The sequence below is a fragment of the Derxia lacustris genome (genome assembly GCF_002105195.1).
GTDB lineage: Bacteria > Pseudomonadota > Gammaproteobacteria > Burkholderiales > Burkholderiaceae_E > Derxia > Derxia lacustris.
Genome location: NZ_MUHU01000003.1, coordinates 1 through 56,932 on the forward strand (window position 1 = coordinate 1; position 56,932 = coordinate 56,932).

Annotated in this window: 48 protein-coding genes and 1 CRISPR repeat array (1 of these 49 cut by a window edge); of the genes, 19 read left to right on the top strand and 29 right to left on the bottom strand. The window is 68.0% G+C overall.

What is annotated here, in order from left to right; translation table 11 throughout:
• Window positions 1-165: 165 nt before the first annotated feature.
• The 10 genes from B9P64_RS04855 to mpl form a co-directional block, all read right to left on the bottom strand.
• Window positions 166-1,689 carry a SpoVR family protein gene (locus B9P64_RS04855; protein ID WP_085315104.1) on the bottom strand — a complete coding sequence of 508 codons (1,524 nt, stop codon included), beginning with the start codon at window positions 1,687-1,689 and terminating at the stop codon, window positions 166-168.
• 15 nt (window positions 1,690-1,704) lie between these two features.
• Window positions 1,705-2,973, bottom strand: coding sequence for a YeaH/YhbH family protein (locus B9P64_RS04860; RefSeq protein WP_085315105.1), 1,269 nt, complete (start codon window positions 2,971-2,973; stop codon window positions 1,705-1,707).
• 39 nt (window positions 2,974-3,012) lie between these two features.
• A complete protein-coding gene (locus B9P64_RS04865; protein ID WP_085315106.1) occupies window positions 3,013-4,938 on the bottom strand; it encodes a PrkA family serine protein kinase in 1,926 nt (641 codons plus the stop codon).
• Between the two features lie 539 nt (window positions 4,939-5,477).
• A complete protein-coding gene (gene mtgA, locus B9P64_RS04870) occupies window positions 5,478-6,266 on the bottom strand; it encodes a monofunctional biosynthetic peptidoglycan transglycosylase (protein WP_085315107.1) in 789 nt (262 codons plus the stop codon).
• A 4-nt stretch (window positions 6,267-6,270) separates the two neighbouring features.
• Window positions 6,271-7,161, bottom strand: a complete 891-nt coding sequence (aroE, locus tag B9P64_RS04875; RefSeq protein WP_085315108.1) for a shikimate dehydrogenase — start codon at window positions 7,159-7,161, stop codon at window positions 6,271-6,273.
• Window positions 7,162-7,198: 37 nt separating this feature from the next.
• Entirely contained in the window at window positions 7,199-8,095 is an 897-nt protein-coding gene (locus B9P64_RS04880) for an energy transducer TonB (protein WP_085315109.1), read from the bottom strand.
• 29 nt (window positions 8,096-8,124) lie between these two features.
• Window positions 8,125-10,266, bottom strand: a complete 2,142-nt coding sequence (locus B9P64_RS04885; RefSeq protein WP_085315110.1) for an RNB domain-containing ribonuclease — start codon at window positions 10,264-10,266, stop codon at window positions 8,125-8,127.
• Window positions 10,267-10,431: 165 nt separating this feature from the next.
• Window positions 10,432-11,172, bottom strand: a complete 741-nt coding sequence (gene fabG, locus B9P64_RS04890; RefSeq protein WP_085315111.1) for a 3-oxoacyl-ACP reductase FabG — start codon at window positions 11,170-11,172, stop codon at window positions 10,432-10,434.
• 30 nt (window positions 11,173-11,202) lie between these two features.
• Window positions 11,203-11,871: a YqiA/YcfP family alpha/beta fold hydrolase gene (locus B9P64_RS04895; RefSeq protein WP_235839893.1), complete on the bottom strand. Its 669-nt coding sequence runs from the start codon at window positions 11,869-11,871 to the stop codon at window positions 11,203-11,205.
• Window positions 11,868-13,310, bottom strand: coding sequence for a UDP-N-acetylmuramate:L-alanyl-gamma-D-glutamyl-meso-diaminopimelate ligase (gene mpl / locus B9P64_RS04900; RefSeq protein ID WP_085315112.1), 1,443 nt, complete (start codon window positions 13,308-13,310; stop codon window positions 11,868-11,870). Before mpl ends, B9P64_RS04895 begins: the two co-directional genes overlap by 4 nt.
• A 143-nt stretch (window positions 13,311-13,453) precedes the next feature.
• Here mpl and B9P64_RS04905 point away from each other — a divergent pair, with 143 nt between their 5' ends.
• From B9P64_RS04905 to B9P64_RS04940, 8 genes are all read left to right on the top strand, one after another.
• A complete protein-coding gene (locus B9P64_RS04905) occupies window positions 13,454-14,026 on the top strand; it encodes a hypothetical protein (RefSeq protein WP_085315113.1) in 573 nt (190 codons plus the stop codon).
• Between the two features lie 27 nt (window positions 14,027-14,053).
• Window positions 14,054-14,629, top strand: coding sequence for a TlpA family protein disulfide reductase (locus tag B9P64_RS04910; protein WP_085315114.1), 576 nt, complete (start codon window positions 14,054-14,056; stop codon window positions 14,627-14,629).
• Window positions 14,630-14,940: 311 nt separating this feature from the next.
• Window positions 14,941-15,396 (top strand): acetyl-CoA carboxylase biotin carboxyl carrier protein, encoded by a 456-nt coding sequence (accB, locus tag B9P64_RS04915; protein WP_085315115.1) that lies wholly within the window; start codon window positions 14,941-14,943, stop codon window positions 15,394-15,396.
• 94 nt (window positions 15,397-15,490) lie between these two features.
• Complete coding sequence (gene accC / locus B9P64_RS27210) at window positions 15,491-16,855, top strand: acetyl-CoA carboxylase biotin carboxylase subunit (RefSeq protein ID WP_235839894.1); 1,365 nt, start codon at window positions 15,491-15,493, stop codon at window positions 16,853-16,855.
• 29 nt (window positions 16,856-16,884) lie between these two features.
• Window positions 16,885-17,793, top strand: a complete 909-nt coding sequence (gene prmA / locus B9P64_RS04925) for a 50S ribosomal protein L11 methyltransferase (protein WP_235839895.1) — start codon at window positions 16,885-16,887, stop codon at window positions 17,791-17,793.
• A 55-nt stretch (window positions 17,794-17,848) separates the two neighbouring features.
• A complete protein-coding gene (locus B9P64_RS25995) occupies window positions 17,849-19,222 on the top strand; it encodes a DUF3426 domain-containing protein (protein WP_217808645.1) in 1,374 nt (457 codons plus the stop codon).
• Between the two features lie 14 nt (window positions 19,223-19,236).
• A complete protein-coding gene (locus tag B9P64_RS04935) occupies window positions 19,237-20,175 on the top strand; it encodes a carbohydrate kinase family protein (protein WP_085315119.1) in 939 nt (312 codons plus the stop codon).
• A gap of 47 nt (window positions 20,176-20,222) precedes the next feature.
• The gene (locus tag B9P64_RS04940) at window positions 20,223-20,732 is read left to right on the top strand and encodes an outer membrane lipoprotein (protein WP_085315147.1); all 510 of its coding nucleotides are present in this window, start codon (window positions 20,223-20,225) and stop codon (window positions 20,730-20,732) included.
• Between the two features lie 57 nt (window positions 20,733-20,789).
• Here B9P64_RS04940 and B9P64_RS04945 read toward each other — a convergent pair whose 3' ends face one another.
• The 5 genes from B9P64_RS04945 to B9P64_RS04965 all read right to left on the bottom strand — a co-directional run bounded on the left by B9P64_RS04945 (window position 20,790) and on the right by B9P64_RS04965 (window position 27,137).
• A complete protein-coding gene (locus B9P64_RS04945; protein WP_085315120.1) occupies window positions 20,790-21,107 on the bottom strand; it encodes a DUF167 domain-containing protein in 318 nt (105 codons plus the stop codon).
• Between the two features lie 7 nt (window positions 21,108-21,114).
• On the bottom strand, window positions 21,115-21,669 hold the full coding sequence (locus tag B9P64_RS04950; protein WP_085315121.1) for a YggT family protein: 555 nt from the start codon (window positions 21,667-21,669) through the stop codon (window positions 21,115-21,117).
• A 70-nt stretch (window positions 21,670-21,739) separates the two neighbouring features.
• A complete protein-coding gene (locus tag B9P64_RS04955; RefSeq protein ID WP_176256725.1) occupies window positions 21,740-22,606 on the bottom strand; it encodes a hypothetical protein in 867 nt (288 codons plus the stop codon).
• A gap of 134 nt (window positions 22,607-22,740) precedes the next feature.
• On the bottom strand, window positions 22,741-24,015 hold the full coding sequence (locus B9P64_RS04960; RefSeq protein ID WP_085315122.1) for a ribonucleotide-diphosphate reductase subunit beta: 1,275 nt from the start codon (window positions 24,013-24,015) through the stop codon (window positions 22,741-22,743).
• Window positions 24,016-24,131: 116 nt separating this feature from the next.
• Window positions 24,132-27,137, bottom strand: coding sequence for a ribonucleoside-diphosphate reductase subunit alpha (locus B9P64_RS04965; protein ID WP_085315123.1), 3,006 nt, complete (start codon window positions 27,135-27,137; stop codon window positions 24,132-24,134).
• 699 nt (window positions 27,138-27,836) lie between these two features.
• Between B9P64_RS04965 and prmC the strand changes: the two genes are divergently transcribed.
• On the top strand, window positions 27,837-28,694 hold the full coding sequence (gene prmC, locus B9P64_RS04970) for a peptide chain release factor N(5)-glutamine methyltransferase (RefSeq protein WP_085315124.1): 858 nt from the start codon (window positions 27,837-27,839) through the stop codon (window positions 28,692-28,694).
• A gap of 8 nt (window positions 28,695-28,702) precedes the next feature.
• Here the strand turns inward: prmC and ftsY are convergent, their stop codons facing one another.
• Window positions 28,703-29,872: a signal recognition particle-docking protein FtsY gene (gene ftsY / locus B9P64_RS04975; RefSeq protein ID WP_085315125.1), complete on the bottom strand. Its 1,170-nt coding sequence runs from the start codon at window positions 29,870-29,872 to the stop codon at window positions 28,703-28,705.
• A 63-nt stretch (window positions 29,873-29,935) separates the two neighbouring features.
• Here ftsY and rsmD point away from each other — a divergent pair, with 63 nt between their 5' ends.
• From rsmD to phoR, 5 genes are all read left to right on the top strand, one after another.
• Window positions 29,936-30,577 (top strand): 16S rRNA (guanine(966)-N(2))-methyltransferase RsmD, encoded by a 642-nt coding sequence (rsmD, locus tag B9P64_RS04980; protein ID WP_085315126.1) that lies wholly within the window; start codon window positions 29,936-29,938, stop codon window positions 30,575-30,577.
• Entirely contained in the window at window positions 30,574-31,053 is a 480-nt protein-coding gene (gene coaD / locus B9P64_RS04985; RefSeq protein WP_085315127.1) for a pantetheine-phosphate adenylyltransferase, read from the top strand. The genes rsmD and coaD overlap by 4 nt, the downstream gene beginning before the upstream one ends.
• A 13-nt stretch (window positions 31,054-31,066) precedes the next feature.
• A complete protein-coding gene (locus B9P64_RS04990) occupies window positions 31,067-31,336 on the top strand; it encodes a YfhL family 4Fe-4S dicluster ferredoxin (RefSeq protein ID WP_085315128.1) in 270 nt (89 codons plus the stop codon).
• Between the two features lie 575 nt (window positions 31,337-31,911).
• Window positions 31,912-33,597, top strand: coding sequence for a glycosyltransferase family 39 protein (locus B9P64_RS04995; RefSeq protein WP_139826152.1), 1,686 nt, complete (start codon window positions 31,912-31,914; stop codon window positions 33,595-33,597).
• 60 nt (window positions 33,598-33,657) lie between these two features.
• Window positions 33,658-34,989 carry a phosphate regulon sensor histidine kinase PhoR gene (phoR, locus tag B9P64_RS05000; protein ID WP_085315129.1) on the top strand — a complete coding sequence of 444 codons (1,332 nt, stop codon included), beginning with the start codon at window positions 33,658-33,660 and terminating at the stop codon, window positions 34,987-34,989.
• Here phoR and B9P64_RS05005 read toward each other — a convergent pair.
• The 5 genes from B9P64_RS05005 to B9P64_RS05025 all read right to left on the bottom strand — a co-directional run bounded on the left by B9P64_RS05005 (window position 34,962) and on the right by B9P64_RS05025 (window position 43,074).
• Window positions 34,962-36,644 (bottom strand): hypothetical protein, encoded by a 1,683-nt coding sequence (locus B9P64_RS05005; RefSeq protein WP_085315130.1) that lies wholly within the window; start codon window positions 36,642-36,644, stop codon window positions 34,962-34,964. The genes phoR and B9P64_RS05005 overlap by 28 nt on opposite strands.
• A gap of 157 nt (window positions 36,645-36,801) precedes the next feature.
• Window positions 36,802-37,092 (bottom strand): hypothetical protein, encoded by a 291-nt coding sequence (locus B9P64_RS05010; RefSeq protein WP_085315131.1) that lies wholly within the window; start codon window positions 37,090-37,092, stop codon window positions 36,802-36,804.
• A 49-nt stretch (window positions 37,093-37,141) separates the two neighbouring features.
• Complete coding sequence (locus B9P64_RS05015; protein ID WP_085315132.1) at window positions 37,142-38,488, bottom strand: ammonium transporter; 1,347 nt, start codon at window positions 38,486-38,488, stop codon at window positions 37,142-37,144.
• A gap of 115 nt (window positions 38,489-38,603) precedes the next feature.
• Window positions 38,604-38,984 carry an HIT family protein gene (locus B9P64_RS05020; RefSeq protein ID WP_085315150.1) on the bottom strand — a complete coding sequence of 127 codons (381 nt, stop codon included), beginning with the start codon at window positions 38,982-38,984 and terminating at the stop codon, window positions 38,604-38,606.
• A 58-nt stretch (window positions 38,985-39,042) separates the two neighbouring features.
• Window positions 39,043-43,074 (bottom strand): FAD/FMN-binding oxidoreductase, encoded by a 4,032-nt coding sequence (locus tag B9P64_RS05025; RefSeq protein WP_085315133.1) that lies wholly within the window; start codon window positions 43,072-43,074, stop codon window positions 39,043-39,045.
• Between the two features lie 94 nt (window positions 43,075-43,168).
• Here B9P64_RS05025 and B9P64_RS05030 point away from each other — a divergent pair, with 94 nt between their 5' ends.
• Entirely contained in the window at window positions 43,169-44,719 is a 1,551-nt protein-coding gene (locus B9P64_RS05030) for a malonate--CoA ligase (RefSeq protein WP_085315134.1), read from the top strand.
• 207 nt (window positions 44,720-44,926) lie between these two features.
• Here the strand turns inward: B9P64_RS05030 and B9P64_RS05035 are convergent, their stop codons facing one another.
• Window positions 44,927-45,946, bottom strand: a complete 1,020-nt coding sequence (locus B9P64_RS05035) for a LysR family transcriptional regulator (RefSeq protein WP_085315135.1) — start codon at window positions 45,944-45,946, stop codon at window positions 44,927-44,929.
• A gap of 126 nt (window positions 45,947-46,072) precedes the next feature.
• Here B9P64_RS05035 and B9P64_RS05040 point away from each other — a divergent pair, with 126 nt between their 5' ends.
• Together B9P64_RS05040 and B9P64_RS05045 are read left to right on the top strand one after the other, a co-directional pair.
• Window positions 46,073-46,354: a hypothetical protein gene (locus B9P64_RS05040; protein WP_085315136.1), complete on the top strand. Its 282-nt coding sequence runs from the start codon at window positions 46,073-46,075 to the stop codon at window positions 46,352-46,354.
• Window positions 46,355-46,503: 149 nt separating this feature from the next.
• The gene (locus B9P64_RS05045) at window positions 46,504-48,264 is read left to right on the top strand and encodes a cation:proton antiporter domain-containing protein (protein ID WP_085315137.1); all 1,761 of its coding nucleotides are present in this window, start codon (window positions 46,504-46,506) and stop codon (window positions 48,262-48,264) included.
• Between the two features lie 78 nt (window positions 48,265-48,342).
• Window positions 48,343-50,050: direct repeats of the CRISPR family, unit length 37 nt; unit sequence GTTTCAATCCACTCCCGTCATTTCTGACGGGAGAAAC.
• A 198-nt stretch (window positions 50,051-50,248) separates the two neighbouring features.
• Here the strand turns inward: B9P64_RS05045 and cas2 are convergent.
• From cas2 to cas4, 3 genes are read right to left on the bottom strand one after another with little or no spacing between them, the layout of a single operon-like run.
• Window positions 50,249-50,539, bottom strand: a complete 291-nt coding sequence (gene cas2, locus B9P64_RS05050; protein WP_085315138.1) for a CRISPR-associated endonuclease Cas2 — start codon at window positions 50,537-50,539, stop codon at window positions 50,249-50,251.
• A gap of 7 nt (window positions 50,540-50,546) precedes the next feature.
• Window positions 50,547-51,575 carry a type I-C CRISPR-associated endonuclease Cas1c gene (gene cas1c, locus B9P64_RS05055; RefSeq protein ID WP_085315139.1) on the bottom strand — a complete coding sequence of 343 codons (1,029 nt, stop codon included), beginning with the start codon at window positions 51,573-51,575 and terminating at the stop codon, window positions 50,547-50,549.
• A 6-nt stretch (window positions 51,576-51,581) separates the two neighbouring features.
• Window positions 51,582-52,220 (bottom strand): CRISPR-associated protein Cas4, encoded by a 639-nt coding sequence (cas4, locus tag B9P64_RS05060; RefSeq protein WP_085315140.1) that lies wholly within the window; start codon window positions 52,218-52,220, stop codon window positions 51,582-51,584.
• A gap of 65 nt (window positions 52,221-52,285) precedes the next feature.
• Here cas4 and B9P64_RS05065 point away from each other — a divergent pair, with 65 nt between their 5' ends.
• Entirely contained in the window at window positions 52,286-52,519 is a 234-nt protein-coding gene (locus B9P64_RS05065) for an addiction module protein (protein ID WP_085315141.1), read from the top strand.
• The gene (locus B9P64_RS05070; protein ID WP_176256726.1) at window positions 52,516-52,809 is read left to right on the top strand and encodes a type II toxin-antitoxin system RelE/ParE family toxin; all 294 of its coding nucleotides are present in this window, start codon (window positions 52,516-52,518) and stop codon (window positions 52,807-52,809) included. The genes B9P64_RS05065 and B9P64_RS05070 overlap by 4 nt, the downstream gene beginning before the upstream one ends.
• A 9-nt stretch (window positions 52,810-52,818) precedes the next feature.
• On the opposite strand, the gene cas7c is transcribed toward B9P64_RS05070, so the two are convergent.
• The 4 genes in view from cas7c to B9P64_RS05090 are tightly spaced (at most 46 nt apart) and all read right to left on the bottom strand, a layout consistent with a single transcriptional unit that may run on beyond the window.
• Window positions 52,819-53,775 carry a type I-C CRISPR-associated protein Cas7/Csd2 gene (gene cas7c / locus B9P64_RS05075; protein ID WP_085315142.1) on the bottom strand — a complete coding sequence of 319 codons (957 nt, stop codon included), beginning with the start codon at window positions 53,773-53,775 and terminating at the stop codon, window positions 52,819-52,821.
• A 46-nt stretch (window positions 53,776-53,821) separates the two neighbouring features.
• Window positions 53,822-55,609 (bottom strand): type I-C CRISPR-associated protein Cas8c/Csd1, encoded by a 1,788-nt coding sequence (gene cas8c / locus B9P64_RS05080; RefSeq protein WP_085315143.1) that lies wholly within the window; start codon window positions 55,607-55,609, stop codon window positions 53,822-53,824.
• The gene (gene cas5c, locus B9P64_RS05085; protein ID WP_085315144.1) at window positions 55,606-56,262 is read right to left on the bottom strand and encodes a type I-C CRISPR-associated protein Cas5c; all 657 of its coding nucleotides are present in this window, start codon (window positions 56,260-56,262) and stop codon (window positions 55,606-55,608) included. Before cas5c ends, cas8c begins: the two co-directional genes overlap by 4 nt.
• Window positions 56,263-56,279: 17 nt before the next feature.
• A protein-coding gene (locus B9P64_RS05090; RefSeq protein ID WP_085315145.1) for a CRISPR-associated endonuclease Cas3'' crosses the window boundary here: on the bottom strand, window positions 56,280-56,932 show its 3' portion. The gene runs 1,828 nt beyond the window's last position; 653 of the gene's 2,481 nt are visible here — the last part of the coding sequence; its start codon lies beyond the right edge, outside the window — the gene reads right to left on this strand; the stop codon is at window positions 56,280-56,282.

The following is a 56,932-nucleotide window of genomic DNA, read 5'->3' on the forward strand; positions in this document are numbered from 1 at the left end:
GTCGGGCATCGCAGCACCCGTGGCAGTGCGCGGGTCAAATTGCTGCGTGACACCCTGGCCCAGGGGCTGGAGCCGCTGCTCGACGGACGCGACTGAAGCGCGGCCGCCCGGTGGCGTGGAAAAAAACGCGGCGCCGACAATGCGGCACCGATCAGGCGGCGCAAATCAGGCCGTCGCCGCCAGCCCGCGCGGCGAGCGCGTGAGCAGACCGACCCGCGCTTCCGAACCCGGATCGCGCGATTCGACCCGCACCGGAAAGCCCCACAGATTGGCCAGATGCTCCAACGTCTTGCCGGCACTTTCGTCGTCGAGCGGGCGCTGATTGGCGCGCGTATGCGTGAGCGTGAGCGAGCGATCGGTCAGCCGGTTGTATTGCGTGACCTGAATATCGGGCACGCGATTCTCACGCGCATATTGATCGGCCAGCAGACTGCGCACGCGCCGATAACCGTCTTCATTGTGAATTGCATCGACGCGATAAACGCTCTTGTTGACGCTGTCCTCCACCGCAAAGAAACGGAAATCGCGGATGACGGTCGGCGACAGGAATTGCCGGATGAAGGATTCATCCTTGAAATTGCGCATCGCGAAGTCGGTCACCTTGACCCAATCCTTGCTGCCCGCAAATTCCGGGAACCAGTGCTTGTCTTCCTCGCTGGGATGCAGGCAGATGCGCTGGATATCGCGGTAAATGGCAAAGCCGAGCGCATAAGGATTGATCGGGTACATCTTCTGGCCTTCAGGATCCTGGCGCTGAAACACCACATTGGTGTGCGAATGCAGGAATTCCATCATGTAGGCATCGTTGATGAGGCCCTTTTCGTACATCCGATTCAGGATGTTGTAGTGCGTGAAAGTGGCATAGCCTTCATTCAGCACCTGGGTTTGCGTCTGCGGATAAAAGTACTGCGCCATCTTGCGCACGATGCGCACCACCTCGCGCTGCCAGGTGGCCAGCTTGGGCGCATTCTTTTCGATGAAATACAGCAGATTCTCTTCCGGCTCGGGCGGATAGCGGTCGTGCTTGGCCTCGATTTCGGCTGCGTGCTTGAGCGTGGTGCGCGCCATCAAATCGTCGTACATCAGGCGGCGCGTTTCATCCGATTCTTCCTGGCGCCGGCGTTCGGCATCGGCCGACAGCGGCGGCGGCCGGCGATAGCGGTCAACACCGTGATGCTGCAATGCATGGGCCGCATCGAGCACGTCCTCGACCGCATCGATGCCGTAACGCTCCTCGCACTTGCGCACGTAATCGCGCGCAAACACCAGGTAATCGAGAATGCCATCGGCCTGGGTCCATTGCCGGAACAGGTAATTGCCCTTGAATACCGCGTTATGGCCGTAGCTCGCATGCGCAATCACCAGCGCCTGCATCAGCATGGTGTTTTCTTCCATCAGATAGGCAATGCAGGGATCGGAATTGATCACGATCTCATAGGCAAGCCCCTGACGGCCGGTTTTGTAGGCGCGCTCGTTTCGCACCAGCTCCTTGCCGTAGGACCAATGCGCGTAATGCACCGGCATGCCGGCCGACGCATAAGCATCGAGCATCTGCTCCGAGCCGATCACCTCGAGTCGGTTGCGATAGATGTCGAGCTTGAATTCATTGAGCGCAATCTCGCCGATCGCCTTGTCGAAGGCGTGGATGAGATCGAAGGTCCATTCGCTGCCGGTCGAGATATAGCCCATTGCCCGCCCTCCTGATTAGCGCTTTTCGGTCGCGCGCTTTTCGAACAAGCCGCGAAACACCGGATAAATCTCGTTGGGTGCCGCCACATGCCGCATGGAAAACACCGGCTTGCCGTCGAGCGGTGAATAGGCGCTCCACAGGCCGGTCGGCCGCATCGAAAAATCGTCCTCGTCGCGGGTTTCGATATAGGCAAAATAACGCAGCTTGGGAAAGATTTCCTTCTGCAGCAGCCCAACCGAACGCACGCCATCGTCCATCAGACAATCGCCATCCGAGGCCTGGGCCGCATACACATTCCAGCCACGCGAATAGCGGGCACGCATGATCTCGATCATCAATTCGAGCGCGCTTGCCACCCGCGTGCCACCCGATTGCCGGTCGAAGAAGAAGGTCTGCTCATCGACTTCCTGCGCCGATTCGGTATGGCGGATGAAGACCAGATCGACCTGATCGTATTTGCGCGTGAGAAACAGGTGCAGCAGCGTGAAGAATCGCTTGGCCAGATCCTTCTTGTGCTCATCCATCGAGCCAGACACGTCCATCAGGCAGAACATCACCGCCTTGAAAGCCGGCGCCGGATAAGTCGTGCGATTGCGATAGCGCAGATCAAGCTCTTCCAGATAGGGCACGCGCTCCAGCCGCTCTTCCTGCAAGGCCATCAATTGGCGCTCGATCTCGGCAATGACGGCGAGCGAATCGCCACGCGCCCGCGCTTCGTCGAGCAGCGCCTGAAGCGCCATTTCCTCATCGTTGGGATCGTCGGAAAGTGCCAGCGCCCGCGCCGATGCCTGGCGCATCGTGCGCATGACCGACAATCGGCTTGGCGAGCCCTCGCGCGCATAACCGGCATTGCGCGATTTCATTTCCGGCGATAGCGCAAGTTCCTCGCGCAGGCGATTGGGCAATTCAAGGTCGTCGAAGAAGAGTTGCATGAACTCTTCGCGCGACAGCGTGAAAGTGAAACTGTCTTCACCCTCGCCGCCATGACCGCCCTGCCCGCCGCCTTCTTTCGGCTTCGGGATTTCATCGCCTGGGACGAATTTCCGGTTGCCCGGATTCACCCAGATATTGTTGCCGCCCTGGCCGTTGCGAAACGACGGCTCGGTAATACCGCGCTCGTCGATCGTGACTTCGGCTGCGCCGTCCATGTCCTTGATGCTGCGTCCGGAAATGGTGTCGGCGATCGCACGCTTGATTTGCTGCTTGTAGCGGCGAATGAAGCGTTCGCGATTGGCGGCGTTCTTGTGCCGCCCGTTGGGGCGGCGATCAATGATGCTGGACATTCGTCCTCCCGAGGCCGAGACCTCACACCCTGCGGCGGGTCAACTGCTTTTCTTGGTGCGCTGATGCCATTCGACCAGCACGCGAACCTGTTTCTCCGTATAGCCCTTGGAAAGCATCCGGGTCACAAACGATTCGTGCTTTTTCTGCTCCTCGGCCGATCCCTTGGCCGTGAATGCAATGACGGGCAACAGCTCCTCGGTATTGGAGAACATGCGCTTCTCGATCACCTCGCGCAGCTTTTCATACGAGGTCCAGACCGGATTCTTGCCGCCATTGGCCGCACGCGCCCGCAGCACGAAATTGACGATTTCCTGGCGGAAATCCTTCGGATTGCTGATGCCGGCGGGCTTCTCGATCTTTTCGAGTTCGCTGTTGAGCATCGCGCGGTCGTAGGATTCGCCGGTATTCAGATCGCGGTAATCCTGGCCCTGCACCCAGTAATCGGCATAGGTCACATAGCGGTCGAACAGGTTCTGGCCGTATTCCGAATAGGTTTCGAGGTAGGCGGTCTGGATTTCCTTGGTGAGGAAATCGGCATAGCGCGGCGCAAGCCAATCCTTGATGTAGGAAATGTGCTTGCGCTTGGTTTCCTCGGGCAGATTGTCGGATTCGATCTTCTGTTCGAGCACATACATCAGATGCACCGGATTGGCGGCAATCTCCTGCGTGTCGTAATTGAAGACCTGCGACAAAATCTTGTAGGCATAACGGGTCGAACTGCCCTGCATGCCTTCGTCGGGCGAAGCGAAATCGCGGTATTCCTGGATGGTCTTGGCGCGCGGATCGGTGTCCTTGATGTTTTCACCGTCATACACGCGCATCTTCGAATAGATGCTCGAATTCTCGGGATCTTCCAGCCGCGTGAGCACGCTGAATTGCGCCATCATTTCGAGGGTGCCGGGCGCGCAGGGTGCAGCAGTCAGCGAGCTGTGATCGAGCAGCTTGCGATAAATCTTCACTTCCTCATGCACGCGCAGGCAATACGGCACCTTGACCACATTGATCCGGTCGAGGAAAGCCTCGTTGTGCTTGTTGTTGCGGAAGTTCTGCCATTCGCTTTCGTTCGAGTGCGCCAGAATCACGCCCTGGAACGGAATCGCGCCAAAGCCTTCGGTGCCCTTGAAATTGCCTTCCTGCGTCGCCGTCAACAGCGGATGCAGCATCTTGATCGGTGCCTTGAACATTTCGACGAATTCGAGAATGCCCTGATTGGCGATGCACAGGCCGCCCGAATAGCTGTAAGCGTCGGGATCGTCCTGGGCAAACAGCTTGAGCTTGCGGATATCGACCTTGCCGACCAGCGAAGAAATGTCCTGATTGTTTTCGTCGCCCGGCTCGGTCTTGGCAATGCCGACCTGATTGAGCACCGAGGGCTGGATGCGCACCACCTTGAACTTGCGCAGATCGCCGTCGTATTCGGCCAGGCGCTTCTGCGCCCACGGGCTGGTAATGCCGGTGAGATAGCGACGCGGAATCTTGTAGTCCTGCTCCAATACATCCGCATAGTCGAGCGGATTGAACAGGCCGAGCGGCGACTCGTTGATGGGCGAACCCTTGAGCGCATAGATGGGGTATTTCTCCATCAGCAGCTTGAGCTTCTCGGCAAGAGAACTCTTGGCGCTGCCAACCGGCCCGAGCAGATAGAGCACCTGCTTCTTTTCTTCGAGGCCCTGGGCGGCGTGGCGGAAATGCGAAACGATCTGCTCGATCGCCGCTTCCATGCCGAAAAAACCATCGAATGCGGGGTAATGCCGCAAGGCCCGATTGCTGAAGATGCGCGACAGCCGCGGATCGCTCCGGGTATCGACGATTTCCGGTTCGCCAATCGCCGCGAGCATGCGCTCGGCTGGCGTGGCGTAAGCCATCGGATCGCGGGCGCAAAGCTGGAGATATTCCTCCAGCGTCATTTCGACGCTTTGCTTCGCGCTATACGACTCGTGGAATCGATCCAGCAAGTTTCCCATATCGCCCTCCCTTGACCCGGCGGCAGCCGGGCGGCAATGAAAATATTCAATGACGCGGCAGCAAAGAGCGGGAAAAAGAGCTTTGGGAAAGAATCGACAATGATTCGATCTTTCGGAACCAGACCTTTCACGGGGTCATTGGTTCGGTCCTGCCGGAAAACGCGCAACACCGAAGGGCATCAGGCGCAAACCGTGCACGCGTTCGGTAGCTGCGGGACAGGCAACTGCCCGCAATGGGGGGCGATTGACGAAGCCAGTCGGGCGAGCGCGGGCGTAAGCGGCAGGAGGAAACTAAAGAGCGCTCAAAGAGCGACAACGTGACGGCACGGACGACCGCGACAAGCTCACGTTGGCAACATTCGTGCCGAGTGTCGAGCGGGTATTGGTAACAAGCGCCCGACTCGCTCATCGGCAGGTCACGAGTCCACTGTAGGGAGCGCGTGTGTTCCGGAAATCAGAATAAGCGGTGGACTTGCGCGCCTGCCAGCGTCTTAACCCCGAAGCGTGAAACCGGCTTGCAGCCGGCGGTGCGCAAAGTCTCAGGGCAGCGCTGCGCCATTCATGCGTGCCAGCACGATGCCAGCCTTGCGCAGCAACTGGGGATGGTTGCGATTGCGGTCGAAGTAGCGCGGATTGGGCAGCATCGCGGCCAGCCGGGCGGCCTGCGGCGCGGTCAGCACGGCGGCGTTCACGCCGTAGTAGTGATGCGCCGCCGCCTCGATGCCGAACACGCCGACACCCCATTCCACGACGTTGAGATAGACCTCGAGGATGCGCGGCTTGTCCATCCAGAACTCGAGCATCCAGGTGATGGCGAACTCCTGCGCCTTGCGCACATAGCTGCGCTCGGGCGTGAGGAAGAGGTTCTTGGCGAGCTGCTGGGTCAGCGTGGAGCCACCCGCCACCACATGGCCACGGCGCTGGTTCTTCTGCCAGGCGCGCTCCAGCGCATCCCAGTCGACGCCGTCGTGCTCGGTGAAATTGCTGTCCTCGGCGGCGATGACCGCGCGCTTGATGTTGCGGCTGATGCGCTCGTAGGGCACCCAGGCGTGCTGGATGACCGGCTGGCCGGCCGGGCGCGGCGGCGGATTGGCGGCAGCGCGGCGCGGCTGGGCGGCGGGAACTTCGGCGCGCGGCACATTGGGCTCGGGGCTTTCGAGCCGCAGCTGCTGGGCCCGCATGAAGCTGGTCGTGCCCGGATCGATCACGACCCAGAGCCCGATCTTGCAGAAGAACAGCGCCTGCACCACCAGCGCGCCGGCGCCGGCCATGAGCGCCAGCCGCCAGAGCGTGCCGGCGAGGCCAGCGATGCCGGCGCCCATGCGCATCGGCTCAGGGCCGGCTGGCGGCCAGCTCGGCGCGGATGGCGGCGATGACGCCGCCGGTCTCGGGCCGCTTGCCGCGCCAGTCGAAGAAGGATTCGGCGGCCTGCTCGACCAGCATGCCGAGGCCGTCGGCCAGCCGCGTGGCGCCGCAGGCGGCCGAATGGACGAGAAAACTTGTCGGGTTTGCGCCGTACATCATGTCGTAAACAAAACCCGCATCCTTCAAGAGGGCATCGTCAACAGGTGGAAGGCCGCCGTCGAGGCTGGCGCTGGTGGCGTTGATGACGACATCGAAGCGGCCGGCCAGCGCATCGAAGCGGCTGGCGCCGAGGCGGGTGGCGCCCGGGGTTGCGGCGCCGCCGCCGCCGGCACGCGCGGCGAGCGCCGACGCCGCCAGCTCCTCGGCGCGCGCCTCGGTGCGGTTGGCGATCACGATCTCGGCCGGACCGGCGTCGACCAGCGGCAGCAGCGCGCCGCGCGCCGCGCCGCCGGCGCCGAGCAGCAGCACGCGCGCGCCGGCCAGCGTCACGCCGAGGTTGTCGCGCAGGTCGCGCACGATGCCGATGCCGTCGGTGTTGTCGGCCTGGATGCGGCCGTCGGCGTCGATCCACAGCGTGTTGACGGCGCCGGCATGGGCGGCGCGCTCGCTGAGCCGGTCGGCGAGCCGGAAGGCGTCGAGCTTGAACGGCACGGTCACGTTCAGGCCGCGGCCGCCGTCGGCGAAGAAGGCGCGCGCGGTGGCGGCAAAGCCGTCGAGCGGCGCGAGGATGCGGTCATAGCTCACCGGCTCGCCGGTCTGGGCCGCAAAGCGGGCGTGAATCTGCGGCGAGCGGCTGTGCGCGATGGGATTGCCGACCACGGCATAGCGGTCGGTGCGGGCGGCGGAGTTGGCGGTCACGGGGCGGGCGGCGATGAGACCGGCGCGAAAAACCGGCTCACTTGGCGCGGGTTTCGAGCTGGTCGTTGGTGAACATCATGGTGCGGGTGATGGACAGCAAATCCATCTCGCCCTTCATCTGCGCGGTGAAGCGGCCATAGGGCGCGGCGCGCCGGACGATGTTGAGCGCGGCCTGGTCGAGCAGCTTGTGGCCCGAACTCTTGTCCACGCCGATGTCGACGATGCTGCCGTCGGCATCGATCACCACGCTGATCTGCACCGCGCCGTAGACCTTGCCGCGCGCCTCCTCGGGATAGTTGAGGTTGCCCCACTTCTCGACCTTGCTGCGGAAGTTCTCGACGTAGAGCGCGGCCGAATAGTCGCGCGCGCCGGTGCCGAAGAAGTGCTTGCGCGGGCGCCTGTTCTCTTCCTCGATGCGCTCCTGGACGATGGCGGCTTGGCGCGCATAGGCGCGCGCCGAGTCGATCAGGTCGGCGCCGTTGAGCTTGGGATCGGGCGCCGGCGTGGGCGCGTCGTTGGCGGCGGCGATCGGCCGGCCGTTCTTGTCGAGCGAGCTGAGCAGCTTCTTCTGCTCGGCTTCGAGCTGCTGGAGCTTGCGCACCGCATCGTTGAGCGCATCGCCGGGCTTCTCGACGCCGACATTGGGCAGCGGCGTGCCGGCGCGCTTGGTCTCGTGGTCGCCGCCGCCTTCGAGCGCGACCTGGGCCAGCACATCGGCCTGGGCCGGCGCGCGCTCGCTGCGGCTGTTGACGATGACGACCTCGATGCCGGGGTCCTTCGCCTTGATCTCGAAGGTTTCGGGCGCGACGAAATGGATCGTCAGCCCGAGGCCGTGCAGCAGAAAGGACGCGGCGAGCGCGACGGCCAGCACGCGGTTGCGGTCATACCAGTCGCGCAAATCGAAGCGGCGCGGGGCGCTCAGGGTCTCGGTCATGGCGGCGGATTCTAGCGGCGGGCCGGCACTCAGACAGTGCCGGCTGGCGCATCGTCCGCCGTCGCGGGCGTGGCGGCAGCGGGGACTTCCCCGTCGCCGGCATCGGCATCGGCGGCCGGCGCGGCGCCGACCACGGCGGCTTCGCCCTCGGCTTCCTCGGCCACGGCGTCGGTGCTGTCGGGCAGGTCGTCTTCCAGCGCCTCCACGTCGGCGGGCGCGGCTTCCTCGTGGACGGCGGCGAGCCGGCCTTCGACCGTGAGCGCGGCTTCGTCGACCGCGATCACGTCGACTTCAACCCGCGTGCCCGGCGGCAGATGGCCGATGCCGGCCAGCGACAGCACCAGCGGCAGCGCGGCGAGGCGCACGTTCTCGTTGCGCAGCACCACGGCGTCGAGCCGCTTGCCGCCGCCGATGCAGCCTTCCTGCGCCAGCCAGCGCAAGCACCAGTAGCGCTCCAGCGCCGACTGCACGCTGGCATAGGCCGCGTAGGCCGCATCGAAGGCGCCGATGATCGCGAACAGCTCGGCCGAGTTCTTGGGGAAGGGCACCGGCTCGCCGCGCGCGACGGCCAGGATCTGCCACTGGTTCACCAGATCGACATAGCGGCGCAGCGGCGAGCTGCTCCAGGCGTAGTGCTTGACGCCGATGCCGATGTGCTGCGCCGCATGCGTCTGCATGCGCACCGCGCTCTGGCGCGCGCCGGGCCGGGCCCAGTGCGTCTGCACGCGGTAGATGCCGGGCACGCCAGCCTCGTCGAGCAGGCGGCCCCAGTTGCTGTTCGCGAAGATCATCCACTCGGCCACGATGCGGTCGAGCGGCGCATCGCGCTTGCGCTGGTCGATGACGATGCGCTCGGCGCCGTCGTCGCCCACCACCACGCGGAAGTTGAAGTCGGTGCGGTTGCGCGGCTCGGGCTTGCCGCGAATCTGCTCGCGGTCGCTGGCGAGCCGGTCACCGAGGCGGGCCAGCATGCGCAGCTCGCGCTTGAACGGGAATTCGGTGTCGTCGTCGACCAGCGTCTGCTCGGTGATGAGCGCATCGAGCTGGTCGTGGCGCAGGTTGGCGGCGATGGGCACGCGCTCGACCACGGTTCTGGTGGCCAGGCATTCGCCCGATTCGGGATCGAAGTCGCCGTAGATCGACAGCGCCGGCCGCGCCGTGCCCTCGCCGAGCGTGAACACCTGCACCAGCGCGTCGGGCAGCATGGTGATCTTCTCGCCCGGCGTGTAGACGGTGGAGAGGCGCTTGCGCGCAATGGCGTCGAGCGCATCGCCGGGGCGGATGGCGAGCCCAGGCGCGGCGATGTGCACGCCGACGCGCACCGTGCCGCCGGCCAGCCATTGCACCGACAGCGCATCGTCGATCTCGGTGGTCTGCGAATCGTCGATGGAGAAGGCCTGGACATCGGCGACCGGCAGGCTGGCGGCGGCGTCGACGGCGGCGGTCGGCAGCTCGAAATTGCCAAAGCCGGTGCCGCGCGGAAACCATTCCACGAGGAAGCGGCCGCGATGCAAATCCTTGACCGACGCGAACGCGCCGGCCTTGAGCAGCAGCTTTTCGGGCTGCTGATGCGAGTCGTGCGCGGCGGCGTCGAGCGCCTTCCACTCCATGCCGTTCTTGTCGGGCTTGAACAGCAGGAAGGCGGCGCGCGCCAGCGCCGGATCCTGGCCGGGCTCGGCGGCCCAGCCCGGCGGCAGCCGGCCCTCGATGAGTTCGCGCGCCAGTTCGGCCTGCTTTTCGGCGGCGATGCGCTTCTTTTCCTGGCTGGCGAGCGCGGCCTTGAGTTCGTTTTCGGGCGCCGGGCGGTAGCGGCCCTTGCCCTTGCGGCGGAAGTACATCGGCGCGGTATGCACGCGCAGCAGCAGCGCGGCGAACTGCACCGGGCTGAGCTTGCCGCCGAAGTATTCGGCGCCGAGCGCGGCCACGTCGAATTCGTCCTGCGGCGCCACTTCCCACAGAAAGTCGAGGTCGATCTCGTCGGCCATCGCCTGCGCGGCGGGCAGCAGCTCGTCGGCCGGCGGCGCGTCGAACTTGAGCACGACATTGGCGGCCTTGATCTTCACGCGCCGGCCCGAGGCCATCTCGACCTGGTAGTTGGTGGCGTCGGCGCCGTGGGCGTCGAGCACGGCGCCGGCCTTGAAGCCGCCGTCTTCTTCAAACAGAACTTGCATCGTGGATCGCAAAAAAGGGCCGCGCGGAGCGGCCCGTGGGTAGCAGGTGATGGCCGCGCGCCCGGCAGGGCGGCGTGCGGCGGAAAGCGCGGAGGTTAGCGCCTGACGGTAACGGGCGCCGGTGGGGCTTGCGGCGAGCGCGGCCCGGACCGGCGGCCCGGGCGCTCAGACCGTCATGCCGCCGCCCACCTCGATGACGGCGCCGTTGATGTAGCTGGCCTCGTCGCTGGCGAGGAAGGCATAGACGTTGGCGATTTCTTCGGGCTGGGCGAGGCGGCCGAGCGGCACATGGGCCTTCATCTGGTCGAGCACCTTGGCCGGGATGGTGTCGAGGATGTGCGTCGCGACGAAACCCGGGCAGACGGCATTCACGCGGATGCCCTTCGGCCCCAGCTCGCGCGCCCAGGTCTTGGCGAAGGCGATGACGCCGGCCTTGGTCGCGGCGTAGTTGGTCTGGCCGAAGTTGCCGTACAGCCCGACCACGCTCGACGCGTTGAGGATCACGCCGCGCCCGGCGCCGATCATCGCGTCGGCGACCGCCTGCGCGCAGTTGAAGACGCCGCGCAGGTTCACGTCGATCACGCGGTCGAACTGGGCGGCGGTCATCTTGACGAGGCGCGCGTCCTGGGTGATGCCGGCGTTGTTCACCAGCACGTCGATGCGGCCGTAGGCGTCGAGCGTGGCCATGACCATCGTGTCGACGCTCTCGCGGTCGGTCACGTCGACGACGAAGCCCCGCGCCTGGGCGCCGTCGCGGTGCAGCGCGGTGACGGCGGCATCCACCTGGGCCGCGTCCAGGTCGCAGACGATGCAGATCGCGCCCTCGGCGGCGAACTTGCGCACCGTGGCCAGGCCGATGCCGTTGGCGGCGCCGGTGACGATGGCGACCTTGGCGTTGAGTCTCATGGCTTGCTGTTCCGGAGAAGGGCGCGGCGCTCAGGCCGCGATGCCGCAGAAATCGAGGATGGCCGGCAGGTGGTCCTCGAAGTCGGACAGGCCGTGATCCGAGCCCTGCACGATGGTCTTGCGCGCGCCGGCGTAGAAGGCGTCGGCCTCGCGCCAGTCGAGCACCTCGTCGCCGGTGGCGGCGATGAGGAAATAGCGCTCGGGCCGGGTGATGCCGGCCGGCGCGAGCGCGCGCAGCTCGTCCACATAGCCGGGCAGGAACTCGAAGCTCTGGCTCTCGTCGTGAAAATAGGTGTGCGTGCCGACCAGCCCCGACAGGTCGCGCTGGGCATTGACCGCCGGATTGATGAGCACCGCGCGGCAACCGAGCCGCTCGGCCGCGACCGTGGCGTAGAGCCCGCCAAGCGACGAGCCGACCACCACCAGCTCGCGTGCCGGATCGGCGCCGTTGAGCGCCACCTGGCACACCGCGATGGCCAGCCGCGCCGCCAGCGAGGGCGACGGCGGCAGCGACGGCGAATGGAAGCGGTCGCCCAGCTCCAGATCGTCGAGCGCGCGCGCCAGCCGGCGCGACTTGAACGACGCCGGCGACGAGCGGAAGCCGTGGAAATACACGACGGCTGCCGGCGCGCTGTCGCCGCGCTCGCCCGCGCCGCCGGGCCGGCCGTCGCGCCAGTCGTCCATGCGCGGCGCGCTCATGCGTCGGCCTTGCCGGCGAGGGCGTCGAGCAGCCGGTGATGCACGCCGCCAAAGCCGCCGTTGCTCATCACCAGCACGCGGTCGCCGGGGCGCGCGGCGGCGGCCACGGCATCGACCAGATCGGCCAGCTCGTGGAAGGCGCGGGCCCGGTCGCCGAGCGGCGCGAGCGCCTCGGCCAGATCCCAGCCGAGCGCGTCGCGGCCCTCGCGCGCGCCAAAGCCGAACACCAGATCGGCGCCCGAAAGCGAACCCGGCAGCTGGGCCTTCATGGCGCCGAGCTTCATGGTGTTGGAGCGCGGCTCCAGCACGGCGAGGATGCGCGGGCCGGGACCGATGGCGCGGCGCAGGCCGGCGACGGTGGTCTCGATGGCGGTCGGGTGATGCGCGAAATCGTCGTACACGCGCACGCCGGCCGCCTCGCCGCGCAGCTCCATGCGGCGCTTGACCGAGCGGAAGCGCGCGAGCGCGTCGATGGCCTTGGCCGGCGCCACGCCTGCGTGCTCGGCGGCGGCGAGCGCCGCGAGCGCATTCATGCGGTTGTGCTCGCCTTGCAGCGCGATGTCGAAGGCGCTGGCGGGCAGCCGGCCGAGTACAGTATTGCCGCGCAGGAATTCGAGATCGGTGGCGGCGGGCGGGATCAGCGTCGCGCCGCCCGAGGCGACACCGACGGCCGGCACCTCGCGCAACCACCAGCCGTCCTCGGCGCCAAACCGTTCCACCGCCGACCAGCAGCCGCGTTCCAGCACCCGCGCCAGCGCCGGTTCGCGCGCATTCGTCACCAGCCGGCCACTGCCCGGCACGGTGCGCACCAGATGATGGAACTGGGTCTCGATGGCGCCCAGGTCGGGAAAGATGTCGGCATGGTCGAACTCAAGATTGTTGAGCACGGCGGTGCGCGGCCGGTAGTGCACGAACTTGCTGCGCTTGTCGAAGAAGGCGGTGTCGTACTCGTCGGCCTCGATGACGAAGCAGGGGCTGCTCCAGTCGCCGTGCAGCCGCGCCGACACGCCGAAATTGAGCGGCACGCCGCCGATCAGAAAGCCCGGCGCGAGGCCCGCGTCTTCCAGAATCCAGGCCAGCAGCGAGCTGGTGGTGGTCTTGCCGTGGGTGCCGGCAACCGCCAGCACATGCCGGCCGGCGAGGATGTGCTCGGCCACCCATTGCGGGCCGCTGGTGTACGGCAGGCCGCGATCAAGGATGGCTTCCATCAGCGGATTGCCGCGGCTGACCACATTGCCCACCACGAACAGATCGGGCGCGAGGCCCAGCTGCTCGGGCGACCAGCCCGAGATCAGTTCGATGCCGGCCGCTTCGAGCTGGCTGCTCATGGGCGGATAGACGTTGGCGTCGCAACCGGTGACGCGATGGCCCGCCTGGCGCGCGAGCTGCGCGACACCGCCCATGAAGGTGCCGCAGATGCCAAGAATGTGGATGTGCATATGCCGAGGGATTCTATCGGACGGGTTTTGACGCGCCGGCGGTCCGCCCGGCGCCGACGTCGGGCGGGAACGCGCCACGCCGGGCCGGCGTCCAAGCGGAATGCGCGGCAATCCGCTGCCGCCCCTCCGCTACCATCGATTCCATGTCCAGCTCAGCCCATCTCCGCGAGCGCATCGCCGCCGCCGCCGCCCGCCTCGTCGCCGAGGACGGACTCGACTACGCCTCGGCCAAGCGCAAGGCCGCGCGCGAGGTGCTCGGCCGCCAGCAGGGCGATGCCGACCTGCTGCCCGACGACGACGAAATCGAGGAGGAGCTGCGCACCTATCAGCGCCTCTACCAGGGCGACAGCCAGCCGGCGCGGGTCGAGCGGCTGCGCCGCGTGGCGCTCGACGTGATGACGCTGCTCGGCCATCAACCGCTGTGGCTGGTCGGCGCGGTCGCCAACGGCACCGCCGGCGAGCTGTCGGAGGTGTACTTGCAGGCCTACGTGGACACCAGCAAGGAAGTGCACATCGACCTGCTCAATGCCGGCGTCGATGCCGATGCCGACGAGATCGCCAACCCCTTCGGGCGCGGCCGGGTCGAGCGGCTGAGCTTTCTGTGGCGCGGCGAGGCGGTGCACATCACCTGCTATGCGCCGCGTCAGGCGCGGCAGATCGGCGAGCAGGTGCCCGAGCGGCTGTCGCGCGATGCGCTCGCCGCGCTGCTCGGCTGAATCTTTCATGCGCCAACGGAGCAAGCGATGAAGTTGAAGTTCGGGCCGGTCATCGGCCTGCTGGCGGCGGCGGTGGCGCTGGGCGGCGGCCTGATCGCCGGCTTGCAGCTCGATGCGCGTTCGGCCGATGCGCCGGCCGGCAAGACGGCCGCCGGCTTTCATCCGGCCGAGCCGGCGGTGGCGGCGCTGTTCGCCGCGCGCTTCGACGATCTGGATGGCCGTTCGCGTGCGCTGAGCGAGTTCGCCGGCCGCACCGTGGTCGTCAACTTCTGGGCCACCTGGTGCGCGCCCTGCGTCGAAGAGATGCCCGGGCTGCAAGCCATCGCCACCGAGCTGGCGCCGGCCGGCGTGAGCCTGGTGGGCATCGCCATCGACAGCCCGCAGGCGGTGCGCGACTTCCGCGCCCGGCTCGGCATCGACTATCCGCTGCTGCTCGGCGCCGCCACTGGCACCGACCATGCGCGCGCGCTCGGCGACAAGGCCGGCGGCCTGCCCTACACCGTGGTGATCGGCCCCGACGGCGCGGTGCGCGCACGCCATGCCGGCCGGCTCGACCTCGCCGCACTGCGCGCCAGTCTGACCAGCGCCGGCGGCGCGCACTGAACGGCGCGGCTGCCGGCGGTTGCTGGCGCAATGGCTGGACTTTGACCGACGTTGTCGCCACACTGCGCCGCCTTGCCAGCCGCCCCGCGCGGCGTCCGGGTGCCACGGCGCCAACCCAGCAACGCCCGCCGGCACGGCAGCCAACGGCGCCGGCCGTGCAACCCGTCACTTGATGACCCTGCCACCGGGTTGAGCGCAAATATCCCCAGTAAATACAAATTGGCTACAATTGAAGCCAATTTGAATCAGATGCGGCTGTCGCAGCGCCGCATTCCGGCCCTGCCGCACGGGCAACGCCTTTCAGGACACGCATGGATCTCCGCAAGCTCAAGACGCTCATCGATCTCGTCGCCGACTCCGGCATCTCGGAACTCGAAGTCACCGAGGCCGACGGCAAGGTACGCATCGTCAAGGCCGCGCCGCCCGCACCGGCACCCGTCTATGTGCAGCAGGCCGCCGCGCCGGCTCCGGTCGCCGTGGCCGGCGCACCGGCCGCCGCGCCGGTGGCCGCCGCCGAACCCGAGGCGCCCAAGGGCCATGTGGTCAAGTCGCCGATGGTCGGCACCTTCTACCGCTCGCCCTCGCCGGGCGCCAAGTCGTTCATCGAGCTGGGCTCGACCGTCAAGGAAGGCGACACGCTCTGCATCATCGAGGCGATGAAGCTGCTCAATGAGATCGAGGCCGACGCCAGCGGCGAGATCAAGCAGATCCTGGTCGAGAACGGTCAGGCGGTCGAATACGGCCAGCCGCTGTTCATCATCGGCTGAGCATTCCCGCCTTCCGGGCGCGCACGATTTAGCTGCGCGCCGCCGCCGGCTCCACGCCGCCCGGCGCCCTCCCCGATCCCGAGGCTTCACCCCCATGTTCCAGAAAATCCTGATCGCCAACCGAGGCGAGATCGCGCTGCGCATCCAGCGCGCCTGCCGCGAAATGGACATCAAGACGGTCGTCGTCCATTCCGAGGCCGATTCGCAGGCCAAGTACGTGAAGCTGGCCGACGAGTCGGTCTGCATCGGCCCGGCGCCGTCGGCACTCAGCTATCTCAATGTGCCGGCCATCATCAGCGCGGCCGAGGTCAGCGACGCCGAGGCGATCCATCCCGGCTACGGCTTCCTGAGCGAGAACGCCGACTTCGCCGAGCGCGTCGAGCAGTCGGGCTTCACCTTCATCGGCCCGCGCCCCGACACCATCCGCCTGATGGGCGACAAGGTCTCGGCCAAGCAGTCGATGATCAAGGCCGGCGTGCCCTGCGTGCCGGGCTCGGACGGCGCCCTGCCCGAAGACCCGAAGGAGATCGTGAAGATCGCGCGGGCCGTAGGCTATCCGGTCATCATCAAGGCGTCGGGCGGCGGCGGCGGTCGCGGCATGCGCGTGGTGCATACCGAGGCGGCGCTCATCAGCGCGGTGACCACCACCCGCGCCGAAGCTGGCGCAGCCTTCGGCAATCCCGAGGTCTATCTCGAAAAGTTTCTCGAGAATCCGCGCCACATCGAGATCCAGATCCTGGCCGACGAGCATGGCAACGTGGTCTATCTGGGCGAGCGCGACTGCTCGATGCAACGCCGCCACCAGAAGGTGCTTGAAGAAGCCCCGGCGCCGCATCTTCTGCCCAAGCTGCGCGACCGCATCGGCGCGCGCTGTGCCGATGCCTGCAAGAAGATCGGCTACCGCGGCGCCGGCACCATCGAGTTCCTGTACGAGAACGGCGAGTTCTATTTCATCGAGATGAACACGCGGGTGCAGGTCGAGCATCCGGTGACCGAGATGATTACCGGCATCGACATCGTGCAGCAGCAGATCCTCATCGCCGCGCACCAGCCGCTGCCGTTCAAGCAGCGCGAGATCAAGTTCGAGGGCCATGCCATCGAATGCCGGATCAATGCCGAAGACCCGTTCACCTTCATCCCGAGCCCGGGCCGCATCACCAACTGGCATGTGCCGGGCGGCCCCGGCGTGCGCGTGGACTCGCACGTCTACAACAACTATTTCGTGCCGCCCAACTACGACTCGATGGTCGGCAAGCTCATCACCTACGGCAAGACGCGCGATCAGGCGATCGCCCGCATGCGCGTGGCGCTGAGCGAGATGGTGGTCGAGGGCATCAAGACCAACATCCCGCTGCACCGCGAGCTGATGCTCGATCCCAAGTTCATCGAGGGCGGCACCAGCATCCATTACCTCGAACACCGGCTTGCGCAACGCAAGCAGGGCGACGGCCCGGTCTGACCGGGCGGCAACACGCGAAGGAGACGCCCATGTACGCGGAACTCGTCTACCGCATGGGCGAAGCCGAAGCCGAGGCGCTCGGCGACGCCATGCTCGATGCCGGCGCGCTGTCGGTGACGGTGGAAGACGCCGATCTCGATACCGACGCCGAGGCGCCGATCTTTGGCGAACCCGGCCTGGAGCCGCAGGTCGCGGCCTGGACCAACAACCTGATGGTCGTGCTCATCGATGCCGGCGAATCGGCCGAGCACGCGGCGCTGGCGCTCGAAGCCCGGCTCGCCGAGGTCTACGCCGGCCGCCAGCCGCAGCGCGAGGCGATCCGCCTTGTCGACGAGCAGGACTGGGTGCGTGCCACGCAGGCGCAGTTCGATCCGATCGGCATCGGCCGACTGTGGATCGTGCCGAGCTGGCACGAGCCGCCCGCCGGCGCCGAGCATGTGATGGTGCTCGACCCGGGCATGGCCTTCGGCACTGGCAGCCATCCGACCACGCGGCTTTGCCTGGAGTGGCTGGAGCGCGAGCTGCCGGCCGGCGCGCGCGTGCTCGATTACGGCTGCGGCTCGGGCATCCTGGCCATCGCGGCGCGGCTGCTGGGCGCGGGCGAGACCGAGGGGCTCGACATCGATCTCAACGCGGTCATCGCGGCGCGCGACAACGCGGCGCGCAACCGCGTCGAGGCGCGCTTTCACGATGCCGAGACCAGCGTGTCGGCCGGCGGCTTCGACGTGGTCGTGGCCAACATCCTGTCCAATCCGCTCAAGGTGCTGGCGCCGGCGCTGGTGGCGCAGGTCAAGCCGGGCGGCGCGCTGGTGCTGTCGGGCGTGCTCGAGCGCCAGGCCGACGAAGTGGCCGCCGTGTATGCCGGTTGCGGCCTGCCGGTGGGCGTCGCGGCGACGCTCGACGGTTGGGTATGCTTGGCCGGCCGTCGGCCCGGCTGAAGCCCGCCGGCTTCGTCGCGACGGCGATCCCACCCACTCACGCTTCCTGGCGCCCATGGCCCTCGCGACCCGCTGCCCGAATTGCGGCACGACCTTCCGGGTCGTGTCCGACCAGCTGAAGCTCAGGCGCGGGCTCGTGAAATGCGGCTCCTGCGCCACCGTGTTCAACGGCATCGAGCAGCTGCGCTATGTGGCCACGCTCGGCGACGGGCCGATCACGGTGATCCGGGAAGAGCCGGCAGCGCCGCCACGCAGCGAGCCGACCGCCGTCGACCGGCCAGCCACCCCGCCGACAGGCACTGCGCCGCCGGCGCCGACGCCTGCCGCGCCTGTCGTCGCGCCGATCGGCGGTGCGGCTGCGGCCCGGCCCGACATCGCGCCAACCGCGCCTGCGGCAACGCCGGTACCGCTCAGGCCCGCAGCAGCGCCGGCTCCGGTGGCAGTGCCGACACCTACTCCGGCGGCCGCGCCGGCACCCAGCCCGGCCAGCGCCAGCCCTGCTGCTCCTGCCGCAGTGCAGCCGCCAGCCGCGCCGGCCGCCACCATTCCAGGCACGCCGCCGGCTTCGACACCGCCGGCTGCCGCAGCCGCGGTGCCGCCCGGCACCGAAACTGCGGCGCCCGGCCCGATCCGCCCCGCTGCAAGCGCGCCAGCCACCGATGCGCAGCCGCCGGACAGCACGTCGCCGACCGCATCCGCGGCGCCGGCGCCGCCCGCCGCGCCCGATGCCGCCGCCAAGCCGCCGCTCGACCGCGCCTGGGCCACCCGCGCCGCCGTCGCCTACGAGAAGGCGCGCGCCACGCCGGTCGGCGGCAGCGACGAACTCGGGCCGCTCACCCTCATCGAGGTCGAGCGCCGGCCCGGCACGCCGGTGCCGCGCGGCATCGCCGAGAACCCCGATCTCGTGCCCTCGTTCATGCGGCATCGCGACCAGGTTTCGCGCGGCAGCCGCATCGCGCTCGCCGTGGCCGCACCGCTGCTGACGCTGACGCTCGCCGGTCAGGCGCTCTGGCTGTTTCATGACGAAGCCGCCGCAGTCCTGCCCGCCGCGCGCCCGGCGCTCGACGCCGCCTGCGCGCGGCTCGGCTGCGTCATCGCGCTGCCGCGCCGCGCCGACCAGCTGCGCATCGCCAGCGCCGACCTGCGCCAGACCGGCGAGGCCGGCGCCTACGAGCTGCGCGCCGGCCTGCGCAACGACGCGCGCTGGGACCAATCCTGGCCCTCACTCGACGTTTCGCTCACCGATGTGCAGGGCAAGCTCATCGCGCGCCGCATGCTGGCGCCCGCCGACTACCTTCCCGCCCAGCCCGATGCCGAGCGCCTTGCGCGCAGCGGCCTGGCCGCGCGGGCCGAACAGCTGATCGTCGTTCCGCTCCGGATCGACGTCGGCGGCGTCTCGGGTTACACCGTCGACGCCTTCTTCCCCTGAAACCGGTTCACACCATGTCAACGCTCATCTGCGGCTCGGTCGCCTTCGACACCATCATGGTGTTCCCCGGCGAGTTCAAGGAACACATCCTTCCGGACCAGGTTCACATCCTCAACGTCGCCTTCCTCGTGCCCGAAATGCGGCGCGAATTCGGCGGCACCGCCGGCAACATCGCCTACAACCTCAACCAGCTCGGCGGCAAGCCCATCGTCATGGCCACGGTCGGCCAGGACTCCGACGTGTATCTGGAGCGCTTCCGCAACCTCGGCCTCGACACCCGCTGCGTGAAGCGCATTCCGTCGGCCTACACCGCGCAGGCCTTCATCACCACCGACCGCGCCGACAACCAGATCACCGCCTTCCACCCGGGCGCGATGAACCATTCGCACGAGAACCATGTGGCCGACGCCGGCCCCAATGTCGAGATCGGTATCATCGCGCCGGACGGCCGCGACGGCATGTTCCAGCACGCCAAGGAGATGCACGACGCCGGCATCCGCATCGTGTTCGATCCGGGCCAGGGCCTGCCGATGTTCAACGGCGAAGAGCTGCTGCACTTCATCTCGCTGGCCGAGGTCGTAGCGGTCAACGACTACGAGGCGCGGCTGATGTGCGAGCGCATCGGCAAGCCGCTCGAAGAAGTGGTGCAGCTGGCGCCGGTGTTCGTCGTGACACGCGGCGGCAAGGGCTCGGAAATCCATGTGCGCGGCAAGATGCACGAGATTCCCTGCGTCGCGGCCGAGCGCATCGTCGACCCCACCGGCTGCGGCGATGCCTATCGCGCCGGCCTGCTGTTCGGCATGCAGCGTGGGCTCGACTGGAGCATCACCGGGCGCATCGCAGCCATCCTCGGCGCGCGCAAGATCGCCCATCGCGGGGCCCAGAATCATCACTTCACCGCTGCCGATATCCGCTCACAATTCGCGGCCGAATTCGGCTCGGCACCGTGGTAGCGTGATTTGCACAAGACAACGCTCCTCGTGCAGGGAGGATGAAGATCATGGAAAGCCATCAAGCCAATCGCAATGCCCCGAAGCTCGCGTCACGCGGGCGCGGCCTTGTCGCCGCAGTGGTCGTCACGGCACTGTCGGCCGGTCTGCTCGGCGGCTGCGCGGCGCCGCGCACCTCGGCCTCGGTCTATGACGCCAACACCGTGGGCCGCGAGCAGACGGTACGCATGGGCACGCTCGAAAGCGTGCGGCCGGTCACCATCGACAAGGGCCAGACCGGCATCGGCACCGCTGGCGGCGCGGTGGTCGGCGGCATCGCCGGCAGCAGCGTCGGCGGCGGCAAGGGGTCGGTGCTGGCGGCCATCGGCGGCGCCATCGTCGGCGGTCTGGCCGGTCAGGCCATCGAAGGCAAGGGCTCGGCGCAGAACGGCCTCGAACTGACGGTCAAGCTCGACAACGGCGATCTGCGCGTGATCGTGCAGGCAGCCGACGAAAGCTTCGCGCCCGGCGACCGGGTGCGGCTGCTGAGCGGTGCCGGCGGCACGCGCGTCACGCACTGATAGGGTGGCTGCGGGCGGCGCAAGGCCGCTCGCTTGCAGCAGGAAAACGGTGGCGCTTCAGTTCGCGTCGCCTTGCAGCTGCCGCATCAGCGCCAGCAAGGCCGGCTCACCGGCGGCAATGCCCGTCACACTCACCCGCTTGCGGCGCGACGTCTGACCCGACACCAGTTCCACCTCGCGCCGGCCCACGCCGCAACGCTCGGCAATCCATTTGATGAGAAGTTCGTTGGCCTTGCCATCCACCGGTGGCGCGGCCAGCTTGAGCTTGAGCGCGCCGTCGTGCAGGCCGACAGCCTCGGTGCTGCGCGCACCGGGCTGCACATGAAGATCGATCAGTACCCGGCCCGCGTTGTCGCGGCGCAGCCAGTCGGCCACAGCAGCGTCAGAACACGCCGATGGCCGCGCCCATGATCCGGCCGACCAGCATCAGCACGATCTGCACGACCAGCAGCAGCACCAGCGGCGAGAAATCGATGCCGCCGAAACTCGGCAGTACGCGCCGGATCGGGCCCAGCAGTGGCGCGACCAGCATGTCGATGGCCGGCGCCATCGGCGCATGCGGATTCACCCAGCCCAGGATCACATGCACGATGACCAGCATGAACACGAGATAGGCGGCCCATTTCACGCAGCCGAACACCGCCGCGATGACCAGCCCGATCGGATCGACCGAACCGTAGATGGGCAGCGTGAGCAGCAGATTGACGAGCAGCGCCACCAGCAGCGCCGCCACGATGCTCGCCCAGTCGATGCCGCCCACGCCGGGCAGCACGCGCCGCAACGGCAGCACGATGCGATTGGTGAGCGCGAACACGAAGCTCGACACCGGATTGCGCGGCGACAGGCGCACCCACTGCATGTAGGCACGCAGCAGCAGCGCCCCGCCGAGAATGTCGCCGGCGGTGTCGATGATGAGACGGAAGATTTCGTACAGCATCACGCTCCTTCAGCCACACCGGCGTCGATGACGCCGGCTGGCGTCATCGACCGGCGCGCAATCGAATCGGTCAGGGACGCGGCGTGGTCGGGAAGGGCCAGGCCGGCGCGGCCTCGGCTTCGGCGGGCTTGGCCGCCTTCTTCGCGGCGGCCTTCTTGGCCGGTGCCTTCTTGGCGGCCGGAACCGCCTTCTTGGCCGGAGCCTTCTTCGCGGCCGGCGGCGGCGTGACGACGGCCGCCTTCTTGGCCGGCGCCTTCTTGGCAACGACGACCGCCTTCTTGGCGACGGCGGCTTTCTTGGCCGGTGCCTTGGCCGGGACGGCGGCGGCCTGCTTCGCGGCGACCTTCTTGGCGGCAACCTTCTTGGCTGCGACGACGGTCTTCACCGGCGTTTCGGTCTTCTTGGCCGCGACCTTCTTGGCGGCGACCTTCTTCACCGCCACGGTCTTGACGGCTGCCTTCTTGGCAGCGGCCTTCTTGGCGACCGGCGCGCTTGCAACCGTTTTCACGGCAGCGGCCTTCTTGGCGGCAGGTGCCGGCGCCGGAGCGGCCGCAGCCTTCTTGGCCACGACCTTCTTGGCGGCGACCTTGGTCGCGACGGCCTTCTTCGCGGCAGCCTTCTTGGCCACCGGAGCCGGGGCGGGCGCGGGCGCGGGCGCAGCCACGGCCTTCTTGGCCGCGACCTTCTTCACCGGGACGACGTTCTCAGCGACCTTCTTGGCCGCAGCCTTCTTGGCCGGCGCTTTCTTGGCGGCAGTCTTCTTGGCAGTTGCCATGACGATCTCCTTCACAGGGGGAATTGAACAGACCCGAACTTGGATGAAAGGCCCGGCCGCCGGTCGGCAGCCAACTGAACGAAGCGGCCGACCAATGCGCAAAGGCGCGCAAGGCCGAAGGCCATGCGCGCCTGCTTTGCACCGACCGGCATGCCGGAGCATGCGATGGTCGGCGGGTCGGATTCGGTAGCGGTCACCGTCGCTCGTTCAAGCACAAATCATATGAATTTGATTTTAACAACGCGTGGACCAAAAGCGCTCGCTTTTGTTGCGTGCGCATGACCGTCGGTTGCGTATCAGTCCCAGGCGAGCGTGCCGCCGGTCTGGTACTCGATGACGCGGGTCTCGAAGAAGTTGCGTTCCTTCTTCAGGTCGATCATCTCGCTCATCCACGGGAAGGGGTTTTCCTCGTTCGGGAACATCGCGTCGAGACCGATCTGCTGGGCGCGACGATTGGCGATGAAGCGCAGATAGCCCTTGAACATCGGCGCGTTCAGACCCAGCACGCCGCGCGGCATCGTGTCTTCGGCATAGCGGTACTCGAGCTCGACCGCCTGCATGAACAGCCCGCGCAATTCTTCACGGAAGGCCGGCGTCCACAGATGCGGGTTCTCCATCTTGATGGTGTTGATCAGGTCGATGCCGAAGTTGCAGTGCATCGACTCGTCGCGAAGGATGTACTGGTACTGCTCGGCCGCGCCGGTCATCTTGTTCTGCCGGCCGAGCGCCAGGATCTGCACGAAGCCCACGTAGAAGAACAGCCCTTCCATCAGGCAGGCGAAGACGATGAGCGACTTGAGCAGCAGCTGGTCGTTCTCGGGCGTGCCGGTGGTGAAGTTGGGGTTGGTCAGCGTGTCGATGAACGGGATCAGGAACTCGTCCTTGTCGCGGATCGACTGCACCTCGTGATAGGCGTTGAAGATCTCCGACTCGTCGAGCCCGAGCGATTCGACGATGTACTGGTAGGCATGCGTGTGGATCGCTTCCTCGAAGGCCTGGCGCAGCAGGTACTGGCGGCATTCGGGCGCGGTGATGTGGCGATAGGTGCCGAGCACGATGTTGTTCGCGGCCAGCGAATCGGCGGTCACGAAGAAGCCGAGGTTGCGCTTGACCAGCCGGCGCTCGTCCTCGGTGAGCTTGTCGCTCTTCCACAGCTCGATGTCGCGACCCATGTTCACTTCCTGCGGCATCCAGTGGTTGGCGCAGCCGGCGAGGTACTTGTCCCAGGCCCACTTGTACTTGAACGGCACGAGCTGGTTCACGTCGGTGGCGCCGTTGATGATCCGCTTGTCGGCCACGTTCACGCGGCGCTCGTCGGCGGCGCTCTTGCGCACCGGCGCGGCGGCCACGGGCGCGCGCTGCACCGGCGCGAGTTGCGCGGCCTGGGCGGTACGCAGGTAGTCGAGGGTCGACGGCAGCGGCGACGTGACTTGCAGCTGCTCGACCACTTCGCGCAGCTCGTGCGCGACTTCGCGCAGGCGCAGCGAGGGGTCCATCTCGAAGCGCGGGGTCAGCGGCGCCTGTTGCGGGGCTGCGGGTTGTGCGGCGGGTTCGTCGTCCCAGGACAGCATGTTGTTCTCCGTGATTTCAATGAGGCGGGCCGGCAGCGACTGCGCGCCGATACCCGCGAAAAACTGAAGGCCGGACGCGCCGTTGCCAACGCGTCCGGCGGCCGACCGCAGCCGGCTTACTGGCAGGCTTCGCAGTCCGAGAAGCCCGGATCGCCCGGCCGCAGATTGCAGACCTGACCGACGATCTCGGGTTCAGGCAGCACGAGTTCATGCACCTCGGCTGCGGCCGCCACCGGCAGCGCCGCAGCGGCATTGAAGCCACCCGACGATGCCGCGCCGACGCCGCCCGTGGACGCGCCCGAGGCGCCATAGCCGCCCGCGCCGCCATCGCTCGACACCGCATTCAGCTCGCCGCCGCGACCGGTCGACTTCTCGGCGCTGGTGGCCGACAACGCGCGCAGGTAGTAGGTGGTCTTGAGGCCGCGCAGCCACGCCAGCTTGTAGGTCTCGTCGAGCTTCTTGCCCGAGGCGCCGGCCATGTAGATGTTGAGCGACTGGGCTTGGTCGATCCACTTGCTGCGACGCGACGCGGCTTCGACGATCCACTTCGGCTCCACCTCGAACGCCGTCGCATAGATGGCGCGCAGCTCGGCCGGAATGCGGTCGATCTTGGCGCAGGAACCGTCGAAGTACTTGAGGTCCGACACCATCACTTCGTCCCAGAGCCCCAGCTTCTTCAGGTCGCGCACGAGGTAGTCGTTGACCACCGTGAACTCGCCCGAGAGGTTGCTCTTCACGTACAGGTTCTGGAACGTCGGCTCGATGCAGGCCGACACGCCGATGATGTTGCTGATGGTCGCGGTCGGCGCGATGGCCACGCAGTTGCTGTTGCGCATGCCGTATTCGCGGATGCGGGCACGCAGGCCGTCCCAGTCGAGCGAGCTGCTCATGTCCACTTCGACATAGCCGCCGCGCTCTTCGGCCAGCAGCGCCAGCGTGTCCTGCGGCAGGATGCCGCGATCCCACAGCGAGCCGCGATAGCTGCTGTAGCGGCCGCGCTCGGCGGCCAACTCGGTGCTGGCCCAGTAGGCCTGGAAGCACACCGCTTCCATCGACGTGTCGGCGAAGGCCACGGCTTCGGGCGAGCCGTAGGGCGTCTGCATCAGGTGCAGGCAATCGCTGAAGCCCATGATGCCGAGGCCGACCGGACGGTGCTTGAGGTTGCTGTTGCGCGCCTTGGGCACCGCGTAGTAGTTGATGTCGATGACGTTGTCGAGCATGCGCATGGCGATGCCGACGGTACGGCGCAGCTTGGCGTGGTCGAGCACCATGCGGCCGTCATCGGTGCGCTTCATGTGCGCCACGAGATTCACCGAACCCAGGTTGCAGACGGCGATCTCGGTCTCGCTCGTGTTGAGCGTGATTTCCGTGCAGAGGTTGGAGCTGTGCACCACGCCCACATGCTGCTGCGGCGAGCGGATGTTGCAGGGGTCCTTGAACGTGATCCACGGATGGCCGGTCTCGAACAGCATGCCGAGCATCTTCCGCCACAGTTGCAGCGCCGGAATCTTGCGATGCAGCTTGAGTTCGCCGGCGGCGGCCTTGGCTTCGTAGCGCGTGTAGGCGGCCTCGAAGGCCTTGCCGACCTTGTCGTGCAGATCGGGCGTGTCGGACGGCGAGAACAGCGTCCAGTCGGCGCCTTCCATCACGCGCTTCATGAACAGGTCGGGAATCCAGTTCGCCGTGTTCATGTCGTGAGTGCGGCGGCGGTCGTCGCCGGTGTTCTTGCGCAGGTCCAGAAACTCCTCGATGTCGAGGTGCCAGGTCTCGAGATAGCAGCAGACCGCGCCCTTGCGCTTGCCGCCCTGGTTCACCGCCACGGCGGTGTCGTTGACCACCTTGAGGAAGGGCACGACGCCCTGGCTCTGACCGTTGGTGCCCTTGATGTGCGAGCCGAGCGCGCGCACCGGCGTCCAGTCGTTGCCGAGGCCGCCCGCGTACTTGGCCAGCAGCGCGTTGTCCTTGATCGCTTCGTAGATGCCGTCGAGGTCGTCGGTGACGGTGGACAGGTAGCACGACGACAGCTGCGAATGCAGCGTGCCCGAGTTGAACAGCGTCGGCGTGCTGCTCATGAAGTCGAAGCTCGACAGCACGTTGTAGAACTCGATGGCGCGCGCTTCGCGGTCGATCTCGTTGATCGCGAGGCCCATCGCCACGCGCATGAAGAAGGTCTGCGGCAGCTCGATGCGGCGCTCGCGCACATGTAGGAAGTAGCGGTCGTACAGGGTTTGCAGACCGAGGTAGCCGAATTGCAGATCGCGCGTGTGATCGAGCGCGGCGGCGAGGCGGCCGAGGTCGTAATTGCGCAGCTCGGGGTTGAGCAGCTCGGCCTCGACGCCAGCCTTGATGAACTGCGGGAACACCTCGGCATAGCGCGTGGCCATCGCACCCTGCAGCACTTCCTCGCCCAGCACTTCCTTGCGGATGGTGTGCAGCAGGATGCGCGCCGTGACCTGACTGTAGGCCGGGTCCTTCTCGATCAGCGCGCGCGCGGCGAGCACCATCGACTTGAAGACCTCGTCCATCTGCACGCCGTCGTACAGGTTCTTGACGGTCTCCTTGAGGATCGGCTCGGCCGCGACCTGATCGCCCAGGTTCTCGCAGGCGGCGCGCACGATGGCTTCGAGCTGCCCCATCGGCAGCGGCACCTTGACGCCGTTGTCGGTGACGCTGATGCCGCCGGTGGCGACCTGCTCCTGATGCTGGGCGGCACGCTCGGCAGAGCGGCGCTCGCGGTACAGCACATAGGCGCGCGCAACTTCATGCTCGCCCGAGCGCATGAGTGCCAGCTCGACCTGATCCTGGATGTCCTCGATGTGGAAGGTGCCGCCGGCCGGCTGGCGCCGCAGCAGCGCGGCGACCACGTCGCGCGTGAGCGTTTCCACCACTTCGCGCACGCGTGCCGAGGCCGCGCCCTGACCGCCGTTGACCGCGATGAAAGCCTTGGTCATGGCCACCGCCACCTTCGACGGCTCGAACGCGACGACCGCGCCGTTGCGGCGGATCACGCGGTACTCGGCGAAGGACGTGGCGCGCGCCGAATTCACGCCCGATTCGGACGGATAGGCGCGGGCAGCGGAGCTGACATCGCTGGGGTCGATCGGCTGGGTCAGTTGATCCATGGAGTCTCCTGGGAAAGACACATCGGCGCGGCGCGACGGGCGCCCTGCGCGGAAATGGGTGTGAATGCGCTGGCGATGCCAGCCCCACGCGGGGCGGAAGCGGCAAGCGCATTGCGAAAAAGATCGATCTGAAATGCAGGTTCGGCGGAGTGCCGAACGACGCCCGGCACGGCGGAAACGACGATGAGCGCGGTATTCCGATCCGGCGGCGCGCAGCTGCTGGACGCCTGCCCGGCACGCTCATGCCAAACCATGAAATAGCGCGGACAGCGACTGGGCCGGAAAAGTTCGCCTCGACAGCCAAACACTAGGGGTAGTGTTTGCGCTTTGTCGATCTACTAATTGTAGTACCCAGCGCCCACCCTCGCAAGTTTGGAGGACCGCCGGAAAGCCCCGGGATTGCCCCCGATCGCCGGGACCGCCAGCTTGTGACGGCGCTGCCCAAAACATGGGCGGCCGGCCCAGTTTTCCCATTGCATCAAGCAGTTGCGCGCGCCGCTGCTGTGCATGAGCTGTGGATGAGCATGGGACAATCGGTGTGCAGCCTGTGCGTTGCCTGTGCATGGCAAGCGCCCGCCGGCCTGACCGGCCGCCCGACGCGCAGGAGCGTCGTGCCGATGACCGGCAAGCGCGCTCTGGCCGGCCCGGTACCGGGCCGGCTGCGCATCACACTAGTCCCAGCCACTCACCACCGCCGCCATGTCCGAGCGTCCGCGCGCCCTTCCCGCCGATCCGCCCCCGCCCGCCGCCGACTACCGCGGCCTGCTGCGCTCCGCCGGCCTCGACCGCGCAGATGCACTGGCACTGCTGATCCATGCCAGCGGTCGCTCGCGCGCCTGGCTCATCGCGCATGACGAGGACGCGGTCGATGCGGCGACGCAGGCGCGCTTTGCGACGCTGGCGGCGGCCCGTCGCGCGGGCGAGCCGGTGGCCTATCTGGTCGGGCAGCGTGAATTCTTCGGCCGCGCCTTCGCGGTGGACCGGCGAGTACTGATCCCGCGCCCCGAAACCGAGCTGCTGGTGGAATGGGCGCTGGCCCATGCGCCCGCCGGCGCACGCGTGCTCGATCTGGGCACCGGCTCGGGCGCGATCGCGGTGACGCTGGCGGCCGAGCGGCGCGATCTGGAGCTGTGGGCGGTCGACCTGTCGGCCGAGGCGCTGGAAGTGGCAGCCGCCAATGCCGCGCGCCATGCGCCGGGCCGCGTCAGGCTGCTGCGCAGCGACTGGACCGCCGCGCTCGGCAACGAAGGCTTCGGGCTGATCGTGTCGAACCCGCCCTACATCGCCGCCGGCGACCGGCATCTGGCCGAAGGCGATCTGCGCTTCGAGCCGGCCGGCGCGCTCACCGACCAGCGCGACGGGCTCAGCTGCATCCGCGCCATCGTCGCCGGGCTTGAAACGCATCTGTTGCCGGGCGGCTGGGTCGGCATCGAGCACGGCTATGACCAGTCGGCGGCGGTGCGTTCATTGCTGACGCAAGCCGGCCTGGAAGAAGTGGCCAGCGCGCGCGATCTGGCCGGCATCGAGCGCATCAGCGTCGGGCGCCGGCCCGGCTGAAGCCGCGCTCAGCCCAGCAGCGCCTCGGCAAACTCGTCGGCCGAGAACGCCTGGAGATCCTCCAGCTTCTCGCCCACGCCGATGAAGTACACCGGAATCGGCCGCGCGATGCGGCTGCCAGGCAGCCCGCCGGCGGCGATCGCGCACAGCACGCCACCCTTGGCCGTGCCGTCGAGCTTGGTGACGATGAGGCCGGTGAGCCCGAGCGCATCGTCGAAGGCCTTGACCTGGGCCAGCGCGTTCTGGCCGGTATTGCCGTCGATGACCAGCAGCACCTCGTGCGGCGCGCCGGCCATCGCCTTGGTCGCCACGCGGCGCATCTTGCGCAGCTCGTCCATCAGATGCAGCTGGGTCGGCAGCCGGCCGGCCGTGTCGGCGATGACCACGTCGATGCCGCGCGCCGCGCCGGCCTGGATCGAGTCGAACACCACCGCCGCCGGATCGCCGCTTTCCTGCGCGATCACATGCACGTTGTTGCGCTCGCCCCAGATCTGCAACTGCTCGCGCGCGGCAGCGCGGAAGGTGTCGCCGGCCGCCAGCAGCACCTTGCAGCCGGCCGCCTGCATGTGGCGCGCGAGCTTGCCGATGCTGGTGGTCTTGCCGGCGCCGTTCACGCCCGCAACCATCACCACCAGCGGCTTGGCGGCGTCGAGCACGAAGGGCCGTTCGAGCACGCGCAGATGCTCGGCCAGCAGCTCGCGCAGCGCCACGCGCACCTGCTCGGCATCGACGATCTTGTCGTCCTTCACGCGCCGGCGCAGCCGGTCGAGCAGCAGTTGCGTGGCCTCGACGCCGGCATCGGCCATCAGCAGCGCCGACTCCAGCTCTTCGAGCAGCGCATCGTCGACCTTGGCGCCGACGAACAGCATGGAAATGGACTGGCCGGTGCGCGACAGACCGGCCTTGAGCCGGCCGAGCCAGGACTTGCGCTGGGTCGGCTCGGGCTCGGCGATGGGCGCCAGCGCCGCGACCGGCTCGGCCACCGGCGCCGCCGGGATTGCTGCCGGCACCGACGGGATCGCGGCAGCAGCGGCAGCGGGCGCCACCGCCGGCGCATCGACCGCCGCCGGCGCCGCGCGCTCGACAGCGGGCGGCACTGCCGGTGCAGCAGCCGGCTCCGCGGTCGTCTTGTCCGCCGATTTGTCGCCAAAAAGCTTGCGCTTGAAAAATCCGAACATGGGGAGGGGTCGCCGCAGGGTAATCGCGGATTCTAGCCGACCACCTTGCCTAGAATCCCGGCCATGAAACCAGCCCGAAGCCCGCGCACTGCCGCCGCCGGCGCCAGCCACCGCCTGCGCATCATCGGCGGCCAATGGAAGCGCACCCCCATTCCCGTGCCCGAGGGCGAAGGCCTGCGCCCCACGCCAGACCGCGTGCGCGAAACCCTGTTCAACTGGCTCGGCCAGCAGCTCGACGGCCTGAGCTGCCTCGATCTGTTCGCCGGCAGCGGCGCACTGTCGTTCGAGGCCGCCTCGCGCGGCGCGGCGCGGGTCGTCGCCGTCGATCGCTCGCGCGCCGCCATCGCCTCGATCCGCGCACTCGCCGGCAAGCTCGGCGCCGGCACGATTCTGGCCCTCGCCGCCGACGCCCTCGTGCATGCCGAGCGCGCCGCGCGCGATGGCGAGCGCTTCGATCTCGTCTTCCTCGATCCGCCGTTCCGCGACGGCTGGATCGAGCGCAGCCTGCCGCTGGCGCTACAGCTGTTGCGTCCGGGCGGCCGCATCTATGTCGAGGCCGAGGACGACATCACGCCGCTCGCCGCCGAACTCGGGCTGGCAACCCTGCGCCATGATCGTGCCGGGCAAGTCCACTATCATCTTTTGTCCTGCCCGCCGCCCGACGGCGCGGGTGCCGATCTGCCCCCAGGGAGCCTGACAACATGATCACCGCGGTCTATCCGGGCACTTTCGATCCGCTGACCCGTGGCCACGAAGACCTCGTCAGACGTGCCTCGGGCCTGTTCGAACGCGTCATCGTGGGCGTCGCCGACAGCGTCAACAAGCGCCCCTACTTCAACCTCGAAGACCGCGTCGCCATCGCGCGCGAGGTGCTTTCGCACTATCCCAACGTCACCGTCGAGCCGTTTCGCGGCCTGCTGAAGGACTTCGTGCGAGCCCAGGGCGCGCGCGTCATCGTGCGCGGGCTGCGCGCCGTGAGCGACTTCGAATACGAGTTCCAGATGGCCGGCATGAACCGCTATCTGCTGCCAGACGTGGAAACCCTCTTTCTCACGCCGAGCGATCAGTACCAGTTCATCTCCGGGACCATCGTGCGCGAGATCGCCCAGCTCGGCGGCGACGTTTCCAAGTTCGTGTTCCCGAGCGTCGAGCGCTGGTTGCAGGAACGCAGCGGTCGCTGAGCGGCACGGTCACATGGCACTCAAGATCACCAGCGAATGCATCAACTGCGACGTCTGCGAGCCGGTCTGCCCCAACTCGGCCATCTCGCTCGGCGACGAGATCTACGAGATCGACCCAGGCAAATGCACCGAATGCGTCGGCCATCACGATGAGCCGCAGTGCCAGATCGTCTGCCCGGTGCAATGCATCCCGCTCGATCCGGCCCACGTCGAAACCCGCGACGAACTCGAAGCCAAGGCCGAACGCCTGAAGCGCGAGGCCGCCGACAGCAGCGCAGGCTGAAACCGCAGACGAAAAAAAGACCGCCGGTCGCTTCGCGACCAGCGGTCTGCAATTGTCGGGCGCCTTCGATCAGCGCTTGCCTTCAGACCTTGCTACCCGACATCGTGGAGAACCGTGGGGATGATTTGGCGACGCCAAGCTGTCGCCAAAATGACACAGAGGTTGGAATTGTCACAACCTCGAACCCGTCGAAACCATACCAGCAAGCCCCATGCCACGAACATGCGCCGCGCCCGACGGCTGCCTTGGGCAGACCTGCGCAAGCCCCGATACAAGTTTGGCGCCCTGGTGACGGACACTGGCGCACGCTGCAGTGCAGCATCACGCATAGCGGGCGATTCGCCCCACGTTCGTCAGCCAATGACTACATTTCGGCCGGTTTTCGTCCGATTGCGACAATCGGCCCGCTTGTAGAATTCGCGCGCGGCGCTGCGTGAAACCGGAGGCGTTGCGGTTTGGCCAGAGGCCCGCGCGTCTCCCCCAACCTCTCGCAGGTTTACCGTCTGGCGCCGGACCGCGCCCTCATCGAGCGCTGGCCCCAGCCCCCCATGATTCCCAATCTCCTCCGGTCAGTCATGACCAGCCTCGGCTTCGCCCAGTCGGGCGGCCGAACCCTTCCCGCGCCGCCGCAACCCTGGCGCGCCAGTGCCTGGCAATCCCTCGGCTGGACCCGCACGGCAAGCTGGGCGCTGTTCTGCGCGCTCGGCCTGTATGTGCTGTTCTGCTACGGCGATGTGGCACTCAGCAACGATGAGCCGGTGCAGCACACCTACGGCCAGCTGCTGCTCGACTTCTACCGCTCGGGCTTCGACGACCGGTTTGCCTTCGGCTACAAGAATCTCTACCTGTACGGCGGCCTGTTCGATCTGGTCGCGGCCTGGCTGGCGAGCGCGCTCGATGTGCAGGGCGCCAGCGTGTGGGAGCTGCGTCATCTGCTGTCGGGCCTGTTCGGGCTGTTCGGCATGGTCGCCGTCTGGCGGCTCGGCCGGCACATCGCGAGCGAGAAGGTGGGCGTGGCGGCGGCGGTGCTGCTGGGTCTGACCGGCGCCTGGACCGGTGCGCTGTTCACCCACACCAAGGATGTGCCGTTCGCCGCCTTCATGACCTGGGCGCTGTACTACACGGTGCGCATCGCGCCGCTGCTGCCCCGGCCGCCGCTGGCGCTCGCGCTCAAGCTCGGGCTGGCCATCGGCGCGGCCTTCGGCATGCGTGTCGGCGCCGTGTTTGCGGTGATGTATGTACTGGCCACGCTCGGCATGGCGCTGCTGCTGACCGCGCCGGCCGGGCTGCGCGCCAAGATCGAATTCGCCGGTCGCTCGGTGCTGGCGCTGCTGCCGGCGGCGGCCGCCTGTCTTGCCGTGTCGGCGCTGTGCTGGCCGTGGGCGGTGATGGACCTCGGGCATCTGGCCGAGGCGGCGCACACCTTTTCGCACTTCTCGTTCGGCATGTTCACCGTCCTCGACGGCCAGACGCTGGCGCTCGATCAGGTGCCGGGCCGCTACCTGCCCACCTACTTCCTGGTGCGGATGCCCGAAGTGCTGCTCGCCGGCCTGGGCGCGCTGGCGTGGTGGGGCGTGGCGGCGGCACGCCACTGGCGCCCGGCCGCGCCCGAGGATCGCCGGCGGGCGCTAGTGCTGTTCCCGGTGCTGCTGGCGCTGCTGTTTCCGCTCGGCTTCGCCTGGCTCAAGGCGCCGCCGCTCTACAACGGACTGCGCCATTTCCTGTTCATCGTGCCGGTGGCGGCGGTGCTGGCGGCCTGCGGCTGGCATCTGGCCTGGCGCGCGCTGTTCCGCCGGCCTCTGATGGCCTGGGCGGTGGTGGCGACGCTGGCCGGGCTCTGCCTGGCGCAGGCCACGCTGCTGCTGCGGCTGCATCCCTATGAATACGTGGCCTACAACACGCTGTTTGCCGGCGGCACGGCCCAGGCCAGCACGCGCTACGAGTCGGATTACTGGTCGACCAGCCTGCGCGAGGCGGCCGGCGAGCTGAACGATTTCGTGCGCCGCGAGGGCCGCACCGTGCGCGAGCCCTATCAGGTGGCGGTCTGCGCCGAGGGCGCGCAGGCGGCGGCCTATCTGTCGCCGCAGTTCCGCGTCACCCGCGACTGGCGCCGCGCCGACTTCTTCCTGTCGACCACCCAGCTCGACTGCCACAACGCGCTCAAGGGCGATGTGATCGGCCGGGTGCAGCGCGTGGGCGCCACGCTGTCGGTGGTGAAGGACCGGCGCAACCTGCCGAGCTGGCTGCGCAATCCGCGCTGACACCGACGCGTCGGCGGGCGCGGCTACCATGCGCGCTTTCGTTCGTCGCGCCGGCCCGCAATGCAAAGCCTGTTCAAGTTCCTGCTGATCGCCAGCTTCGTCGGTGCGCTTGTCGCGAGCCTCGGGCCGGCCCTGGGCTTCGGCTTCGGATTCGCGCTGGCGCTGGCCGCCTGGATCTACGGCAGCGCCCGGCTCGCGCGGCTGGCGCGCTGGCTCGACGATCCCGAGCAGCCGGTGCCGCGCGGCATCGGCATGTGGGACGACGTGTTCGCCCTGCTCTACCGCCAGCGCCGGGCCCAGCAGCAGCAGTTGCAGCAGGTGACCAATGCGCTGCTGAGCTTTCGCCGCGCGGCCCAGGCGCTGCCCGAGGGCGTGGTCACGCTGACCAGCGACAACCACATCGTCTGGTGCAATGCCAATGCCGCCGCGATGCTCGGCCTGAAGCTGCATGCCGATACCGGCAGCGCCATCACCAATCTGGTCCGCAGCCCCGAATTCGCCGGCTATCTCGAACACGGCGACTGGAGCCGGCCGCTCGCGCTGCGGCTCACGCGCGACGGCGCGCGGCTCTATTCGATCCAGCTGGTGGAATACGGCGAGGGCCAGCGGCTGCTGCTGGCGCGCGACATCACCCAGGTCGACCGGCTGGAGACGATGCGGCGCGACTTCGTGGCCAATGTGTCGCATGAGCTGAAGACGCCGCTCACCGTGCTGGCCGGCTTCCTCGAAACCCTGGCCGAACATGAGGACATGCCGCCCGAGCAGACGCGCCACTTTCTGGCGCTGATGAGCGACCAGGCCGGCCGCATGCGCCATCTGGTCGAGGATCTGCTCACGCTGTCGGCGCTGGAGGCCGGCACCGATGCGCCGCGCGACAGCCGGGTCGAGCTCGATCCGCTGATGCAGCGGCTGGCGCAGGCGGCGCGCTCGCTGAGCGGCGGGCGCCACGACATCGACTTTGCGGTCGAGCCCGGCGTAGTGCTGCTGGGCGTGGAGGGCGAGATCGCCAGCGCCTTCGAGAACCTGATTTCCAACGCCATCCGCTACACGCCCGATGGCGGCCGGATCGCGGTGCGGCTGGCGGTGCCGCCGGCGCCCGACGGCCAGCTGCCCGAGCTGCTGTTCAGCGTGGCCGATACCGGCATCGGCATCGCGCCGCAGCACATTCCGCGGCTGACCGAGCGCTTCTACCGGGTGGATCGCGGCCGCTCGCGCGAGACCGGCGGCACCGGGCTGGGGCTGGCCATCGTCAAGCACGCGCTGTCGCGCCATGAGGCGCAGCTGCGCATCGCCAGCGAGGTGGGTGTCGGCACGACGATGACCGTGGCCTTCCCGCCCGAGCGCGTGGCCCGGGTGCGCCGGCTTCAGCCCAGCTCGACGAACGTGACCTGATCGAAGTCGAGGCCGCGGAACAGCAGCTTGCCGAGCCGCACGCGCAGGGTCCGGCCGTCGAACATCACATCGGTCTCGCTGCCTTCGCGCCAGCGGCCGACCGGCAGTATCAGCGTCGGGCCGACCGCGTCGACGCCCGCCACCGGCGCGGGCGGCACCAGCATGAACAGCTCCTCGAAGGTATTGCCGTCGAGCTTGATGCTGACCACCGCCGGCGCGCCGAGCAGCAGTCGCAGCCGCAAGGCCTGGGCCACGCCGCGCTCGCCGCCGTCCGGCATCGCCTGCATCAGCGACTCGACCACCGCGAACAGCGGCGCGCCCTTGTCGTCGCCGCCGAGCCTTACCGCCACCAGCTGATCGTGATTGAGCCGCGGCATGCCGGCATCGCGCCGGCCGGACAGCCCGGCGGCGTTCTCGCCGTCCAGGTTCCAGCTTTCGGCAACCGCAAAGATGTCGTCGAAGCGGCGCTTGGCGGCATCGGTGCTGCGCACGCCGGCCACGCGGTCCACATCGTGGCGGCGGTACTGGTAGACCGAGGTGCCGCGATCGACCATCGCGCCGCCGGCAGCCCGCCCGCCCTTGCCGAGCGCGCCGAGCATGCGATGCAGCGTCGGCACCACCAGCGCCTGCGGCGCCAGCGGCTTGCGCCAGACCAGCGGCGCCGGCGCCGGCGTGCGCCAGCGCTCCTGCACCCGGTTGAGCACGCCGATCAGCGCGCCCGACGCCAGCCGCCGCGTGAGCCCGAGACTGGCCGGCGCCATGCCGGCACCCAGTTCGGCCACATAGCGCTTGATGACATCGGCCAGCGGCCGGGTGTCGAGCCGGAAGGTTTCGAGCGGCGTGGCGCGCACCGACGGCCAGACCGAGGCCTCGACCGCGCTGTCGCCCGAATCGAGCCGCAGCTTGATCTTGTGGGCATTGCGCAGCGCCAGGTCGCGCGCCACTTCGTATTCGGCCAGCGGCAGCGCGCCCGGATCGGCCAGCATCAGCAGCGCCACGCTGGCGGCCGCCGCGCGCGGCGTGAGCACGATGTCGGGAAAGGCCGGATCGGTCACCGGTGCATCGACCGCGCCGTGCTGGCGCGCCAGCTTGGCGAGGCGCACCAGCAGATCCCAGTCGCGCTGCGGCATGTCCACATGCGCGCGCAGGCACCAGAGCATGGCCTGCATCTGGGCCGCAATGGCGCGCTGGATGGCGATGGCGCGCGGCGACACGCTGCGCTGCTGCACGCCGAACACCGCCAGCACATCGGGCGGCGGCGGCAGTTCACGGCCGCGCCGGTCGGTGGCGGCGTTCTCGCGCGAGGGCGGCGCCTGCGGGGCATCGGCCGCGCCGTCCACCAGCCGCGAATAGGCATCGCGCAGGGCGCCGAGGATGCGCAGCGCGCGCAGCAGCGCGGCGGTCTGCATCTCGTCGAGCGGCAGCGCGCGGCCGGCCGATTCGCGCGCCAGCGAGCGCAGCGCCTCGATCAGCGGCAGGCGCAGGGTTTCGAGCGCCGCCAGCTGGGCGATGCCCGCCTGCGGTCCCTGACCGACCGACACCAGCCCGGCCTCGGCCTGATCGACCCAGCGCTCGGGCTCCTGCGACAGGGCACGATTCAGCCAGTGCTGGACCGCGGTCGCGTCGGTGAAAAGTATGTTGTCGATGGATGCCACGCCCGAAATCCCGCCCGCAAAACGACAAATCGGAAAGCCCGATTCGATTTCGGCAGTTTCGCGTATTCGGGCGGCGACGACAGTGAGCGTCGCCCCATGGCAGCCGACCGGCCAGCGGCACCCGCCCAGCGTGGGACAGGGTCGTCCGCCAGAAAGCTCAGCGCAGGCTGCCGACGTAGCGGCCCTGGGTCGGCGCGCCCGCCGCCTCGGTGGCACGGCGGGCGGACGCGGCCGCGCCGTTGCCCTTGAACACCGCCGCCTCCAGCCGCGCCGCGATCGCGTCCAGCTCGGCATCGTCGGCGATGCGCGCCAGCCGCAGCACTTCGCGCGTGTAGTCGGGATTGGTCGCCATCCACTCGGTGTCGGTCACGCGCCCGGTCTTGCGGCGCAGCGCCACATGCATGCGCGCGGCCACAGCGAGGGTGACGCTGTCGATTTCCGGTTCCATCTCGATGCTCCTCTGGGTCAGATGCACGCCTCGACGGCGCCGATGCGGTTCAGGCCACCTGCTCGCCGTGCAGCGCCAGGTCGAGGCCGAGGTCTTCCTGCTCGGCGCTCACGCGCAGGCCGATCACCAGATCGATCAGCTTGAGCAGCAGCAGCGACACGACCAGGCTGTAGCCGAGCGTGGCGAAGGCCGCGATGGCCTGGGTAAGCACATCGGTCCTCGCGCCCGACAGCGCCGGCGCGTTGAACACGCCGGTCGCAAGCGCGCCGATCAGCCCGCCGATGCCGTGGATGCCGAACACGTCGAGCGCATCGTCGGCGCGCAGCAGATGCTTGAGCTGGGTGGCGCCCCAGAAGCAGCCGATGCCGGCCAGCACGCCGATGCCGAGCGCACCGCCCAGCCCGACGAAGCCCGATGCCGGCGTGATCGCCACCAGCCCGGCCACCACGCCCGAGCAGCCGCCCAGCAGCGTGACCCGGCCCTTGGCCATCCATTCGATCGCCAGCCAGGTGAGCGTGGCCGCCGCCGCCGCCACATGCGTGACCAGCATCGCCATGCCGGCCCGGCCGTCCGCCGCCAGCGCCGAACCGGCGTTGAAGCCGAACCAGCCGACCCACAGCAGCGCCGCGCCGGTCAGCGTGAAGCCGAGGTTGAACGGCACGAAAGGCTCGGAGCCATAGCCGCGCCGCGGCCCCAGCATCCAGGCGCAGGCCAGACCCGCCGCGCCGGCATTGATGTGCACCACCGTGCCGCCGGCAAAGTCGAGCGCGCCCAGGCTGGCGAGCCAGCCGCTCGGCTCCCAGACCCAGTGCGCCACCGGCACATAGACCAGCAGCGACCACAGCGCCAGAAAGGCCAGCATCGCGCCGAAGCGGATGCGCTCGGCAAAGGCGCCGACGATGAGCGCCGGCGTGATGATCGCGAAGGTGAGCTGGTACATCACGAACACCGACTCGGGGATGGTCGGCGCCAGATGGCTCACGCTCAGCCGCGCCGCATCCTTGAGATAGACCAGATCGTGCAGCAGCAGCCGCTGCCAGCCGCCGAGGAAGGGCGTGTCGCCCGGCGTGAAGGCCAGGCTGTAGCCGGCCACCACCCACAGCAGCGTCACCGCGCAGCAGCACGCCAGCGTGTGCAGGCAGAGGGTCAGCACGTTCTTGCGCCGGACCATGCCGGCATAGAACAGCGCCAGTCCGGGCAGCGTCATCAGCAGCACCAGCGCCGTGGCCACCAGCATCCAGGCGCTGTCGCCGCTGCTGATGGCATCGAAGCCGACCGTGTGCGGCCTGTTGGCGGCGTCGTCGGCAAGGGAGAGCGCCGGGAAGAATGCGAGGAGTGCGGCGGTCGGCCGCAACGGACGTACGACTGGCGTCGCCCGCGGAATTGTTGTTTGCATGGTGACTCGGACAAAACCCGACGCTTGCCGCGCCGCTGGCCGATGGGCGCCTGCCCGCCCATCCTATGAAAAACCAGTCCGGCTTCAGCAAGCTCCATGCCCTCGCCGGGAGCTTTCAGTCCGAGTGCGCTTCGAGTGCGTCCAGCAATTGCCGCGTGAATTCCGTCACGCGCAGCCCTGCTGCGGTGCAGCGCGGGCCGGCCTCCGTGCGCCGCGCCGGTGCCCAGATGGCATCGGGCCAGTGGCTGTCGTCGGCAAAGCGCGCGATCACATGCCAGTGCAGATGCGGAACCATCGTGCCGAAGGCCGCGAGGTTGATCTTGTCGGGCGCCAGCACCGCGAGCATCACGCGCTCGACGGTGGCGACGACTTCCATCAGCGCCACGCGGTCGGCCGGCGCGAGGTCGCTGAACTCGCGCACATGGTCGTTCCAGACGATGCGCACATAGCCCGGAAAGGCGCTGTCCTCGACCAGCACCAGCCGCCAGCGCGGCATGCGCAGCAGCACCCGGCCGCCATCGCCCTCGCAGAGCGGGCAGCCGGGAATGCGGGCGTCAGACGAGGACACGTTCGATGCCGCCGTGGTTGGCCGCGCTCACGTACTCGGGCAGCCAGTCGGGGCCGAGCAGATGCCTGGCCATCTCGATGACGATGTAGTCGGCCGTGGTGTCCGAGTCCTCGTTGTAGCGCGTGAGGCCTTGCAGGCAGCTCGGGCAGCTGGTCAGGATCTTCACGTCGCCGGCAAAGCCGTCGGCGCGCAGCTTGTCGGCGCCGGCGCGCATCACCTCTTCCTTGCGGAAGCGCACCTGGGTCGCGATGTCGGGCCGGGTCACGCCGAAGGTGCCGCTCTCGCCGCAGCAGCGCTCGTTCTTGGCGATCTTGGTCGCGTCGACCGTGGTGATGAGCGCATTCACCGTCTTGAGCGGGTCCTGCAGCTTCATCGGCGTGTGGCAGGGGTCGTGATACATGTACCGCGTGCCTTCCACGCCCTCCAGCTTGACGCCCTTCTCCAGCAGGTATTCGTGGATGTCGACGATCCGGCAGCCCGGGAAGATCTTGTCGAATTCATAGGTGGCGAGCTGGTCGTAGCAGGTGCCGCAGCTCACCACCACCGTCTTGATGTCGAGGTAGTTCAGCGTGTTGGCGACGCGGTGGAACAGCACGCGGTTGTCGGTCTGGATCTTCTCGGCCTTGTCGGCCTGACCCGCGCCGCGCTGCGGATAGCCGCAGCACAGGTAGCCCGGCGGCAGCACCGTCTGCACGCCCACATGCCAGAGCATCGCCTGCGTCGCCAGCCCCACCTGCGAGAACAGCCGCTCCGAGCCGCAGCCCGGGAAGTAGAAGACCGCCTCGGTATCGGCGGTGGTCTTCTTCGGGTCGCGGATGATCGGGACGATCTCGTTGTCCTCGATGTCGAGCAGCGCGCGCGCCGTCTTGGTCGGCAGGCCGCCCGGCAGCTTCTTGTTGATGAAGTGGATCACCTGTTCGCGCATCGGCGGACGGCCGCCGTCGGTGGCCGGCGGATGGCCGCTCTGCTTGCGCGCGAACTTCTTGAGCAGGTCATTCGCGAAGCGCTGCGCCTTGAAGCCGATGCCGACCATCGCGGCCCGCGTCATCTTGATGGTGTCCGGGTCGGTGGCGTTGAGGAAGAACATCGCCGCCTTGCTGCCCGGATTGAACTTGCGCTTGCCCAGCTTGGTGAGCAGGTTGCGCATGTTCATCGACACGTCGCCGAAGTCGATCTTGACCGGGCAGGGCGTGAGGCACTTGTGGCAGACCGTGCAATGGTCGGCCACGTCGCTGAACTCGTCCCAGTGCTTGATGCTCACGCCGCGCCGCGTCTGCTCTTCGTACAGGAAGGCTTCGATGAGCAGCGACGTGGCGAGGATCTTGTTGCGCGGGCTGTAGAGCAGGCTGGCGCGCGGCACATGCGTGGCGCAGACCGGCTTGCACTTGCCGCAGCGCAGGCAGTCTTTCACGCTGGTGGCGATGGCACCGATGTCGCTCTGCTGCATGATCAGCGACTCATGTCCCATCAGCCCAAAGCTGGGCGTGTAGGCATGCGTCAGATCGCCCGGCGCCATCGCCTTGCCGTCCTCGACGAAGCGATGGTCGCGCAGCAGCTTGCCCTTGTTGAACCTGCCTTGCGGATCCACCTTCTGCTTGTATTCGGTGAACGGCCGCAGCTCCTCGTCGGTGAGGAATTCAAGCTTGGTGATGCCGATGCCGTGCTCGCCCGAGATCACGCCGTCGAGCGAACGCGCCAGCTTCATGATGCGGGCCACCGCCTCGTTGGCGGTTTGCAGCATCTCGTAGTCGTCGCTGTTGACCGGGATGTTGGTGTGCACATTGCCGTCGCCGGCATGCATGTGCAGCGCCACGAACACGCGGCCGCGCAGCACCTTCTTGTGCGCCTCTTCAAACAGCTTGAGCGTGGGCTCGAAGGCGGCGCCGGCAAACAGCTCGCGGAACAGCGCGCGGATCTCGCGCTTCCAGCTGATGCGGATGGTCCGGTCCTGCACCAGGTCGAACACGCGCACATTGGGCCGCACGGCAATGCGCGGACCGAACTGGTCGAGCAGATAGTCGTAGCCGAGCCGCACCAGCTCGGCCTGGGCCTCGGCCAGCGTGCGGTCCATGTTGCCGAGCACAAAGCTCCATCGCGCATGCACCTTTTCGAGCAGCTCGCGCGCGTCATGCGCCCGGCCCTCGATGATGTCGGCGCTCGGCAGATCGGCCGCATCGTCGGTCTTGCCGAGCGGCAGATTGGCTTGCAGCAGCCGGTCGAGCTCGGCCACCAGCTTGAGCTTGTTGCGGATGCTCAGCTCGATGTTGATGCGCTCGATGCCGTCGGTGTACTCGTCCATGCGCGGCAGCGGAATCACCACGTCCTCGTTCACCTTGAACGCGTTGGTGTGCTTGCTGATGGCGGCGGTGCGCGAACGGTCGAGCCAGAACTTCTTGCGCTGCTCGGGGCTCACCGCCACAAAGCCTTCGCCCACGCGCGTATTGGCGATGCGCACCACTTCGCTCGCGGCTGCGGCCACGGCGTTTTCATCGTCGCCGACGATGTCGCCGAACAGCGCCATCTTGGGCAGGCCGCCGCCGTGCGCCTTGCTCTTGGTGGCATAGCCCACGGCGCGCAGATAGCGCTCGTCGAGGTGCTCCAGCCCGGCCAGCATCACCGGCGCCATGCCTTCGGGCGCGCCCTTGCGGGTCTGGGCGTCGAGGTAATCCTTGATCTCGACGATGCTCGGAATCGCGTCGCGCGCCTGGCCGAAGAACTCCAGGCACACGGTGCGCACATGCCTGGGCATGCGATGCACGATCCAGCGCGCGGCGGTGATGAGCCCGTCGCAGCCTTCCTTCTGCACGCCCGGCAGGCCCGACAGGAACTTGTCGGTCACGTCCTTGCCCAGCCCTTCCTTGCGGAAGCGCGCGCCGTCGATGTTGAGCGTGGTGGTGCGGATGATCTCGGCCGATTCGGGCGCCATGCGGCCGTCGCGCCAGATCAGCTCGAAGATCACGTCCTTGGCGTCGTGGATCTTGCCGAGGTTGTGGTTGATGCGCGTGACCTCGAGCCAGTTGCCGCTCGGGTCGACCATGCGCCACCAGGCGAGGTTGTCGAGCGCCGTGCCCCAGAGCACGGCCTTCTTGCCGCCGGCGTTCATCGCGATGTTGCCGCCGATGCAGCTCGCCTCGATGGAGGTCGGATCGACCGCGAACACGAAGCCCGCCGCATCGGCCGCCTCGGCCACGCGCTTGGTCACGACGCCCGCCTCGGAGAACACCGTGGGCACAGGCTTGCCCACGCCGGGCAGATCGCGCATTTCCACCGCGCTCATGGCTTCGAGCTTCTCGGTGTTGATGACGGCCGACCACGGCGTGAGCGGCACCGCGCCGCCGGTGTAGCCGGTGCCGCCGCCACGCGGAATGACGGTCAGCCCGCAGTCGAAGCAGGCGCGCACCAGCGGCGCCATCTCGGCTTCGGTATCGGGCGTGAGCACCACGAACGGGTACTCCACGCGCCAGTCGGTCGCGTCGGTCACATGCGACACGCGCGACAGGCCATCGAACTTGATGTTGTCCTTGGCAGTGATGCGGCCGAGCAGCTGCATGACCTGCTTGCGCTTCTCGGCCACGCGGTCGAAGTCGGCCGCGAAATGCTCGATGGCAGCGCTTGCAGACGCCACCAGCGCCGCGACGCGCTCATTGCGGCTGGCGTCGCCGCCGTCACGCCGCGCCTCGATGCCGCGCACGCGATGCCAGAGCGCATCGATCAGCGCGCGCCGGCGCTTGGGGTTGTCGAGCAGGTCGTCCTGCAGATAGGGATTGCGCTGCACGACCCAGATGTCGCCCAGCACCTCGAACAGCATGCGGGCGCTGCGGCCGGTGCGGCGCTCGGCGCGCAGCAGTTCAAGCGTGGCCCACGCCTCTTCGCCGAGCAGGCGGATGACGATCTCGCGGTCGGAGAAGGACGTGTAGTTGTACGGAATCTCGCGCAGGCGCGGACGGTCGGCGGCCGGCTGCCCCGGCACTTCGGCGGCGTCGGGCTGCGCCACGGGCAAGCTGTGGGGAGCGTTCATGGCGTTTGATAATCCTCAAAAAATCATTCTAGCGCGCGGGTTTGCACCGACCCGGAAGCGGTAAACGCGCGCATCACGACCCGGCACACGACTCATGACCAACCTGTACACCATTCTCGAAGCCAACTTTCCGGCCGACCGCGCCGCCTGCGCCATCGAAGCGCACGGCCAGGGCGCGCCGCTGCTGTACAGCTGGGCCGACCTGCATCACGGCAGCGGCCGCATCGCCAATCTGCTCGCGGCGCTCGATCTGCCTGCCGGCAGCCGGCTCGCCGCGCAGGTCGACAAGTCGGTCGAGGCGCTGATGCTCTACCTCGCCTGCCTGCGCGCCGGGCTGGTGTACGTGCCGCTCAACACCGCCTATCGCAAGGCCGAGATCGAGTATTTCATCGGCGACGCCAAGCCTGCGGTGGTGGTGTGCACGCCGGCCAACTTCAGCTGGGTCGGCAAGGCGGCGTTCTGCGGCGGCGCCGAAGTTGTGTACACGCTCGGCGACGACCGCAGCGGCACCCTGCTCGACCGCGCCGCGCATCACGCCGACGACTTTGCGACGCTGGAGCGCGCCGACGGCGACCTGGCCGTGCTGCTCTACACCTCGGGCACCACCGGCCGCAGCAAGGGCGCGATGCTCACGCACGGCAACATGGCCAGCAATGCGCTGGCGCTGCGCAAGCTGTGGAGCTGGCGCCTCGCGCCCGAAGGCTCGCCCGACGACCGCGACACCCTGCTGCATGCGCTGCCGCTGTTCCACATCCACGGGCTGTTCGTGGCCGCGCACGGCGCGCTGATCGCCGGCGCGCGCCAGATCTTCCTGCCCAAGCTCGACCCTGCCGCCATGCTGCAACTGCTGCCGCGCTGCACCGTGATGATGGGCGTGCCCACCTACTACGTGCGCCTGCTGGCCGAGCCCGGCCTCACGCGCGAGCGCTGCGCCGGCCTGCGGCTGTTCGTCAGCGGTTCGGCGCCGCTGCTGAAGGAAACCTTCGAGCTGTGGCGCGAGCGCACCGGCCACACCATCGTCGAGCGCTACGGCATGAGCGAGACGGTGATGAACACCTCCAACCCGGTCGGGGGCGACCCCGCATTGCGCCGCCCCGGCACCGTCGGCCCGGCCATTCCGGGCATCGGCGTGCGCGTGGTCGATGGCAGCGATGCGCCGGTCGCCGCCGACACCATCGGCGACATCCAGATCAAGGGCCCCAACGTCTTCGCCGGCTACTGGCAGATGCCGGACAAGACCGCCGAAAGCTTCACCGCCGACGGCTGGTTCCGCACCGGCGACGTGGGCCGGCTCGATGCCGACGGCTATCTGAGCATCGTCGGCCGCAGCAAGGACCTGATCATCACCGGCGGCTACAACGTCTATCCGAAGGAAGTCGAGAGCTTCATCGACGAGATGCCGGGCATCGCGGAATCGGCGGTGATCGGCCTGCCGCATGCCGACTTCGGCGAGGCGGTGGTGGCGGTGGTGGTCGCGCGACCCGGCGCGACGGTGGACGAGGCGGTGCTGATCGCGGCGCTCAAGGCCGGCATCGCCAACTACAAGGTGCCCAAGCGCGTGTTTGCTGTGGAAGAACTGCCGCGCAACACCATGGGCAAGGTGCAGAAGAACCTGCTGCGGGAACGGTTTGCCGGCGCGGTCTGAACCGACACGTTATTCACGGCGGTAATGCCCAGCATTCAGAACATTCATTTCCGTGTGAGCCCGGCCGTCCCTACAGTTCAATCCGTCTCCTCCTCCGACTCGGTCCACGCAAGTGAACCGGGTCGTTTTTTTTTGCCCGGCGCCAATGCGCTGGGTGGCGCGCCGGGCCATGCCAATGGCGCCACGCCATCGCATGGCGCCGCGCCGTCAGGCATCGGCATCGTCGCCGGTGGCCGCCAGCAGGCTCTGCGCCAGTCCGTCGGCATGCTCGGGACCGCTGTCGTCCTCGGGCAGATGCACGTCGGCGCCGGCCTCGATGAGCACGCCGCGCAGCCAGGCCAGCGCCGGATCGTGGCGGTTGCGCGCATGCCAGACCGCCTCGACCGACACCTGCTCCAGCGCGATCGGCAGCGGCCGCACCGCCAGCCGGTCGGCAAAGCCGGTGGTCGGCACAAAGGTGCGCGGCAGCAGCGTGAGCAGATCGGAATTGGCCACCACCCGCGCGCCGGTGAAGAACTGATTCACCGTCAGCATGATCCGGCGCTGCCGTCCGGCCGCCGCCAGCGCCTCATCCACAAAGCCGTGCGCGCGGCCCGAAAAGCTCACCAGCAGATGCGGCGCGGCGCAGTAGGCATCGAGCGTGAGCGCGCCCGGCGCCGCCAGCGGATGGTCGGCGCTCATCACGCAGACGTATTCGCTTTCATAGAGCTGCTCGCGCCGCAGCGGCGACAGCGGGCCTTCGCGCGCGATGGCGGCAAACACGTCGGGGAAGTAGCCGACCGCCAGATCGGCCTCGGCGCGGTCGAGCAGCGGGCGCGGATCGCGCGAGGTGAGCGGCACGAGGCGCAGATTGATCTGCGCATTGGCGCGCTCGATGCGCTGGACCAGCGCCGGCATCAGCGTGGCGGCGGTCACGTCGGCCATCGCCAGCCGGAACACGCGGCGCGACTGGGCCGGATCGAACAGGTCGGGCGCGATGAGTTCGCGCAGCCGCGCCAGCGCATCGCGCACCTCGGGCCAGAGCGCGTCGGCGCGCGGCGTGGGCAGCATCTGCGCGCCGCTGCGCACCAGCAGCTGATCGCCGAGCGCCTCGCGCAGACGGCGCAGCGCATTGCTCACGGCGGGCTGGGTCATGGCCAGCTGCTCGGCGGCCCGGGTGAGATTGCGCTCGGCCATGACGGCATCGAAGACGCGCAGCAGGTTCAGATCGAGAGTGCGGAAGTTCATGGCGCGATCATTTTGGTGAATGCCGGACATTCGCATGATTCAGTTCCGGCATATCGAGGGTAAACCCGATACTTCGCTCCAACATCACTGCGACGCCGGCAACCCGACGTCTTACCGGAGCCGAACATGAAGCAATCGATCCAGCATCCCGCCATCCACGCCGCCGTTGCCGCCGCCAATGTGTGGGAACAACTCGCCGCCAGTCTCGCCACCGTGGGCAAGGATTTCCGCCACTGGTTCTCGGCCGGCCTGGGCAACCCCTTCGTGGGCGAGTTCGACATGGGCGACGACATCGCCTACGTGCGCAATCTGGCCGACGAGCTGCTGACCACCGACCGCGGTCTGGCCGAAGACCTGTACGCAGCCGCCGACCGCGCCGAGCGCGCCAACTTGGCGCCGCACCACTGAGCCTCCGCAGCTGCCGGCAGTGCCGGCCCGGCCCGGGCCCGCGATGGCGCAAAGCCTTCGCGGGCCTTTCATTTTGTTGATCCGCACCGGTGGCGCGCCCGGCCGCGCCGATTAGCCTCGGCCGGCCGTCACCCTTCCCCGCCGCCGCCGTGCCCGACCATCCCACCCTTGGCTATCTGCGCGAGACGCTGCTGTTCCTCGCGCTCGCCGGCGTCCTCATTCCGCTGCTGCAACGCTGGCGCGTGAACCAGACGCTCGGCTTCATCGCGACCGGCGTGCTGGTCGGCCCGCACGGGCTGGGGCTGTGGGCCGACGCGCAGCCCTGGCTCGCGGCGCTGACCTTTCCGCATCCCGAGGCGGTGGCTTCGCTGGCCGAGCTGGGCGTGCTCTTCCTCATGTTCATGATCGGGCTCGAACTGTCGGCCGAGCGGCTGTGGAGCCTGCGGCGCTGGGTGTTCGGCGCCGGCAGCGCGCAGGTGCTGGCCAGCGCGACGGTCATCGGCGGGCTGGCGTTTGCCTTCGGCAATTCGCCGCGTGTGGCGCTGCTGCTGGGCTGCACGCTGGCGCTGTCGTCCACGGCGGTGGTCATGCAATGGATGTCGGAACGCCGCACCCTGGCCACACCGCTCGGGCAGGCCGGCTTTTCCATCCTGATGCTGCAAGACCTGGCGGTGGTGCCGCTGCTCATCCTGGTGGGCGTGCTGGCCGACGCCGCCGGCGCCGTGCCCGACCTGGGCGCCAGCCTCGCCAGCCTGGGCATGGCGCTGCTGCGTTCGGCGCTGGCCATCGCGGCATTTGCCCTGCTGGGCCGGCGCGTGCTGCGGCCGGTGCTGCGCCACTTTGCCCAGCAGCGCGCGCCCGATGCCTTCATGGCGCTGATCCTGCTGGTCACGCTCGGCAGCGCCGCGCTCACCGGCGCGCTCGGGCTGTCGCTGGCGCTCGGCGCCTTCCTGGCCGGGCTGCTGCTGGCCGAGACCGAGTTCCGTCACGAGGTGGAAGTGACGGTCGAGCCGTTCAAGGGCCTGCTCATGGGCCTGTTCTTCATGTCGGTCGGCATGGGCATCGACCTGGGCGCACTGGCGCGCGATCCGCTCTGGCTGCCGCTGTCGGTGCTGGGGCTGTTCGCCATCAAGGCGGCGGTGGTGGCGCTGGTGCTGCGCGCCGGCGGCCTGGACTGGGGCCGCGCGGCCGAGGGCGGCCTGCTGCTCGGCCAGGGCGGCGAATTCGCCTTCATCGTGATTGGCGATGCGCTCGCGCGCGGCCTGATCGACGCCGGGCTGAGCCAGTTCATGCTGCTGGTGGTGAGCCTGAGCCTGTTTGCCACGCCGTTCGCGGCGCGGCTGGGCGAGCGGCTGGCACAAGCCCTGGACGCCCGCGCCGGCGCCCGCCAGCCCGCCGCCACGGTGGACGCGGCACCGCCCGGCGCGCTGGCCGGGCATGTGGTGATCGCCGGCCACGGTCGCATCGGCCAGCTGGTCGCGCGCCTGCTCACCGAGCGCGACGTGCCGTGGACCGCCGTGGAAAGCGATGCGCGCCGCGCTGCCGCCGACCATGCCGCCGGCCTGCCCGTGTACTACGGCAACGCGGCCCGACCCGAGCTGCTGCGCAAGCTGGAGGCGGCGCGCGCGACCGCCATCGTCATCACCATGGACCAGCCGGCCGCCGCGCTGCATGCGGTGCGGGCCATGCGCGCGGCCTGCCCGCATGTGCCCATCTACGCGCGCTCGCACGATGCCGAACATGCGCGCGAATTGCGCCGGGCCGGTGCGACCGCCGTGGTGCCGGAGGCGCTGGAAGCGGGCTTGCAGATTGCCGCGCGGGTGCTGGACACGCTGGGGCTGGGCGAGGCGGAGACGACGCTGGTGATTGCGCGCGAGCGGGAGCGGCAGATGGCGGCGCTGGATGGGTGAGGCGGGCCGGATGGGCGGCAGCAAGACGCCGCCTCGATAGGCGGCCATTTCCGACTTCATCGGGCCACGCCAAGCCCGCCACCCATCCACTCCCGTCATTTCTGACGGGAGAAACATGGTGCGCGGCGTGTTGGTGCCGGCATTCCCGTCGGTGTTTCAATCCACTCCCGTCATTTCTGACGGGAGAAACGATGCCGTCAGCGTAGCCGAGCGTTTCGGGGTAGACGTTTCAATCCACTCCCGTCATTTCTGACGGGAGAAACCTACAGCGGACTGCCGTTGTCGGTGCTGACGACGGTTTCAATCCACTCCCGTCATTTCTGACGGGAGAAACCAGAAGCGGGCCGGGCTTGATACCGGCTTTGTACAGTTTCAATCCACTCCCGTCATTTCTGACGGGAGAAACGAGGCCACAGCCTGCCGACAGTGCGCGTTCAAGAAGTTTCAATCCACTCCCGTCATTTCTGACGGGAGAAACGCCACTACCACGCGACCGGCGAATTCACCGACGGATCGTTTCAATCCACTCCCGTCATTTCTGACGGGAGAAACCTGCGTCACGCATGTCCTTGCTGAGCAACGTGCCGGTTTCAATCCACTCCCGTCATTTCTGACGGGAGAAACACTGGATGCGCATAGCCTCCAGCCGCGTGACGCTGGTTTCAATCCACTCCCGTCATTTCTGACGGGAGAAACCCGCACTGCGCTCAATGCAGTGGCGGGCAACGAGCTTGTTTCAATCCACTCCCGTCATTTCTGACGGGAGAAACGGACGACAGGCCGTTGCCCTGAGCGGTCGCCGGGCTGTTTCAATCCACTCCCGTCATTTCTGACGGGAGAAACTAGTCGGTGAGGAAGCCGCTACCCGCCGACGATAGGTTTCAATCCACTCCCGTCATTTCTGACGGGAGAAACGCGGTGCGCGTTGGCGCGGCCAGGCGAGACCGGGGTTTCAATCCACTCCCGTCATTTCTGACGGGAGAAACGGAGCGGCAGGCGCCGTAGCGGTGATGCTGCGGGAGTTTCAATCCACTCCCGTCATTTCTGACGGGAGAAACGCGGCGATACGGGCGCGACAATCCTCGGCTTCTCGAATGAGTTTCAATCCACTCCCGTCATTTCTGACGGGAGAAACTGAGCGTGTCGTCGATGACCGTGTCCATCACCGTTTCAATCCACTCCCGTCATTTCTGACGGGAGAAACCGTCGAATGGCAGGGCTGCCGTGAGGTGTGGCGATGTTTCAATCCACTCCCGTCATTTCTGACGGGAGAAACTGGGCTCTCATGGCGCGGTCCTTTCGTCAAGCAGCGCGTTTCAATCCACTCCCGTCATTTCTGACGGGAGAAACGACGCTTAGGTGCTATTTCGCAAAGGCAAAAAAAAGTTTCAATCCACTCCCGTCATTTCTGACGGGAGAAACCCACGAACGTGGCCACGTTGCCCGCGCCCGATTGCACGTTTCAATCCACTCCCGTCATTTCTGACGGGAGAAACGTCGTCCTGCAGCCAGTCGAGGCCGTGCACCTCGTCGTTTCAATCCACTCCCGTCATTTCTGACGGGAGAAACCTCGCACGAGTCGGCCGGCTACACGCGCACCGTCGAGTTTCAATCCACTCCCGTCATTTCTGACGGGAGAAACGCGGCAAACGCGGCGAACTCGGCCGGGTCTGGCGCGGTTTCAATCCACTCCCGTCATTTCTGACGGGAGAAACTTCTGTCGTTCGCGCGCATGCAGGGCGTTATTCAGTTTCAATCCACTCCCGTCATTTCTGACGGGAGAAACTCTTCGCGTCCAAGCGCCTGATTCCACAGCCGAAAAAGCCCGCCTTGCGCGGACCCGGACACGAAGCATGTCGGCTGAGGTGCGAGAAAGAGTTATCCACAAGCAAAATGCCATGTAATCAAGACCTTGCGGTCAGCGCGAACCTCCCGGCAAATCGCCGGTCACTTGGGGTTCGCGCACACGGCATTCTAGCCGCGCTCAAATCACGAGCGGGCCCTTGAAATACACCGAGCGAAACTGGCCGTGCTGGCGCACTTCGCAGCCGCGCGTGTCGGGCATTCGGTAAATGCGCAGGCAATCGGTCGCCAGATCCACCTCGGACAGCAGGCGGGCTTCCAGCGCTTCCATTTCCATCACGCCAATCTGGCATTCGAATACCGATTTCTGCACCCGCTGCCCGGTGCCTTCACACACCTTGGCAACCCGGCGCAAGCGGCGGCGGCCTTCGCGGGTTTCGGTATTCACGTCGTAGCAGACAATCACCAGCATGGCGGCCTCATTTGGGCGTGAAAGGCACATAGCCTTCGGTTTCGCCGCGAATCGCGCGCGCCAGCAATCCCGCCTGAATCAGCGGAATCAATCCGAGCGCAATCGGCTCGGCAAACAGCGCATGCGCAATCGTTTCCTGCTTGCGCTCCTGAAATGCCGTCACCACGGCCTTGCGCGCATCGCTTTCCAGCGACACGGCGCCGCCTTCGCGCTCGATGAAATCGCCGGCTTTCACCTGCCCGCGATTCACCAGACTGAGCGCGAGCCGGTCGGCAAATGGCCGGAATTCCTCCATCAGGTCGAGCGCCAATGCGGCGCGGCCGGGCCGCAACGCGTGCAAAAAGCCCACCTGCGGATCGAGCCCGGCGGCTTCGAGCGCCGAGCGGCAGTCGTTCATCCACATGGAATAGAGGAAAGACAGCAGCGCGTTGATGCGGTCGCGCGGCGGGCGGCGGTTGCGGCCGTCCATGCCGAAGGCGTCGCGCCGGTCGGCTTTCACCAGCAGCCGCAGTCGCGCGAAGTACTGGCGCGCGGCTTCGCCTTCAAAGCCGCGCAGCGCGTCGAGGTCGGTGGCGGTGGGCAGCGCGCGCAGGCTCGCGGCCAGATCGTCGGCGCCGCGCGCGATGTCGCGCGCTTCGTCGGCCAGCTTGGTTTCGCGCGCGCCGCGCAGCAGCACCTGACGCGCGTTGCGGATTTTTCCGGCCACGCAGGCGCGCGCGGTGTCGAGCGCGAAAGCCGCGTCGTCGGCGCGGCGCAGCTGGGCGGTACGTAGCAGCACGTTGCCGCTCACGCCGCCCTCCAGCCGGGCCTTGAAGCGGCCGCCGGCGTCGAGCATCACCAGCGCGATGCCGGCGTCGGCAAAGCGGTGCATCAGTGGCGTGGACAAACCCACGTTGCCGAACAGCACCACGCTGCTCAGGTGATGCAGCGGCACGCGCAGCCGGGTTTCGTGCTCGATCTCCAGCCGCAGCGTGTCGTTGTCGAGCCGCAGATAGCTGTCGGGCGTGGTCACGTAAAGCGTGTTGAGCAGTTGCATGGCGGCTCAGGCGTCGGGGTCGAAGAGGTGGGCGCGCAGCGCATGCAGCGGCGCCGGGTCGGCGAGCGCGCCGGGCTGGCACAGGTCGATGAGGGAGCAGGCGCGGCAGCGCTCGTCGTCGACGGCGGGCGGCACGCGGCCTTCGGCCACCAGCGCGCGCACGGCGGCGGTGGCGGCTTCCACCTCGGCGCGCAGCGCGGGGCCGATCTGCACGATGCGGCGCCGCTTGCTGCTGGCGTAGTAGAGGGCGCCTTCGGGCACGGCGCGGCCGGTCATCTCTTCGAGGCAGAGCGCCTGGGCCGCGAGCTGGAGGTCGTCGCAGGCGGCGATGCGGGCCGACTTGCGCCGCGAGCCGTGCTTGTACTCGACGGGAAAGGGCTGGCCGTCGGGCGTGAACTCGACGACATCGGCCTTGCCGATCAGGCCGAGCCGCTCGCTCCACAGCGGCAGCGCGCGCTCGATGCGATAGCCGGCGCGGGTTTCGACCTCGGGCGTGTCCACCCGCTCGTGCACAGCATTGCCGCGCTGGGTGTAGAGGTTGTCGGCAAACACCTGCTCCACATGGATGAGCGCGCACTGGCGCGGGCAATAGGCCCAGTGCTGGAGCGCCGAGAGCGCAATGGAGTCGGTGCGGTCGTCGCTCATGGGCGGCCTCGGTGATGGATGCTGCGGAATAAACTCGGCCCAACCTGCACCGGGAGCCGATTGCCATGCCTACCGCCTACGAACGCCTGCACGCCGAAGCGCTGTCCCTGCCCGAAGACGAACGCGCGCGGCTGGCGGAAGAGCTGATGGCCAGCCTGCCGGCCGATGCCGAACTGCTGGCCGCCTGGGCAGCAGAGGCGGAACGCCGCATCGACGCCGAAGCGGCCGGCGAAGCCGATGCGCGCGACTACGACACGGTGCTGCGCGAGCTGCGCGCCGGGCTCGGCCGTCCGGCTTGAAAGTCGCCATCGCGCCTGCGGCCGAGCGCGAACTGCGCGACGCCGTCGACTACTACCGGAGCGCCGCCGGCGCGGCCACGGCAGCCCGCTTTCTTGCCGCCGTCGACCATGCCGTTGCGCTGGTGCTGGCCCATCCGGCGCTGGGCACGCCGGTATCGCCACGCACGCGCGCCATCACGCTCAAGGGCTTTCCGTACTGGCTGCTCTACTCGGTGGAAGCCGACACGCTCACCCTGCGCGCCGCCGCCCATCAGCGGCGCCGGCCGCAAAGCTGGCGCGAGCGCCACTGAGCCCGCGCGTCAAACCCGCTTGATGAGCGTGACGCCGGCGGGCCAGTCGGCTTCGTCGAGCGTCACGCTGTAGTCGGCATAGCCGCGCGCGATGTCCACTTCGGGCCTGCGCTTGATGCTGAGCCGGTCGAACAGCGCATGCGCATGCGCATTGCCGAGCTGGCTGTCGTGCTTGAACACGTAGAGCGCGCGCGTCGCCATCTCGCCGCGTGCCGCCGAGCGGTCGTGCTCGAACATGTTTTCCAGCGACTGGAACAGCAGTTCGAGGTCGTCCTCGCCAAAGCCGGTCTGCCTGGCCAGAAAAGCCGAGACGAAGCCGTGCGCCACGTACACGCCGTAGGGCACGGTGTGCTTGCGGCCCATGGTGCGGTTGTCGCCGTCCTGCTTGTCGGCCTCGGCCTGGGTGGCCACGGCCATTCGGGTGATCGAGTGTTCGAGCGCAACGATCGGCTCGACCGAGCGCGCGAAGGTGAGCTGCACCGGGCCGCGCACCTGACCGCAGTTCACGCCGGTGGACATGACGGCGCCAAACGTGCGCACGTCGAAGAAGTTCTGGCACATCCAGGCGCGCGCCTTGTCCACGTCGCTGGCGCTGCCCTTGCGCTTTTCCTTGGCCGGCTTTTTCTTCTTGCCGTCCTCGGGTTCGGGCGCGGCGTCGGCGGCTTCTTCAACCGGCGCGTCGAGCTTGAGCGCCGAGTAGGCGCGCTGGTTCTGCACGTTGAGGATAGCGCGCTCGCGCACATAGATCTCGTGGCGCTTTTCGCCGGGCTGGGGCTCGGTTTCGGACTGGTCGCGCGTGAGGCTGACGAAGTTGCGCACCTTGCGCTTGAGCGACACGTCGGTGACGAGGCCGTGGCCGGTTTCGGCGTCGAGGCGCGGCAGATTGCCGGCGTCGGGATCGCCGTTGGGATTGCCGTCGCGCACGTCGAACACGAGAGCGAAGTCGTAGCGGTTGGCGAGGGTCATGCGGATTCCTTGGGCGTTCTTTGTGTTGGAGCGAAGCGGCGATGGATCAGGCGGCGGCGATGTCGGCCGGCGCGTCGTCGACGGCGGCAGGCGACTCGGCCGGCTTGTCGGCCTTGGTGAAGAAGGCCTGGCGCTGGTGGTAGTAGCCGAGCGCGAAGCGGCCTTGCTCGGGCAGCGCCAGATGCGCCGGAAAGCCGGTCAGCGGATCGAGCGCGCCGACGATCTCGCCGACCAGCTTCTCGAAGTTGGCGGCGCGGCCCCGGCTGTCGAGCTTGGCGATGTGGTGGTTCTTGAGCCGCAGCAGCGTGGTGAAGACGGTGGCCGGCGTGCTCGACGCGGCGCCGTAGTAGCGCTCGCGGATGGTGGCGTTGAGGCCGGGGCTGGCCTCTTCCTGAATCTTTTCGAGCGTGGCGAACAGGCGGCCCAGCCGATAGGCGCGGTCGGTGATGGATAGATCGAGCACGGGCGAAAACTCCTTCTCGCGGGAATGCGAACGGATGGCGCGGTTGAGGCAGGCCTTGATGGCCGCCGCGCGCAGATAGGTCACGCGCTGTTCGGCGCGGCAGCGCTGCACGGCGGCGTTGAGCCAGGTGACGGGGAATTCGCCGCCCGACAGCACGGCGCGCATCACGTCGCCCCCCAGGCGCGGCGGGATGTTGTCGGCCTTGCCGAGCACGGCCACGGCGCTGAGCAGGCGGAACAGGCTCGGGAACTCGGCATCGCCCGGGCCGCGCGCGATGGCCAGATCGCGGAACCATTCACCGATGCGCACGCCGACCTCGTCCACCGTGGCCACATGCCAGAAGCGGATGGCAATGCGCGCGGCGTTGGGTGCGAGGCCCAGCACGTAGAAGCGGTCGCCGCCGCCGTCGCGCGCGTAGCCGCCCGACTGCACGCTGCCGAGCACGGCGCGGATGCGGCCGGTGCGCGCATCGGGGTCGTCGGTGGCTTCGCCGAACACGGCGGCGAAGGCGTCTTCCGCCTCGGCGGCAGCGGCGCTTTCGGCCCAGAACACGGTGGACGCATCGCCCACCTGCATGCGCTGGCGCGAGTCGCGCGCGAGCAGATGGTTGAGCGCGGTGGTGTAGGCAAAGGCGGCGCGCGGGCTGACGGGAGCGTTGGCGCCCTGCTCCTTGCCGTGGCTGCGGAAGGCGTCGAGGTTGAACGAGACGATGTTGGCGCCCGAGGTCTGCGCGCCCCACACGCCCTTGATGGCGCTGTGCAGCCGCTCGGGCGCGACCGTGCCGCCGGTGACGAGACAGATGCCGGGCGCCTCGCCAGCCTCGGCGTCGGGCTCGCCGGCCAGCGCTGCGGTCGCCACCGCCGGCCGCTCGCACACCAGATCGCTGTCGCCCGCGAGCCGGAAAGTCACGACGGGATTGCTCTCGCGAATCTCGGCGGCAAACGCATGCGCCTCGACGGCGGCGAGCGGATCGGCGGCCAGAAAGGCCAGCACCGCCGCCATGCCGGCGTCGGCCTGCGCTTCGGCCGGCAAGGCGTGCAGCCGCGCGACGAAGGCCGCGTGCTGCTGGGCCACGCGCTCGGGCTTGTCCTTGGTGTCGAGGCCGAGCACGTATTCGGCCGTGTCCCAGAGCAGATTGGCGGCCACGCCCGAGGTCTTCTTCACGCCCATCGGCACGCAGAACGACTTGGCGACCTTCTTCTTGGCCGGCCCGTCGCGGGTGTCGGTGATGTCGATCAGCCGGCCATCGGCCGCCAGCTCCAGCACGAACGGGATCGGCTTGTCTTCAAAGCCAAAGCGCGGCAGGCGCCGGGCCGGATCGGGGTCGGCGCATTTGCGCTCGTAGTAGCGGAACAGGGCTTGAAGAATCATCCGCGCACCTCGGCGCCGGCGATGTCGAGCACGCCGCGCGTGGCGACGGCACGAAAGAAGCGCGGGCGCGGCTCGCTGGCCCTGGCGTAGTCGAGGTCGAACAGCATCCAGCCCAGATCGCCGTCGAGGCTGGCCTCGGGCGTGGCCGGCTCGGCGTCGGCATCCACCAGCCGGAAGCGGGCCGCGAATTCGCGGCAGCCGAGATAGGGCTGGTTGACGCACTGCCCCTGGCTGGCGCGGCGCCGGAACATCTCGACGTACTTGGCGGGGTTGGCGCGCGCGTCGTCGCCGAGCAGCTCCATGCGCGCGTGCAGGCGATAGGCCACGTCGCGCAGGAACAGGCCGGCGCGCTGCTGGCGGTCGTCCTCGATGTCGATGCCGATGCTGCCGCGCCCCTCGTTCATGGCGGCGATGGCATTGCGCACCGACGCCACCGACGCGACTTCGTTGCGCCGCACGCTGATCCAGCGCACCGGCTTGAGCACCTCGATGCGCTCGACGGCCCAGCGGATGCCGGGCTTCCAGAAGATGGCCTCGAACACGGCGCGCGCCGCCGACGGCGTGATGACGTCGTAGGACACGCGCTCGACCTTCATTTCGGGGCGGGTGAAGCAGGCGTAATCGCCCGCGACTTCAAGGCAGAAAGGCTTCATGGCTCCCCTTGCAAAGTTCAGAAGACGAGCGCGGCCGGATCGCCCGGCGCGCCGTCGGCAATCACGCCCAGCGCGGGGTCGTAGAAGGTGTCGGACGCCTGCACGTACAGGCCCGGAAAGTTGGGCACTTCACGCACGTCGCCGCGCGCGAGCAGGTCGAGCAGGTGATGGCGGTAGAGCGTGACCGTGTGGCGCTGGAGCTTGCGCAGCAGGCCCCATTCGGTGCGGCCGGCTTCGAGCGCGCCGAACATCGCGTCGAAACCGGCATCCACGCCCTCGGCCGGATAGCGCACGAACACCGTGCCGCCGTCGGCCTCGTCGATGAGCCGGAAGGCGTCGGAAGCGCTGCGAAAACGCACCGGCAGCGTGGCCGTCGCAAGGTCGGGCTGGGCGCGCAGCTTGCCGCGCATGTCCTTCGCGTCGAGCGCTTCGTCGTTGTAGAGCAGCCCGAAATAGCGACTCACCAGCTCGGGCGCGAGCGGATCGGCCGGCTCGCCGGCCCAGACCAGCCGGCTCTTGCCGACGGCGCGGCGCAGCACGCCGGGCGGCGGCTCCTTGGGCGGCACGAACACATGCACCACGCCCTCGGCGAGCAGGCCTTCGCGATTGCAGCGGCCGGCGGCCTGGGCGATGGAATCGAGCCCGGCGAGTGCGCGGTAGACCACCGGCA

What these genes read in the sequence shown, in the direction of transcription:
- B9P64_RS04855 (WP_085315104.1), bottom strand. Translation starts at nt 1,689, where the DNA reads ATGGGCTATATCTCGACCGGCAGCGAATGGACCTTCGATCTCATCCAC.
- B9P64_RS04860 (WP_085315105.1), bottom strand. Translation starts at nt 2,973, where the DNA reads ATGTCCAGCATCATTGATCGCCGCCCCAACGGGCGGCACAAGAACGCC.
- B9P64_RS04865 (WP_085315106.1), bottom strand. Translation starts at nt 4,938, where the DNA reads ATGGGAAACTTGCTGGATCGATTCCACGAGTCGTATAGCGCGAAGCAA.
- mtgA (WP_085315107.1), bottom strand. Translation starts at nt 6,266, where the DNA reads ATGCGCATGGGCGCCGGCATCGCTGGCCTCGCCGGCACGCTCTGGCGG.
- B9P64_RS04880 (WP_085315109.1), bottom strand. Translation starts at nt 8,095, where the DNA reads ATGACCGAGACCCTGAGCGCCCCGCGCCGCTTCGATTTGCGCGACTGG.
- B9P64_RS04885 (WP_085315110.1), bottom strand. Translation starts at nt 10,266, where the DNA reads ATGCAAGTTCTGTTTGAAGAAGACGGCGGCTTCAAGGCCGGCGCCGTG.
- fabG (WP_085315111.1), bottom strand. Translation starts at nt 11,172, where the DNA reads ATGAGACTCAACGCCAAGGTCGCCATCGTCACCGGCGCCGCCAACGGC.
- B9P64_RS04895 (WP_235839893.1), bottom strand. Translation starts at nt 11,871, where the DNA reads ATGAGCGCGCCGCGCATGGACGACTGGCGCGACGGCCGGCCCGGCGGC.
- mpl (WP_085315112.1), bottom strand. Translation starts at nt 13,310, where the DNA reads ATGCACATCCACATTCTTGGCATCTGCGGCACCTTCATGGGCGGTGTC.
- B9P64_RS04905 (WP_085315113.1), top strand. Translation starts at nt 13,454, where the DNA reads ATGTCCAGCTCAGCCCATCTCCGCGAGCGCATCGCCGCCGCCGCCGCC.
- B9P64_RS04910 (WP_085315114.1), top strand. Translation starts at nt 14,054, where the DNA reads ATGAAGTTGAAGTTCGGGCCGGTCATCGGCCTGCTGGCGGCGGCGGTG.
- accB (WP_085315115.1), top strand. Translation starts at nt 14,941, where the DNA reads ATGGATCTCCGCAAGCTCAAGACGCTCATCGATCTCGTCGCCGACTCC.
- accC (WP_235839894.1), top strand. Translation starts at nt 15,491, where the DNA reads ATGTTCCAGAAAATCCTGATCGCCAACCGAGGCGAGATCGCGCTGCGC.
- prmA (WP_235839895.1), top strand. Translation starts at nt 16,885, where the DNA reads ATGTACGCGGAACTCGTCTACCGCATGGGCGAAGCCGAAGCCGAGGCG.
- B9P64_RS25995 (WP_217808645.1), top strand. Translation starts at nt 17,849, where the DNA reads ATGGCCCTCGCGACCCGCTGCCCGAATTGCGGCACGACCTTCCGGGTC.
- B9P64_RS04935 (WP_085315119.1), top strand. Translation starts at nt 19,237, where the DNA reads ATGTCAACGCTCATCTGCGGCTCGGTCGCCTTCGACACCATCATGGTG.
- B9P64_RS04940 (WP_085315147.1), top strand. Translation starts at nt 20,223, where the DNA reads ATGGAAAGCCATCAAGCCAATCGCAATGCCCCGAAGCTCGCGTCACGC.
- B9P64_RS04950 (WP_085315121.1), bottom strand. Translation starts at nt 21,669, where the DNA reads ATGCTGTACGAAATCTTCCGTCTCATCATCGACACCGCCGGCGACATT.
- B9P64_RS04955 (WP_176256725.1), bottom strand. Translation starts at nt 22,606, where the DNA reads ATGCTCCGGCATGCCGGTCGGTGCAAAGCAGGCGCGCATGGCCTTCGG.
- B9P64_RS04960 (WP_085315122.1), bottom strand. Translation starts at nt 24,015, where the DNA reads ATGCTGTCCTGGGACGACGAACCCGCCGCACAACCCGCAGCCCCGCAA.
- B9P64_RS04965 (WP_085315123.1), bottom strand. Translation starts at nt 27,137, where the DNA reads ATGGATCAACTGACCCAGCCGATCGACCCCAGCGATGTCAGCTCCGCT.
- prmC (WP_085315124.1), top strand. Translation starts at nt 27,837, where the DNA reads ATGTCCGAGCGTCCGCGCGCCCTTCCCGCCGATCCGCCCCCGCCCGCC.
- ftsY (WP_085315125.1), bottom strand. Translation starts at nt 29,872, where the DNA reads ATGTTCGGATTTTTCAAGCGCAAGCTTTTTGGCGACAAATCGGCGGAC.
- rsmD (WP_085315126.1), top strand. Translation starts at nt 29,936, where the DNA reads ATGAAACCAGCCCGAAGCCCGCGCACTGCCGCCGCCGGCGCCAGCCAC.
- coaD (WP_085315127.1), top strand. Translation starts at nt 30,574, where the DNA reads ATGATCACCGCGGTCTATCCGGGCACTTTCGATCCGCTGACCCGTGGC.
- B9P64_RS04990 (WP_085315128.1), top strand. Translation starts at nt 31,067, where the DNA reads ATGGCACTCAAGATCACCAGCGAATGCATCAACTGCGACGTCTGCGAG.
- B9P64_RS04995 (WP_139826152.1), top strand. Translation starts at nt 31,912, where the DNA reads ATGACCAGCCTCGGCTTCGCCCAGTCGGGCGGCCGAACCCTTCCCGCG.
- phoR (WP_085315129.1), top strand. Translation starts at nt 33,658, where the DNA reads ATGCAAAGCCTGTTCAAGTTCCTGCTGATCGCCAGCTTCGTCGGTGCG.
- B9P64_RS05010 (WP_085315131.1), bottom strand. Translation starts at nt 37,092, where the DNA reads ATGGAACCGGAAATCGACAGCGTCACCCTCGCTGTGGCCGCGCGCATG.
- B9P64_RS05015 (WP_085315132.1), bottom strand. Translation starts at nt 38,488, where the DNA reads ATGCAAACAACAATTCCGCGGGCGACGCCAGTCGTACGTCCGTTGCGG.
- B9P64_RS05020 (WP_085315150.1), bottom strand. Translation starts at nt 38,984, where the DNA reads ATGCCGCGCTGGCGGCTGGTGCTGGTCGAGGACAGCGCCTTTCCGGGC.
- B9P64_RS05025 (WP_085315133.1), bottom strand. Translation starts at nt 43,074, where the DNA reads ATGAACGCTCCCCACAGCTTGCCCGTGGCGCAGCCCGACGCCGCCGAA.
- B9P64_RS05030 (WP_085315134.1), top strand. Translation starts at nt 43,169, where the DNA reads ATGACCAACCTGTACACCATTCTCGAAGCCAACTTTCCGGCCGACCGC.
- B9P64_RS05035 (WP_085315135.1), bottom strand. Translation starts at nt 45,946, where the DNA reads ATGAACTTCCGCACTCTCGATCTGAACCTGCTGCGCGTCTTCGATGCC.
- B9P64_RS05040 (WP_085315136.1), top strand. Translation starts at nt 46,073, where the DNA reads ATGAAGCAATCGATCCAGCATCCCGCCATCCACGCCGCCGTTGCCGCC.
- cas2 (WP_085315138.1), bottom strand. Translation starts at nt 50,539, where the DNA reads ATGCTGGTGATTGTCTGCTACGACGTGAATACCGAAACCCGCGAAGGC.
- cas1c (WP_085315139.1), bottom strand. Translation starts at nt 51,575, where the DNA reads ATGCAACTGCTCAACACGCTTTACGTGACCACGCCCGACAGCTATCTG.
- cas4 (WP_085315140.1), bottom strand. Translation starts at nt 52,220, where the DNA reads ATGAGCGACGACCGCACCGACTCCATTGCGCTCTCGGCGCTCCAGCAC.
- B9P64_RS05065 (WP_085315141.1), top strand. Translation starts at nt 52,286, where the DNA reads ATGCCTACCGCCTACGAACGCCTGCACGCCGAAGCGCTGTCCCTGCCC.
- cas7c (WP_085315142.1), bottom strand. Translation starts at nt 53,775, where the DNA reads ATGACCCTCGCCAACCGCTACGACTTCGCTCTCGTGTTCGACGTGCGC.
- cas8c (WP_085315143.1), bottom strand. Translation starts at nt 55,609, where the DNA reads ATGATTCTTCAAGCCCTGTTCCGCTACTACGAGCGCAAATGCGCCGAC.
- cas5c (WP_085315144.1), bottom strand. Translation starts at nt 56,262, where the DNA reads ATGAAGCCTTTCTGCCTTGAAGTCGCGGGCGATTACGCCTGCTTCACC.